Genomic DNA, 55,293 nt, shown 5'->3' with positions numbered 1-55,293 from the left:
GCCCGCTGCGGCAGCAGGTGCACGTCGGCCAGACCGAGCCAGTCGTTCAGCCGCTCCAGCGGCTGCAGATCAAGGAAGCGCACGTTGGGCAGGCCCGCGCAGCGCGCCTGCAGGGCGGCCCGTCCCGAGCCGCTGCCGCCCAGCACGAAGCGGATGCGGGGCTCGTCGCGCAGCAGGTGCGCCACGTCGGCGATGACCTCCAGCCCCTGCTTGTTGCCCATGTTGCCGGAGTACAGGGCAACGACGGCGTCCGGCGCCAGGCCGAGCTCGGCCCGGTAGGGGCTGGGCGCGGCCAGCGGCGCGATGCCGTCGATGTCCACCCAGTTGGGGAAGTGCACCACGCGCTCGGGCGCCACGCCTTTGTCGAGGGTGCGCTCCACCATGCGGCCGCTGAGGGTGGAGACGCGGTCGAAGCGCCGCATCAGCCAGCGCTCGGCGCGCTGGACCGCGCCGCGCAGCGCGCGGCCTTTGATGAGCCCCAGCTCGAAAGCGGCGTCGACCTCGTGGTCCTGGATGTGCAGCCAGGCGCTGGCCCCGCGCAGGGTGGCGAACAGCGCCGCGGCGGGCGCGCACATCAGCGGCGGCTCCACCACCCACACCACATCGGGCTTCCAGCGCCACTGGGCGCACAGCGCCGGCAGGCTGCTCAGCGCGAAGCTGGCCAGGTGCAGCAGGCGCTGGAGGCCGCCCGGCTGCCGCGGCACCCACAGCGGCGCGCGGATGATCCGAACGCCCTGCCAGTGCTCGATGCGGTAGCGGCGGGCGCTGTGGCCCTCCTGCACCCGCCAGGCCGGGTAGTACGGGGGGGCGGTGATGGCGCGCACCTCGTGCCCCGCCTGGGCCAGCCACTGCGCCATCTCGCCGGTGTACTTGCCGATGCCGGTGAGCTCGGGCGCGAAGTTGATGCCGTAGACGAGCAGCTTCATGGCGCGCCCTTTGTCTGAGGGGGCCTGGCGGGCCGCGCCGCTTCGCCGCGGACGGGGGTGGCCTCGCCCGCGAACGCGCGCACGCCCATGAACTTCAGGGTGTAGTCGCTGATGTTCTTGTGGCTTTGCGCCGAGACGATCAGGTAGAAGTTCTGTCGCCGCGCGATCTCGGGCACATAGGGGTGCGAGGCCTCGAGCACCGGCCGGCCATTGAGCCACCAGCGCACGCTCAGGGTGTCGGGCGAGTAGGACACGCCGAAGACGTTCGCTTGGGTGCGGTCCAGCGGTTCCTTGGAGGTCGGGTTGGGGTTCTGGATTTTTTTGTAGTTGGGGTAGATGCCGGACCACGAAATGGCCGTGTGGTGTCCGCCGGGGCCGAAGCCGCCCTCGTCGATGTCCAGCTCGAACCAGCGCTCGAAGCCCTTGGGATCGCCTTCGTAGACGTCTTCCATGCGCGGGTTGTGTTCGATGGGCATGAGCCAGACGGCGGGAAAGTTGTCGCGGTCGTTCGACGAGATCGCCACCTGGGCCTCGATGTAGAACGGCCGGTCGCCCCTGAGCAGGGGGAACTGGCCGGGGTGCGCGGTGGCCTTCGCGGTGGCCAGCAGGCCGCCGCGCTTGAGCACCACGCCGTCGTCGGCGGGTCCGTAGAGGCTGGTGCCCTTGAGCGGCGCGAAGGAAACGCCGCTGTGGTACTTGTACCCGTCGGCCTTGCCAGTGAAGTCCACGTCGCCGAGGCGCGGGCAGTCGCGGAACAGCGCCTGCCGCGCGCCCACCTGCAGCGCGCCCGGTGGCGGCGTGGCGTCCTCGCAGATGAGGGCGCTGCTGGCCGGCGTCTGGGCCTGGACGGGCCCCGCCAGGCCCAGGGTGGCCAGCAGGCCCAGGCGCCAGGGGGAGAGGAACCACCGGTGCATGCCGTGCCCTCCGGTCAATGCCGCGGCGCCAGCCGCTGGTCGCCGACGTCCACGTCCCTGGGGGCGTCGCTCTGCGCCACCAGCTTGTGCCCGGTCAGCCGGCTCAGCTCGGCGCAGATGGCGGCCTTGTCGTGCAGGTGGGCCACGGCCTGTTGCAGTTCCATGACCCGGGCCCCCACCAGGAAGCGGTACCAGTAGCCCTGCAGGAAGTGGTAGACCAGCCCGCTGCGGCCGTCCAGGAAGCCCCGCTGGAAGACGTAGCGCCACACGAAGTACAGCGTGGCGCTGAGGGTGAAGGGGATGCGGTTGTAGATCCGCTCCTTGGCCCAGCGCTTGAACGCCGCCTGGTGCGAGGCGCCGCGGGCGTTGAGCGCGCCGTCCTGGGCGAACAGGCCCAGGCGCTGGTTCAGCACCTCGATGGCTTCGCGCGTGGCGTACCGGTTGTGCTTGTCGATGAAATAGGCCAGGTCCTTGAGGTTGTGGTCGGCGAAGCCGCCGTCGAAGGTGACCGTGCGCCCGCCCCAGACCACCATGTGCTCGTCCATCCAGCGGTTCTCGATGCGGCCGTGCCCCTGGCGCCACAGGCGCAGCAGCCGCAGCGGGTAGCGGCCGCCATGGCGCACCCAGCGGTCCATGAAGATGTGCTTGCGCTTGAGGTTGACGCCGACCACGTCGGCCGGCAGCCGGGGCAGCTTCTCGGCGATCTCGCGGGCGAGGTCGGGCTCGATGATTTCGTCGGCGTCCAGGCGCAGCACCCAGTCGCCGCGAATGTCGAGCGTGTCCAGGGCCCATTGGAACTGCCGCGCCTGGTTGACGAAGGCGTGGGTGCAGACCTCCGCGCCCAGGCGCTGCGCGATCCCGGTGGTGCCGTCCGTGGAGCCGGAGTCCACCACGCAGATCTGGTCCGTGAAGGCCTGGATGGAGCGGATCGCGCGCTCGATGTGGAGGGATTCGTTGTGGGTCAGGATGATCGCCGTGATGCGCATCGAGATCTCCTCAGGCGTGAAGGGTGGCGATTTCCGCGGCGGGCCTTCTCGGCGAGAAGGCCACGCGGGTCTGCGGGGCGGCCGGCTCGCCGAAGGCGATCATCAGGATCAGCCGCTCGCCGGCGGGAATGCCGCCCACGCGGCGGATCGCCGATTCGGTCTTGTGGTCGATCGCCAGGTTGAGCGGGCAGGCGCCCCAGCCCAGGGCCCGGCAGGCCAGCAGCAGGCACATGGCAAACAGCGCGCCATCCACATAGGCCTGGTTGCGCTGGCCGGGGCCGCCCCAGGCGCAGATGTCGGAACTCACCACGAACAGGTTGCCGACGGTGTCGGCGAAGCCGCGCGAGCCCCCCTGCAGCGCGAGCAGCGCCTGGATGCGGGCCGGGTCCTGGTAGGTGTGCACCCGGGTGGCCTGGCGGTTGCACTGCGAGGGCGCCTGCTGTGCGAGCGCGATCGCCTCGAGGATGCGCGCGGGCTCGAGCGGCGCGGGCGACAGCGTGCGCACGCTCGAGCGGCCGGCGATCAGGTGCTGCAGGTCGCCGGCGGGCTGGCCGTCGAAGCGGTAGTCCCGCGTGCCGCCCTGCCACGGCCGGGGCAGCCGGGTTTCCCACTGCTTCAGGTAGCCGCTGATCTCGTCGAGCAGGGGGTCGCTGGCGCCGGCCTGGGCGTGGAAGGCCAGGTAGGCCTCCAGCGCGCCCAGCGACATGTGGGCCGGCACCGGCGAGTGCCCGATGTCGTAGCGCGAGAGCGCACGCATCACGAAGCGGACCTTGTCCTTGCCGAACAGCGGCTTGGGGCTCGGCAGCGACAGGCCCTTCTCGATCGTGTGGGCCTCGATGATGATTTTGTAGAAGGCGCGCCGGGACTTGTCCACGAACGGCGAGTACGAGTTGAAGCGCAGGAACAGCGCCGCGTCGCGCAAGGCCTCGCTGAAGATGCCCGCCAACTTGGCCACTTTGTCAAACATGGGCCTCTCCCAGCACGCGGTCCCTGATCTTTCGGCACGGGTGCCCGACGCAGACCGACCAGGCCGGCAGGTCCCGCGTCACCACCGAGCGCGCGCCGACCACGGCGCCCTCGCGGATCGACACATTGGGGTGCACGAAGCTCTCCGCGGCGATCCACACGTGGTCCTCGATCGCGATGGGGCCGGTCAGCAGGGGCCGCGACAGGCTGCGGATGTCGTGCGAGCCGGCGCACAGGAAGCTGCGCTGGCTGACGGCGACCTTGGAGCCGATGGTGATGCGGCCCATGCTGTAGCAGTCCACGCCGTCGCCCAGCGCGGAGAACTCGCCCATGGCGAGGTTCCAGGGCGCCCAGACGCGGCACGAGGGCGCGATGCGGCAGCCTGCGCCGATGCGCGCGCCGAAGGCGCGCAGCAGGAAGCGCCGCCAGCCGTGCAGGGCCCAGCGCGGGGTGGGCCGAAAGGCCAGCAGCCAGACCAGCTCCCACGCGAGCCGGCGCAGCAGCGCGGCGCCGCCGAAACCGTTGCGGTAGCGCAGCGAGCGGAAATCGCTGAGTGAATCGCTCACTGCAGGACCTCCCGTGCGACGCGTGGCGGCGCCGGGCGCCGCGGGAGTGGCCGGGCCTCGCCCGGCACCACCGCCTCCAGCTGCGCGTGCAGGAACGCCTGGCCGGTGTGCCGCATCGCCGCCAGGCGCTGCTCCACGTCGGCCCAGTCGATGTCGCTGGCCACCAGCGAGCGCACGTTCGGCGCCGAGAACCCGGCGGCGAAGCGCCGCTCCAGGCCGACGGCGCGCAGCAGGTTCAGCGCGCGGGCGTTGGCGCTGGCCTTCTCGCCGGTGAGCCCGGCCACGATGAAAGGCTTGCGGAACAGGAGGGCGAACACCGTGCCGTGGAAGGAGTTGGTGACGACGAACTGGGCGTGCTGGACCAGCGAGACCCACTCGCCGGGATCGGGGTACACCGTGTGCCCGATCTCCGGCCAGCGCCGGTGCGGGTTGTGCGGCGAGAGCACCGGGCAGCCGAGCTCGCGCGACACGCACTCGGCGCTGGGGCGGATGTTGTCGGGCGAGCGCAGCCCGTAGCAGAAGACGTAGGGCCCGTGGTGCGGGGCCGGCGCGCGCTCGGTCAGCGCCGAGTAGTCGCTGTGCAGCAGGGTCGGGTCGGGCACGTTGGCCGGCGGCTGGCCCGTGGCCCGTTCGACCAGGGCGACGCCGGAGGCCTCGCGCACGGAGATGGCATCGAAGTGCTGCAGCAGGTAGGGCAGCTGCGCGGCCTCGCCTGGCGACACCTGGTCCCGGCCGAAGCTGGCGGCGTAGGCGATCTTGCGGGCGCCGAAGGACTCGGCGAAGGCCAGGAAGTAGTTCGGGTCGAAACCGAAGTGCTGGGACGGGCTCCAGATCTGGTCGCTGCCCGCCACGATCAGGTCGAAGGCGCGCGCGGCGGCCAGCGAGGCGAGCGGGTCGCCGGGCGCGGTGGCGCGCCCGATGCCGAGGTATTGCTCCCGAAACCGCTGGAACTTGTCGCGCTGGCCGGGGTGGCCGAAGTGCTGATGGACGAAGGACGACAGCGCCAGGTAGGCCACCTTCACATTCGCCTTGAGCCGGGCGGGCGAGGTCGGCAGGCTGAGCCGGCCGCCGCGCTCGATGTGCGCGGGCCGGTAGTCGATGAAGCTGGCGCGGTGGCCTTGCTCCGTCAGCCAGCGGCGCAGGGCGTAGGCCTGCAGCGCGGCGCCGTAGTTGTCGCTGAAGTGGAAGGTCAGGATGCCGACGTTCATCGCTTCACCATCGGGGTGGCGGTGCCGGGCACCGCGGGCTGCGGGGGCGTCTGCTGCGGGGCCAGCAGTTGCGCGAGCCTGTGCTGGAAGCGCGCGGCCACGGCCGGCCCGCTGAGGCGGGCGGTTTCCGTGTGCGCCAGTTCGGTGCGGTTCCAGCGGAACTCCTCGCAGTACTGGCGCAGGCGCTCCCGCAGCGCGCGGGCGCTGCCGGCCTCGAACACGTAGCCGTTGCGCCCGTTCTCGATCACGTCGCTGGCCCCGCAGCGGTTGCTGCAGATCACCGGCGTGCCGACCATCAGGGCTTCGTTGACCACCGCGCCCCAGCCGTCGAACCGGCTGGGCAGCACCAGCACGTCGGCGCCCGCCATGGCGGCCACGGTCTCGGCATTGGGCAGGCCGGGCGAGAAGCTCACCCGCTCGGCGATGCCCAGCTGCGCGGCCAGCCGCCGCAGCACCGGCTCTTGCGGGCCCTGGCCGAGGATGCGCAAGCGCGCCGTGGGCACGTCGAGCTGGCTGAAGGCCCGCAGCAGCAGGTCGACGCGCTTGCGCGCAATCAGCTGCCCCACGTACAGCACCTGCAGGTGGCCGTGCGACACCGGCGTGCGCGGCACCGGCGTGGGGTCCACCACGTGCACGAAGGGCACGATGCGCGAGCGGGGGTAGCCGCAGGCCGCGAAGAACCGGGCGCCGCCATAGCGGCCCGCGTGGCCGATGCAGAACACGCCGCTCAGATGCCGGCGATGGCGCAGCGCGTCCCAGGTGTAGAGCAGCCAGCGCGGCAGCAGGCGCGCGCCCGGCTCGTAGCGGTTCTCCGTCATCAGGAAGCGGTGCACCGGCGCGCCTCGGCTGGCCTTGAAGGCCGCCAGCGGCAGCGCGAAGCCGCGCAGGCCGAAGAACACCTGCACCGACCCGGGCCGCGTGGCCAGCTCGGCGATCTGCGCCGGCGTGGGCGCGACGTGGACCTGGATGCGGCCGGTGTCGGGCTGCGGGTAGCCACGGTCGCGGTAGTGCGCGGGCAGGGCCTGCGTCACGCACCAGTGCACGGTGTTGCCGGGCGTGTTCGCCAGCTCGCGGATGTACGCGGCCTGGTGGAACATCAGGTAGGAATGCCAGAAGACGAAGTGCATGTCGGGTCGGCCTGTCAAAAGGGGTCAAGCGGTGGCGGGCTGGAACAGGCGCGAGACGCCCGAGCCCATGCGCTGCGATACCCAGCGCGTCAGCACCGAGAACACCAGCAGCGGCACCAGGGCCAGGAGCAGGAGCGCGAGCGGGCCGTAGGGGTAGCTCTGGGCTTCCAGCCAGCGGATCCAGGCGGTCTGCGTGAGGTAGATCTCCAGGGTCAGGCCGCCCAGCAGCGCGACCACGGGGAACAGCGGCGTGGACCGCAGGGGCCTGAGCAGTGCCTCCGAGGCGAAGACGTGGAAGCAGCCATAGACGATCGGGTACAGCAGGGCCTGGAACACGAACTGCAGAGGGCCCAGGCCGAAGCGGAACAGCGTGAGCTTGGCGACGAGGAACAGCAGCAGGCCGCCCAGCAGCCAGGCGATCGCGGCGGGACCGAGCCGGGGCGTCAGGCCCAGGCGCGCGACCAGGCAGCCCATCAGCGTGAGGCCGAAGTAGTTGATCCACTTGAAGTGGTTGGCCCAGGTGAAATCGTTGCCCCGCCCTTCCACGACGAAGGTGGACAGGTCCAGCTGGCCGTAGAAGAAGGCGTAGGGCACCAGCAACAGCGCCAGGGCCGTGGCGATGCCGGCGGGGCGCAGGCGCGCCAGGTAGAACACCGGCACGTAGAACACCATGACGGCGGAGATGAACCAGAACGGCGTCGGCCAGACGAAGACCGCCGCCAGCCCCGCGATGCCGTCGACCCGGACCATGCCGGCCGCGAGCATGGCGCAGGCGACGATGACGACGGCGGGGTAGAGGCGAACCACCCGTTTGCGTAGGTAGGTCGACAGCGAAGGCGGCACACCGCCCGCCGCCTCGGCGTTCAGGCTCTTGGCCAGGCCAAAGCCCGAGAGGAAGAAAAAGAGCGAGTTGCCGATGGCGCCGCCCGTGGCGATGCGCGGGTCCGGCACGAAGGCGTCCAGGTGCGACAGGGTGATCAGCACCGTCGCCAGGCACAGCATCAGCGTGGTGTCCGTGTCTCTGTGTGTCATGTCAGGCTCCCAGGGGAGGTGAAGGCGTCGCGGTCCAGGGGCCATGCGCGGGCCGCCGCGCGCGCGCGCCGGGCCCGCAGGTCCGACGGCAGGGCCCGCAGGTTCAGTTGCAGGATCAGCACGAGGATCCAGAGCGAATAGGGGTTGCCCACGCCGATCAGGTACCGGTTGAAGACCGACTGGGCCAGGATGAAGACCACCATCAGTCCGGCCATGAACAGCGGGTAGCGCGGCGGCTGGCCCTGCAGCCCGTGCCTGAGCGCACGGCAGCCGGTGACCGCGAAGGCCAGCACGATGAGCGAGCCGAAGAACAGCCCGTGCTCCAGTGCCAGGTTGATGTACGAGCTCTCGACCGGGAAGCCGATGATCTCGGGCAGGGCTGAGCGGATGCCCCGCCCCGTGAACAGCAGCGCGCCGTCGGAGAACACCAGTTCGACGCCGGCCCGCCAGAGATCGGTGCGCCCGGTGGCGCCGGACTCCACGCCCCGCGTGGGCGAGTCGACATCGAGGATGAGCGACAGGTAGTCCCTGATGTCGGTCCACTTCAGGAGCACGAGCACCAGGCCGGCGAGCACCGCCAGCGCCAGGCCCATGCGCGCCCGGCGCGAGCCGCGCCAGGCGATCAGGGTGACGCCGGTCGCGCCGGTGATGGCCAGCGCCAGCATCCCGGCGCGGGCGGAGGCGGCCAGCAGCACGCAAAGGCACAGCCCCGCCATGGCCAGCGCGAACAGTTGGCGGGGCCGTCGCCGCACGGTCAGGCTGTGCTGGAAGAACAGCAGCGCCCCGCCGCCGTAGACCAGCCCGCTCAGGTTGGGGTGCATGCCCAGCGGTTGGTAGCGGACCAGCCCCTGGCCGTACTCCACGTTGCCGGCGAGCGAGGCGAACAGGGCCTGGGGCTCCACCATCAGCAGCGTGCCGAGCAGCGCGACATAGGCCCACCGGAACACGGCGACCCAGCCGTCCGCCCGGCCGTGCCGGACCATCAGGGCGATGGCCGCGAGCACCAGCAGCAGCATGGCGCCGTACATCGTCGACAGCGCATTGCCCCTGGCCCAGGCCACCAGCATGGCGAACAGGAAGGCGGCGCTGAACAGCCACTCGACGAGGCTGGGCCGGATGCGCAGCGTGTCGCCCGACAGCAGGGAAAAGAAGCCGGCCATCAGCAGCAGGCTGATGGCGCCCATCTGGGCGGCCTGAAGCGCCGGCCCTTCGTAGTACCAGCCCGTGAGGTAGATGGCGCCGCCCAGCAGCCAGCGCGACAGCTGGGTGCTCAGCCCGCGCATGGGGCACCTCCCGGGGCGAAGGCCGTGTGCAGCGCCTGCATCGCGGGCCGCCAGTGGGCCGAGCCCGTGATGTGCCAGACGAGCGACAGCGTATCGACCAGGCGGCGCGGCTGGTCGGTCGAGAACAGCAGGCGGTGCTGGCCGCGCGCCAGCGCATAGGCCAGCGCCAGCGCCCCGGTCGCGGCCTGCGGGTCCGCGCCGGGGGGCAAGAGGCTGGCCAGCTGCTCCTTGAGCCGCGGGTCCTGTTCCATCCGCTGCGCGATGGCCGGGGCGATGCACCGGAACGCGCCATGCTGGATGTCCATGGGCCCCGCCGGCGGCCCCTCGGTGCCGGGCAGGGGGCAGCGGTACTGCCGCACCGCCCCGAAGCGCACCAGCCGGGCGGCGGATTCGCCGGTGGAACTGCCATAGGCGCCCAGCTGGCCCTGGGCCACGCGGCGCTCGAGCAGCGGCGCCAGGGGCGCCAGCGCGTCGTGCGGCTGCGCCTCGTGCAGCAGCAGGCCCTCCACCCGCTCGGTTTGCAGCAGGCGCAGGCTGGTGTCGAAGGAGCGGGCGATGAAGTCGGGGTGGAACTGCGCGGGCGCGGCGCGCTGGGCCATGCCCTTGAGCACCGCGCTGCGCAGCCCCGGCACGCGGTGGGCCAGGGGCCGGACGATGGCGCGCGCCGTTTGCAGCAGGCCGGGCGAGGCGGGGCGCGCCAGCCCGGCCTTGGTGAACACGGTGACGGGCTCCTGCCGGCCCTTGAGGGCTTCGCCCAGCACCGCTTCCGACATGCCCAGTCCATAGGGTGGCGCGGTGTCGAAGTGGCGCAGCCCCATGTCCAGCGCGGCGTGCACCAGCCGCAGGGCGTTGGCCTTTTCATGGCCGCCCTTGAGGCGGCCGCAGCCAAAGCCCAGGCGCTGGGCGATGAGGGCGGCGTGGCGGTCCATGGTCATGCCGTGGCCGGTTCACGGCCCAGCTGGTCGGCCAGGCGGGCCGTGAGCGCCATGGCGGTGAACGTGGGGTTGGCGTAGCTGGAGGTGCGGAACACCGCGGCGCCGGCCACGTACAGGTTGTGGGTGCCGAACACGCGCAGTTCGCGGTCGACCACGCCGTCGCGCGCGTGGTGGCCCATGCGGGCGCCGCCGCACTGGTGGTAGGTGTCGGTGGCCCGGTCCAGCGCGCGCGGGTCCTCGTCGGCGAGCAGCGGATCGATCTCCACGCGGGCCAGCCCGGCGGCCTGCAGGCTGCGCCCGGCGCGGCGCACGAAAGCGGCCATGGCCTGCACCTCGGGCCGCCCGCCGATGCGCCAGTCCAGCGCGGCCAGGGGCATGCCGAAGCGGTCCTTGCGCTGGCGGTCGAGGGTGATGCGGCTGTCGTCGCGGGGCAGTTGTTCGGCGTGCATGACGAGCCAGACCCCCCGGTCGGCCGGGTGGTAGATGCGGTGGTGCCGCAGGTACTGGACGGCCATCGGCAGCCAGGCGCTGCCCATGCCCCGCACGTGGCGCAGCACCTCGCCCAGGCCCTGGCGCGGCAGGGCGCCTCGGGTCAGCGAGCGGGCCAGCACCTTCAGGTGCTGCAGGTGCTCGGCGATGCTGGACTCGAACGCGAAGTAGCCCGAGACCTGGAGCGCGGCGTCGGCGCCGGTGCTGAGCCGCAGCTTGGGCTGGTACTTGTGGCCACCCAGCACGATGTTCTGGAAGGTGCGCAGGAAGCGCGCCCTGTCGAGCGGGTGCACCTGGCCGCCGCGCATCTCCAGGTGGTCCTGGAAACCGGCGCCGAGCCAGGGGTTGGCCGCCCACGGGGCCCGGGGTTGTTCGGCCGCGCAGGCCAGCAGCAGGCGGGCGATTTCGATGGTGCCGTTGGCCAGCACGACGCGTGGGCTGCGCAGGTTGGCCAAGCGGCCGTCGGGCCGCGCCACGCGCACGGCGGCGACGCGCTGGCCGTCGGCCGACAGCTCCAGGCCGGTGGCGTGGGCGTGCAGCAGGACGGTGAGCCGGGGCGCGTGGCGCAGGCGCTCGCTGAAGTACCGGGCCATGGCGGGCTCCTTGAGCCAGCGCGTGAGGAACAGGGTGAAGCCCGGGATCTCGGGATAGCCGCCGCCGAAGAGCTTGTGCGCCTGGGGCGTGCCCTCGTCGAGCGCATCGGCCAGGCGCAGCTCCCGGGCCACGGCGTCGTACCAGGGCAGCAGGTCCTGGTAGGCGATGGGCCAGGGCGCGTCGGACACGCCCGCGCGGGCCTCGAAATCGGATGGCACGAAGCCGGTGAGCTGGCCGCCCCAGAGGTTGGAGGTGCCGCCCAGCGCGCGCCCGCGCGCCATGGCGATGCCGTTGTGGGCGCGGCCGATGACGCTGGCGTCGTTGAGCTGCTGCGCCGGCGTTTCGAAGCCGCCGCCGCCGCTCTCCAGCACCAGCACGCGCTGGCCCTGGCGTTCCAGCAGCACCGCCAGCAGCAGGGCCACCGTGCCGCCGCCGACGATGACGACATCGTGCGGCGTGTCGGGGGGCGGGGCGTGGACGAGGTCGACGATCATGCGGCGCCTTTCGTGGCGTGCAGGCGGTGCACCGCGCGCGTGGCGGTGAGCCAGACCAGGGCTTCGCCCAGCACCATGGCACCCACCACGCCCGCCATGCCGGCGCCGCGCCAGACCAGCCAGGCCACCACGAGCGAGACCACGGCGGCGGCCAGGCTCTGCGCGGCCAGGCCGGCGTGGCGGTTGATGGACATGAGCACGACGCGCGGGACCTGGGTGGCCGAACACACGGCGGCGTAGAGCAGGAACAGCGCCATGCCGCTGGCGGCGAAGGGGATCTGGCCGTGGGTCCAGACCGCCAGCAGGTGGGGCGAGGCTGCGTACACCAGCGCGGCACCGGCCACCGCGATCAACAGGCCCAGGCGCTTGGCCCGGCGGTAGAGCCGCCAGAAGGCGGCGTCGTCCCGCTGGCCCTTGAGGGCCGTGAGTTCGGGCCAGAGCGGGTTGCTCAAGGCGTTGGTGACCTGCACCACGACCCGGGCGATGGTGCGGTAGGTGTTGAACACGGCGGTGGCGGCGGGGCCCAGGGTGGCGGCCACCAGCAGGGTGAAGCCCTGCAGGCTCAGCGCGTTGGTGAGCGAGAGCGAGAGGAAGAGCATGCCGGGTGCGGCGGTCTGGCGGATGTCGGCCGCGTTGGCGTGGCGCAGGCCCCAGCGCAGGAAGTCGGTGCGCCGCTGGCTCAGCCAGAGGCTGAGCAGGGTGTAGCCCAGGCGCGCCAGCAGCATGGCCGCGGCGACGCCGATGAAACTCTGCGTGAGCGCCAGGCCGACCAGGCCGCCGGTCCAGTCGACCAGGCGGCCGGTGGTCACCAGGTAGGTGCCGGCCGCGTAGCCGCCGGTGGCCTTGTAGATGACCTCGGCCAGGCTGCAGAACAGGCTGAGCACCACGCTCAGCGACAGCAGCATGAGCACCGCCTTCCAGCCGGGCGCCTGCAGCGTGCCGGCGGGCAGCAGCACCAAGGTGCTGCCCACGGCCAGCAGGGCCAGCAGCGAGACCGCCGCCACGAAGGCCACGGCGCTGTGGAACACCTCGGCGGCGCGCGCCTTCTGGCCTTGCGTGATCAGGCCGATCATGCGGTTGCAGGCGGCGTGGGAGATGCCGGCGTCGGCCATCGACAGGTAGAAGGGCAGCGCCGTCAGGGCCAGCCAGTAGCCATAGGTGGCCATGTCCCAGTAGTGCAGGAACAGCGGCAGCGAGACCAGCTGCGTGCCGATGCTCACCGCCTGCGCGTAGCCATAGGCGCCCGCGCCCGAGGCCATGCGCCGTGCCAGGGGCGAGCGGGCAAGGGCCGATGGGCGCAAGGGCTGGGGGACCAACATGGCCATGCGTCCGCTGGGTCAGTGCTCGCCGGACACCGCCACGGCGTAGCCGTGGGTCTTGAGCAGGGCGTGGCGGCGGGCCTCCGCCAGGTCGGCGGTCACCATCTCCGTCACCATCTCGCGCAGGGCGATCCGCGGCACCCAGCCCAGCGAGGCCTTGGCCTTGGCCGGGTCGCCCAGCAGCGTCTCCACCTCGGTGGGGCGGAAGTAGCGCGGGTCCACCTGCACGATCACCTGGCCCGGCCGCAGCGCCGGCGCCTGGTCGCCCTCGACGGCCTGCACGATGGCCCGTTCGTTCGCGCCCTCGCCCTCGAAGCGCAGGGTGATGCCCAGTTCGCGCGCGGCCATGTCGATGAACTGGCGCACGCTGTACTGCACGCCGGTGGCGATGACGAAGTCCTCGGGCCGCTCCTGCTGCAGCATCATCCACTGCATGCGCACGTAGTCCTTGGCGTGGCCCCAGTCGCGCAGCGAATCGAGGTTGCCCATGTACAGGCAGCGCTCCAGTCCCTGCGCGATGTGGGCCAGGCCGCGCGTGATCTTGCGGGTGACGAAGGTCTCGCCGCGGCGCGGGGACTCGTGGTTGAACAGGATGCCGTTGCAGGCATACATGCCGTAGGCCTCGCGGTAGTTCACCACGATCCAGTACGCATAGAGCTTGGCCACCGCGTAGGGGCTGCGCGGGTAGAAGGGCGTGCTTTCCTTCTGCGGAATCTCCTGTACCAGGCCGTACAGCTCGGAGGTGCTGGCCTGGTAGAAGCGCGTCTTCTTCTCCAGCCCGAGGATGCGGATGGCCTCGAGCAGGCGCAGCGTGCCCATGCCGTCCACGTCGGCGGTGTACTCGGGGCTCTCGAAGCTCACCGCCACGTGGCTCTGCGCGCCGAGGTTGTAGACCTCGTCGGGCTGGGTTTCCTGCACGATGCGGATCAGGTTGCTGGTGTCGCTCAGGTCGCCGTAGTGCAGGTGGAAGCGGGCGTCGTCGATGTGCGGGTCCTGGTAGATGTGGTCGACCCGCTGGGTGTTGAACTGACTGCTGCGGCGTTTGATGCCGTGCACGACGTAGCCCTTGTCGAGCAGCAGCTCGGCGAGGTAGGAGCCGTCCTGGCCGGTAACGCCGGTGATGAGGGCGACGCGGGGCTTGGCGTGGGGGAGGGGCGGGTTGGTGGTCATAGCGCGGCGATCGGCAGGTGGCGGGGGGCGGTGGTCTGGAGGAAGTCCTGGTAGGTCAGGGCCAGTCCCTGGGGCAGGTCGACCTGGGCCCGCCAGCCCAGGCTGTGCAGGCGGCCGCTGTCCATGAGCTTGCGGGGCGCGCCGTCGGGTTTGCTGGCGTCGAAGCCGATGCGGCCCTTGAAGCCCACGACGCGGGCGATGCGGTGCGCGAGTTCGGCGATGCTCAGGTCCGACCCCGAGCCCACGTTGATGTGGCTGAGCATGGGCTGCGTGTGCTGCTCGTAGCGGGCCTTGGGCAGGTTCATCACGTGCACGCAGGCGGCGGCCATGTCGTCGACGTAGAGGAACTCACGCAGCGGCGCGCCGCTGCCCCAGATCGCGACCTCGGGCGCGTCGAGCGCCTTCGCTTCATGGAAGCGGCGGATCAGCGCGGGGATGACGTGGCTGTTGTCCGGGTGGTAGTTGTCGCCCGGCCCATAGAGGTTGGTGGGCATGACGCAGCGGTAGTCCACGCCGTGGCTGGCGCCGAACTGGCGGTTGTAGCTTTCGCACAGCTTGATGCCGGCGATCTTGGCCACCGCATAGGGCTCGTTGGTGGGCTCCAGCGGCCCGGTGAGCAGGGCCTGCTCGCCCATGGGCTGGGGCGCCAGCCGGGGGTAGATGCAGCTGGAGCCGAGGAACAGCAGCTTCTGCACGCCGTTGCAGAACGCGGCCTCGATCACGTTGGCCGCGATCATGAGGTTCTGGTAGATGAAGTCGGCGGGGAAGACGTTGTTGGCGTGGATGCCGCCGACCTTGGCCGCCGCGAGGTACACCTGCTTCGGCTGGGTCCGCGCGAAGAAGGCGCGCACGGCGGCCTGGTCCGTCAGGTTGAGCTCGGCGTGCGTGCGGGTGAGGAGGCGGCTGGCCGGGTGGCCGGTGGCGAGCAGCCGGCGCACGATGGCCGAGCCGACCATGCCGCGGTGGCCCGCGACGTAGATGCTGTCGGGTGTGTTCATCAGCAAGCGCCTTCCTGTCTGAGAACCACGCGCACGGTGCGCAGCATGATCACGAGGTCGTACCAGAGCGACCAGTTGCGCACGTACCAGAGGTCCATGTTGATGCGGTGTTGAAAGGTGCTGGCGCTGCGGCCGCTGATCTGCCACAGGCCGGTGATGCCGGGGCGGGCCTTGCCGTAGGCGGCGATGCTCTTGCCGTACTCGCCGAGCTCGCGGGCCAGCAGCGGGCGCGGGCCCACCAGGCTCATCTCGCCGCGCAGCACGTTGATGAGCTGGGGCAGCTCGTCGATGCTGGTGCGGCGGATCAGGCGGCCGATCGGGGTGACCCTGGGGTCGTTGGCGAGCTTGAAGTTGCTGGCCAGGTACTGCACGTAGAGCTTCTCGTTCTCGGTCTTCCAGCGCTCCAGCGCGGCGTCGGCGTCCATCACCATGCTGCGGAACTTGATGAAATCGAACAGCTGGCCGTCCACGCCCACGCGCTTCTGCACGAAGAAGACCGGGCCGGCGTCGTCGCGCTTGATGCGCCAGGCAACCCAGGCCAGCAGCGGCGCCAGCAGCACCAGCAGGGTGGCCGCGCCGACGATGTCGAGCGCGCGCTTGAGCACCTGCGGGCCGCGCCGGTTGAGGTTGTTGCGGGCGCGCAGCAACAGCACGTCGTGGCTGAAGAAGTGCGAGACCTCCATGCCGTAGATGGGCAGGCCGCCGAGCGCGGGCACCATGACGAGGTCGTCGCGGGTGAGCATGAGCTCCTGCGCCAGTTCGCGCAGCCAGTTGTTGTCGCGCAAGCCCAGCACCCCCACGAGCTGGTGGGGGCCGGGCCGCGCGAGAAAGTCGCGCACGCCGGGCGTGAGCGCCGTGGGCGCGACGACGTGCCCGCCGGCGAGCTTGACCAGCCGCGCGCCGGGGTCGGGGCAGACGACGGCCACGGGCCGGTAGCCCAGCAGGGGCTCGCTGGCCAAGGCGGCGGCGGCTTTCTCGACGTCACCAGGGTGGCCGATGAGCACGTAGGGCTGCGTGAGCAGGCCGGCGCGCAGCAGCAGGCCGCGCACCGCCAGGCGGGCCAACGGCAGGCAGATGAACACCAGGCCCCAGGTGGCGCCGGTCCACAGGCGGGAGAGGGGCCACTTGGCGAGGTAGATGACCATGGCGTCGAGCAGGGCCGCGAGCACGATCACCTGGATCAGCTGGCGCGCCTCGTCCCACCAGGGCTTGCGGCGGTGCGCGGTGTAGTGGCCCTGCACCGTCCACATCCAGCTGACCATGGCCAGGGCGATGGCCGCGAACAGGGTGAGGCGCAGGTGGCCGTTGGCGGCCCACCAGACGTTCATGGCCTGCGAGAGGCTCACCTCGTCGCGAAGCCACGCGGGCAGGCGCCCGGCGACGAAGCACAGGCCGAGCACGCACAGGTCGGTGAGCACCAGCCAGGCCCTGACCTGTTGTTCGCGCCGGCCGAGGTCGGCCCAGGGCGCGAGGCTGTGGGCGAGGTCGTGTTCGTTGTGGAGCGGGACGACGACGCCCGGTCCGCCTTCCGCGGATGGGCGCCTCTCCAGCCGTTGGGCGTGCGCGCGGGCCATGTCAGGGCCCACCGCGGATGCAGGGGTTGGACGGGCGCGCCCTGTGTGGGTGCATGGCATGCACCCGGAGGGCGCATGGCAAAGGCTGGCGGCTGAAGCACGGCATGCATGACTCCCTGCGTGTCGGGGTGGTTGGGGGAAGCGCGGACAGGCGGGGTCCATGCTCGCCAATTCATTCTTGGAGCCCGCCCCTGGGCCGCATGTAACGAAGCTTGAGTTGAGCCGCGTGATGCATGCGACCGATACCTGCGCAGAAATCCGTTCACACGCATCGGTGTAGCGCGCGCCAGAATTGATTGAACTTATGGCGGCGTGAAGGGCTCAGTCGCCCAGGAGGTTGCAAGCATGCGGGTGGCCGAACCGATCGAGACGGATGCGAAAACCGAGCGCGAATTGCGCGCGCTGTCCAAGGGGCGGCGCGTGGAGGCCCGCGTGCAGCAGCGTGCCCGGTTGATCCTGCTGGCGGCACAGGGCTGGCGCAACAAGGACATCGCCGAGGAGGTGAAGCTCGACCGGCGCCAGGTGGCCTTGTGGCGCCGGCGCTTCATCGAAGGCGGCGTTCAGGCCTTGCTGCAGGACGCGCCCCGCTCGGGGCGCGCGCCGAGCGTGACCGCCGCGGTCGAGTGGTACGTGTTGCGCGCGACGCGGGACGAGCAGCCGGCCGCGGGCACGAACTGGAGCACGCGCAGCCTGGCGGCTTATCTGGGTCTCAGTGCCACGACGGTGCGCCGGGTGTGGCAGCGCCACGGCATCGCGCCGCACCTGTCCGCGCGCCCCCGCCGATAAGTACAGAACAGATTGGCGCAGCCGCGCGGCGAGGCCACGCGCAAATGCGTGATCCGGGCGTGAGGCTTACATCCCGACACGGCGTTTCGTGGGCGAGCGGCCACGGCGCGCGGGGATCAGATGGCCGAGATGTCGGTCTGCACCGGCCAGTGCAAGGCGCTGGCCTGGCTGTCGCGGGTGCCGAAGCGGTGCTGCAGCAGCACCGTGTATTGCCCCGGTCGGGTGCCGCAGAGGCGGTAGCCGTCGGCTGTGGGGCTGAGCTGGACACCGCTGTGCGGGTCGGCCTGCAGCTCCCAGGTGCCGAGTTGGGGCGCGGCGCGGCGCAGCGAGACACAGAAGCCGTGCTTCAGGTTGGATAGCACCACCAGACGCTGCTGGGCACTGGCCTCGCCGCTGGCGGAGGCGTCGAGCTGGCGCGGGTGGCTGTTCTCCAGCACGCGCATCACCGGCGGAATGACGATGCGGAAGTCCAGCGCGGCGCTGGCATTGCCCCGCGGTGCCCACGCGCTGTCGCCCATGCCGGTGGCCGGCGCCAGCAGCAGCGCGCAGGCGGCCGCGGCGGGCAGGAACGGGCGAAGTGGGGTGGACATGCCCCCCTTATCGGGCTTTTGGGCCCGAACTTGAATGGGGCGAGGCCCCGCTGGTCAGCGCTTATTCATTGCGCTGCACCGGGAAGCTCACCGACACGCTCTCGCGCCGGCGCACCTCCAGCAGGGCCTGGCCCTTGTCGACCACGCCCCAGGGCAGCGGCAGGCTGTCGTTGCGCACGCTGAGCGTCCGCGGCCCGCTGGCCACGAAGGGGAATTCGAAGCGGCCCTGGCTGTCGGTGCGCACGGCGTAGCGGTTGTCGAGGTAGACGGTGGCGTTGGGCACGCCGGCCTCGCTGGCCTCCTGCGTGCCGTTGCGGTTGGTGTCGAAGTACACCGTGCCCTCGATGCGCCCGCCGCCGTCGGCCGCGCGTCCGCCCAGGGGCACGCTGCGGCTGCCGGCCTCGAATTCGTAGCGCAGCAGCACGTAGAACGAGCGGTCCGAGTCCGGCACGGTGAGCGGCAGGAAGGGCGCCAGCGGGTCCAGCGAGGGCGCGAGGCGGCTGCGGCCGGTGGAGCGGTTGTACTGGGCTTCCAGGCTCCAGCGCGGGTCGATGCGCCAGTTGGCGCTCAGGTTCAGGCTGTGGCGCGACTGGCCGTTGTCGCCGCGCTCGGTGGCGAGGTTGCCGCGCAGGCCGGCCCGGTTGCCCAGCGGCGCGGACAGGCTCAGCGCGGCGTTCCAGGCGTTCTCGGCGGGCTGGGCCTGGAAGGCGTCGTAGCGTCGCAGGCCCAGGCTGGTGGAGATCGCCCAGCCCTGTTGCGCGGCCCACTCCTGGTCCCAGCTCAGCCAGCGCGAGTCGGGCTCGCCTTGGCCGTGCGTGAGTTCCAGGCGCAGGCCGGTGGTGCCCCAGCCGTTCTGGAAGCGCCAGTCGCCCCAGGTGCTCCAGGCGTCGCCGTCGAAGCGGCGCAGCGTGGCGCCGGCGCCCAGGCTGTGGTCGCGGTTGAGGCGCCAGCGCGCCGAGCCGGTGGCGAAGTAGCCGCTGCCGCTGCGCCCGCTGAGCGAGTCGAGCCAGTCGATCGAACCCTCGGCCGACCACTGCCGCGTGCGCCAGGCCGTGCGCGCGTAGGCGCCGACCAGGTCGTTGGCCATGGGCAGGTTCGCCCAGCTCAGGTCCGGCTGCAGGCGGTAGGCGCCCAGGCCGTGGGTGCGCGGGCCGTCGTCCCACTCGCCGTCGAACCAGAAGCCGCTGCGCGAGCCGCTGAGCTGGCTGGAGCGGGTGCTCATCAGCTGGCCCTGCAGGCGGTAGCCGGCGTCTTCGCGCCGCAGGGCCAGGAGGGTGGAGTCGGCGTTGACGGTGTCGCTCGCCTGGGTGGGGGTGTCCAGCACCGACACGCGCCGCCCGTCCTCGTGGCGCAGGGCGAGCGTCCAGCCTTGGGTGGCCAGCGGGTTGGCCTCGTCGGCGCCGAGGCGCCACTGGCCGCCGAAGGCCGTGCGCTGGCCGGGCAGGCGGCGAAAGCCGTTGGCCGGCAGGAAGTCGAGCCGGCCGGGTTGGCCGGTGCTGGCCTGCAGCTGCAGGCCGCGGCCCGGGTTCTCCCATTCGGCGCTGGCGCCCTGCAGCAGCGCGCCGGGCACGAAGACGCGCGCCGGCAGGCGCAGGATGCCCGGCATGGGCGGGTTGATGACGCCCAGTTCGTGGCTGGCCAGCCAGCCGCCGTCCAGCGGCATGGCGCGCTGGCGCAGCGTCAGCGTGCCGCTGCTGTCGGCCGGGGCGTAGGTGCCGTCGATGGACAGGCTGCCGTGGTTGGGCGTTTCCAGCAGCCCATACAGGCCGTAGCCGATGCGGGTGCGGCGCTGTTGGTCGAAGGGCTGCGAGCCCACGCGCGCTTCCAGCCGCAGGTAGCGCGGCCAGCCGTCGCGGTCGTAGGGGTAGTCGGCGGCGGTGTCCGCCGGTTCGGGCGGCAGGTTCTCGATCACGCGGTCCACGTAGGGCGCGGCGGCGCCGGCGGGCGGGGCCTCGCCGGTCTGGGCGCCCAGCCAGGGCGCCCAGGCGCCCAGGAGGATCAGCAGGCCGAGGCGCGCACGCGGCATCGGGGCCTTCACGGCGCGAAGCGGGCGTCCAGCGGCAGGCGGTTCTTGCCCCACTCCAGTTGGCCCTTGACCGTCAGCGGAAAGCGCAACTCGGGCGCGGGCTTGCCGTTCTCCGGCACCGGGAGGATCGCCACCGCGCGCGTCTCGCCCGGCAGGATGGGCAGGTCGGCCGGCGCCATCTCCACGCGCGTGCCGAGGGCGTCGGTGCCATTGACGAAGCCTTCCAGCCGGCCGTGGGCATTGCCGCTGTTGCGCACGTCGACCACGGCGGTGGGCTGGCCCTGCACCGTGACCACGCGCGTGCCGGTGATGGCCAGCTGCGGCGCGGCGTCGCCGATGCTGGCGTAGACGATCACGCCGATGCGCCCGCCCACGGGGAAGTTCAGGTCGCCCTGCACGCGCGTGGTGTCCAGGCCTTCGATCATCAGCGCGAAGCGGCACTCGCGCGCTGGCGTGCCTGGCGGCGGCGTGATCTCGAAGCGGTAGCGGTAGCGTGCGCCGGGCTCGATGGTGAGCTCGCGCCGCTCGATCGCCACCCAGGGGCGGCAGCTGTCGGGCGCCAGGGCGTCGCTGAAATCCACGGACTGGTCGGCGCGCAGGCTCCAGTCGTTCGTGTAGAGGCGGTAGCTGCCCTTCTGCAGGCCCGCGTGCTGGATCTCCACCACCTGGCGCGAGGCCTCGCCGGCGTTGAGCCGCAGCTCGAAGCGGGGCGGTGTGATGTAGGCGGCGAAGCCCTGCGCCCCGGCGGGGGCGGCCTGGAGGGTGAGCGCGCCGGCCCCGGCGGCGAGCAGCAGGCGTGTCAAGGAGGCGATGCGCATGGGGCGTTCAGTCCACGTCCAGTTCGAAATGGAAGTCCAGGCGGCGGCTGTTGGAGGTCCAGTCCGGGTTGGCGCGCAGGCGCACCTGCAGCTGGTCCTGCAGCGTCGGTCCGGGGATGGGGCCGGCGTAGACCAGGGCCCGCTCGCCGGACAGCAGCCGCCCGGCCAGCAGCCGGCCCTGGGTGGTCCAGACGGCCTCGACGCGGGAGGCCTGGTCCGAGGGCAGCACCATGTAGACGCGCCCGCTGCGGCCCGCCCACGGGCCCGTGTCGATGCGCACGTTCACGCGCAGCCAGGCCTCCATGCCCTGCCCGAAGGGCTGGCCGGGCTTCAGCGGCAGCCACTGCATCTGCACATTGGGCGGCACGGTGTAGCTCTGGCTGTCGTCCAGGCGGTGCGGGTTGGCCGCCGCCGGCAGGGCCAGGGCGGCGCCCAGCAGGGCGCTGGCCAGGCAGGCCATGGGTCGCGCGCGGCTCATGGCGCGCTCAGGGTGTAGGTCACCCGCCCGTTGTAGGTGCCCGCCGCGCGCACGGCGTTGTTGGCGTAGCTGAAGGTGTGGCAGTTCTCGATGTAGGTGTTGCCGGGCACCGTGGCGAGGGTCTGCGTGGCGCCGCTGAAGGTGCCGGCGGGGATCACGTTGGGCACGCCGCTGCCCGGGGCCGAGACGGTCCAGCTGATTTCGGTGAAGGGGATCGTGTCGCCCGCGGCGCTGGTGAGGTTGGCGGGCGAGGTGACGCCCAGCGTGGCGCTGGCCGAGCCGCCGTTGCGGCGGTAGCCGGCGCCCACCATCACCTGGCTGGACGGCGTCGGGCAGGTGTTGTTGCCGTCACCGTACAGGCTGGTGGACTGGGTGCTGTTGCTGGTCATGGCCAGGTCGGTGCCGTTGCCCAGCTGGGCCGCCGGCACCGTGACCTGCACCAGGTTGATCGCGCCGTTGGTGCCCGTGGCGCCGTTGAAGTTGCCATTGGCATTGCTCACCGAGCCATTGCCCACGTGCAGGAACAGGCGGCGGCTGCCGGAACTGACGCTCAGCGACCAGGCGTGGGCGGCGGCCATTTCCGCCAGGCCCAGCAGCAGCAGGCCGGCTCCGGCGGCGGTTCTCAGGGTGCGCGAGGGCGCGGCGCGCGGCATGGTGTCTCGGGGCCTAGGGCTTCCAGGGCGGCTCGTGGAGCGTCCCATCGGGGGGCGGATGGGGTGGGGAGGCCGGGCGAAGAGGGATGGTGTGCCCCCTTCGTTCGCCGGCGCTGGCCGGGGGCCAGGCGTCACAGCGTGGTGAACCGCTGCGGCCGGGCCCGCGCCTTCAGGGCATGGACGCGGTGTAGGTGACGCGGCCGTTGGTGGTGCCGTAGGTGCCGGGGGCCACCACGGCCGAGTTGGCGTAGCTGAAGGTCCAGTTGGCCGAGCGGTCCGTGACCTTGGTGCCGGAGGACAGGGAGACGTTGCTCGCCGCGCCCGCGCCGGTGTTCGGGATGACCGGGCTGGGCAGCGTGGCGGCCTGGTTGCTGGTGGCGGTGATCTCGGACCACGCGATGGTGTCGGCGCTGGCGTTGGTCAGTGCGCCGGTGGTGGAGGCCGCCAGGGTGATCTGGCCGTTGTTGCCGATCACCCGCACCGGCACCACGTTGCCGGTGATGGTGCCGGCCGCCGCGCCGGTGCCGACGGCCGCCGGGTTGGCGGTGAAGTCGAAAGTGACCGTGTCGATGGTGGTGTTGTTGGCCGGGGTCGCGGCGGCGGCGCCGGTGCCCACGCCCAGGAACAGCACGCGCGGCACGATGACGCGGAAATCCAGGCGGGCGGCGGCGTTGCCGGCGCCGGTGACCAGCTGGGATTCGGCCGAGGCCATCAGGGGGGTGGCCAGGGCCAGGGCCAGGGCCGAGCGGAGCAGCAGGGAGTTCTTCACAAGGGTTCCTTCAGGTCTGAAAGATGGAGTACTTTATGGCGTACCACTTTGGTTCAATGTTGGGCCGAATACTAGGCGCCGAAACTCCCTGTGACAATTCATCAGACAGGAAAAAGTCCCGTTTTTCAAGCACTTGAGGCACATAGGTGACTTAGCGGTCGAAATTCGACCACAGGTGGGTGACGGTTGTGCTCAAGTTTTGACGGGTATTGCCGTGTGCGTACCTTTGTCCGGCAAGCCGTCAGGCAAAGGCAGTGCGCCACCGGCCGGGGCCTCGGCCCGCCAACGGCCGATCCCGTCGCGCTGGCGCGCGTGACCGGGCTACAGCAGCACGGTGTCGGTGCGCAGCGGCCAGCGCCCGGCGAATTCGGCGCCGAACCGGTGTTCGATCTGCACCGCATAGGTGCCCTGGCGCAGCGTGCACAGGCGCCAACCGTCCCCGTGGGCCTGCAGCGACACCGCCTCGCCGCCGACCGCGCGCAGTTCCCAGGCGGCGGAGGAGGCGCCGGGCACCCGGCGGGTGAGCTCGACGCAAGCGCCCTGGCGGACATTGGTGTGCAGCACGATGCGCTGCAGGGCCGTGATGGGCCCCGACCCCGCCGCCAGCGTGGACGGGTGGCTGTTCTCGAGGATGTTCACCACCGGAGGAACCGTCACGCGGATACTGACCCGGGCCGACGCGCTGGGCCGGTTCCGGGCGACGGTGGATTCCGGCCAGGCGGCCGGCGACAGCAGGGACAGGGCCAGCAGGACGGCCTGCGCGTGAACTCGGCGAGGGTGTGCCATGTCCCGGTTCTCGACCCGCCGGCCGAGAACTTGAACCTGGCCGGGCTCACGGCAAGGTGGCCTCGATCTTGAAGGCGCCCTCGTCCCAGTCCAGGGTGCCCGACACCCGCAAGGGGAAGCGCAGCGGCGCGGTGGCGCCGTCCTTGCCGCGCGCGGCCAGGGCCAGGGTGCGTGTCTGGCCCGGCAGCACGGGCGCGCCCTCGGGCACCAGTTCCAGGGCCTTGCCGTCGGCATCGCGCACGGTCAGCGCGCCGTCGAGCCGCCCATGGGCGTCGCCGAGGTTGCGCACCACCAGCACCGGGCGCCGCTGGTTCTTCAGGCTGTCGGTGCCGATGCGCACCAGCTCCAGCTGCGGCCTGGCGCCGCCCACGGCCACGTACACGGTGATCGCGATGCGCCCGCTGATGGGCAAGCTGAGCGCCGAGCCGCCGCTGTTGAGGGCCGTCACCTGGGCCGGGTCCACGCCCTCGATGGCGATCATGAAGCGGCACTCGCCCCGGGGCGCGTCGGCCGGCACCGACACCTGGAAGCGGTACGGCTCGTTGGCGCGCGCGCCCAACTGCCGCGTTCGGCGCTCCAGCGCCACCCAAGGCCGGCAGCTGCCGGGCAGCAGCTCGGGGTGGAACTGCAGTTCGCCAGCCTCGGTCAGCGACCAGTCCATGGTGCGAAAGGCCAGCGTATTGACCTGGGTGCCGACGTTGTAGATGCGCAGGGACTGGCCCAGGCGCTCGCCCGGCTGGGCCTGCAGCTCCAGCCGGGACGGCGAGGCGGCGACCTCGAAAGGCGCCGTCGCCGGCTGGGCCAGCGCAGCGCCGCACAGCAGCGGCGCCGCCAGGCCCAGGGCGAGGCGCCCGGCCCCGAGGGGCCGCCGACGCCAGAGGGGGGGACAAGCGGTGGGCATGGAGAACTCCTGGGCGTCTAGGGCGTGGCGGCCGAGAACGTGATCCGGCCGGTGTAGACACCGGCGACCGGCGAGGCGGCGGGGGTGTAGCGGAAGGTCCAGTTCGCGGCCCGGTAGGTGAGCAGGGCGGGCGCGGCCGAGGTGCCGCTGCCCCCGGGGCTGACGTTGACGCTGCTGCCGATGCCGCTGTCGGGGATGGGCGGCGCGGGCAGGCTGGCGCTGTCGGAGCTCAGGCCGATCCGCGACATCGGGATCTGGTGCGGGCCGTTGGCCAGCGGGCCGCTGGTTTGGGCGCTGAGCTGGATCTGGCCGACGTTGCCACGCACCTCCACCGGCAGGGCGACGGCCTCGGGGGCGCCATAGGTCGGCGCGGCGCCGGGAACGTGCCAGGGGGTGAGCGTGAAGTCCACGCCGCTCAGGGTGGCGCTGGCCGAGGGCCCGCCGCCGTTGTCGGTGCCCGCGTGCGAGCCGCCGGCGCCGACGCGCAGGAAGATCATGCGGTCGATGCCGAGCTCGAAATTCAAGCGGGCGCCGGTGGTGATGCGGCCGCCGGCGCCTTGCGACTGCGTTTGTTCGGCCTGCACCGCCGGCGGTGCCAGCAGGCTGGCCGAGACGGCGAGGCAGGGCCAGAGCCTCATGGCAGGGTCACCAGCTCGAAGCCGGGTTCGATGCCGAAGGCGCCCCCGTTCCACGGGCCCAAGGCGTCGAGCTCGAGTTCCAGTTCGAGGTCGATCGCCAGCGGCGTCAGCGGGGCCGTGATGGTGCCGCTCCAGATCGGCTGGCGTTGGCCGGGCCCGAGCTGGCCGTCCAGGGCGCCGTCCAGGCCGCGCCAGCGAAAAACCAGGCCATTGCTGCGCTGCAGGCCGTTCACCAGGGGCGGCAGCACGATGTCGATGCGCGCGCGTCGCAGCAGGAAGCCGCCGGTGCCCAGCCGGTACTCGACCCGGCCGAAGCGGGCCAAGGCCCGCCGCGCGAAGGGATTGAGCGCGAGCGCCTGGCCGTTTTCGTCGGTGACCTGCCGGGCGGCCACGCGCTGTCGCGGCGAGGCGGCGCTGTCCAGCCGGTGGGGGACTTGCGCCCGCGCCAGACCGGGGGCGCCGCAGACGATCGCGGTCGCGATGCAGAGGGCGTGGCAACAGCGTTTCACGCTACTCGATCACGGCGGTGAAGGTGACCGTGCCGCGGTAGCGGCCGGCCGGGTACAGGGTGGTGTTGCCGTAGCTGAACACCAGGGTGTTGGCGACCTCGACCGACCGGTTGGTGAAGCAGCAGATCATGCCGACCAGCTGCTGCGCGGTGCCGCCATCGAAGCCGCCGCTTTGAATGTCCCAGCCGGCATAGCCTGGCGCGGACTCCCGTTCGTGCGAAACCCAGCGGACGGTGGTGAACGGGATCACGGTGCTGCCGCAGCCGCTGCCGGCCACGCAGGCCATGCCGGCGGCCGAGTCGACGAGCAGCCTGAGGGTCTGGTTGCCGGAGGCCCATTGGCCGCGCAGGCGCACGCGCACGCCGCCGCTGGGCGTGGTGGCCGGGGCCAGCGCGTCGGGCACACCCGGCACGGCCTGGGGCGTGGGGCTGGTGTGGGCCCCGGTGACCCGAAAGCCGACGGTGTTGACGGTGCCGGCGCTGGCGCCCACCTGCAGTTGAATGAAGCGCGGGCTGGCCAGGTCAAAGAAGGTGAGCACGGCCGACGCCGGACCACAGGCCAGCGCGAGGCCGAGCAGGGTCAGCGCGCCGCGGACGCGCGACAGGCGGGCGCCGGGGCGGGGCTTCGGGGCGCGGAGCCCCCGGGGGGCGGATGGCAGGCACTGCATGGCCGGATCACGGGAAGAGGGCCAGCCGGGCCCGCGGGCGCCGGCTGGCCGATGGTCGGATCCGGGCGGCGCGGGATGCGCCGCCCGGGCCCGATCAGAGCGCCGAGGCGGTGTAGGTCACCGTCTGCGAGAAGGCACCGGCGCTGGCGGCCGCGGCGGCGGCGGCGTCCACGCTGTAGGTCCAGGTGCCGGTCTGCAGCGTATTGGCCGGGATCGGCTGGGTCGTGAAGCCGCCGGTGTTGGCGCCGGGGTGCTGCAGCGAATCGGCCGCGTTGGCGCTGACCAGGATGCTGGCGGCGGTGAGGCCGGTGGTGCCGGTGTCGGGCGTGCTCACCGCGCCGGTGAGGGTGGCGCCGCTGGCGTTGGTCCAGGCGAAGGCGTTCAGGCCGGCGACGGTCGAGGCGGTGAAGGTGGGCGCGGAACCGTCCCAGGCGAAGCCTTGGCTGTCGCCGTTGCCGAAGGTGCTCGAGCTGGGCGTGAGCGCGATGTCGACGTTGTCGACGGTGGCGCCGGCGGAGCCGACGCGCAGCATGATCAGCTTCGGGATCGAGACGTTCACGTTCACGCGGGCGGTGGCGCTGACCGCGCCGGTGCCGGCCGAGTTGTAGCCATAGGTGCTTTCGGCGTGCAGCGCCTGGGTGCTGAGCAGGGCGGCGGCTGCGGCGGCGGTGGCGGTGAGCAGTCGGGCGGGAGATTTCATGGATGTCCTATGAAAAGCAGGAAGGGAAACAAGAAACCAGCGGGGCTGGCGACGAACCGGACAAGCCTCCGGTGGGCATGGGCGCTTAGGTGAACTTCATCGCGGCGGCCTCATTCGGGGGTGCTCACTGGGGGCTGACCACCCCCAGCGGGGCGATGGCCTCGCCGCGCAGCGGCACATCGACGACGGTGCGGCTCTGCGGGCCTTCGCCCCAGGGCAGCGGTATGGATTCGGGGCGCAGGCTCAGGCGCTGGCTGCCGGTGCGCACCTGCGCGAATTCGAAGCGGCCGCGCGGATCGGTGACGGCGCGCTCGCGGTTGTTGAGCAGCACTTCCACGCCCGGCACGCCGGCCTCGTTGGCCTGCTGCACGCCGTCCCGGTTGGCGTCGAGAAAGACCACGCCGCCGATGCGGCCCGCGCCCGCGCCGTGCGCCGCGCCGGCGGTGTCGGAGAACCCCCGGCCGCGCTGGCCTTCGTAGCGCAGGTAGACGAGGGCGGTGCGCTCATGGCTGCGGCTGACCGCGACCGTGCCCGGCAGCAGGGCCTGGGGATCGATCTGGAGGGTGGCCTGGTTGAGCAGCAGCGAAGCGCCCAGGCGCCAGCCGGGCGTGAGCTGCTTTTCGGCCTGCACGGCCCCGGCCAGTCCTCGTGAGGTGCTGAGGTTGCCGCTGCGCGAGGTGTAGCGCAGGTTCAGCGACAGGTCCCAGGCGCCCTGGGTGCGGGTCCGCAGGTCCAGCCCGGCCGTGGGGTAGGTGTTCGCCTGGTCCAGGCTCTGGTCGCGCGCCCAGCCCAGGGTGGTGCGCAGGCTGGTGTTGTCGGTTTCCCGGTCGTTGGGCAGCCAGTCCTGTTCCCACTCGATTTCCTCGCCGGTGGCGGCCGGCCCGTTGGACACCAGCGCCTGGTTGCGCCGGACCGTCAGCCGCCAGCGGCTGTCGCCATGGCCCGCCCAGCGCGTCTGGTAGTAGGCGCTGGCGCAGAGGCTGTCGCTGCCGGTGGTGTCGCTGGCCGACCGCGTCTGCTGCAGCTGCAGGTAGCCGCCCCAGTTGCTGCGGCGGTCGAGCCGGTGGTTCCAGTTGAGCGACAGGCCTGTGCCGCTGCGCTCGCCCAGGCCCCAGGCCGCGCCGCTGTCGTACCGCTCGTGGCTGAAGCCCATGCCCCAGTACAGGCGCGTGCCACTGACGTCCATGCGCCAGTGGGCGCCGCTCGCGCCGTCGGCCACCAGCTGATCGCCGAAGCGCAGCTGCGGTTGCGTGGAAAACAGGCCGCCTTCATGGCGGTACGACCCGATCTGCCAGGTGCCTTCGACGAAGGTGCCCGAGGAGCGCGCCACGGACCCGTCCGCGCGCGTGTCGTGGCTGCCGAGCAGTGTCAGGCGCAGGCGGTGGTCGCCGCTGTCGAGCACCTGGTGGCCCTGGCCGATGGCGAGTGCGTAGCCGGCGCTGTCGATCAGGCCGCGGCGGCCGTCGGGGAACAAGGTCAAGGTGTCCGTGGTCCGGTTGACCTGGGCGGCGGCATAGCGCTGGTCCTCGAAGCGCCGTGTCAGCCCCAGCCAGGAGAGTGCGCCGCCCAGCGGCTCGACGCTGGCATAGGGACCGCCTTCGAACTGGCCCCGCCGGCCCCAGCCGGCACGCACATCGGTGATGTCGGTGAACACCCGCAGCGAAGCGCCACGCAGCACGCTGTTGCCCAGGCTCAGCCGCTGGCCGCGGGTCAGGCCGTCGGTGACCTCGCTGTGGAGATCGCCCAGGCCGATGTCGGCGAAGCTGGACGGCGAAAGCGGCAGGCCCAGGTTGCGCAGGGTCAGCCGGGCGCCGCTGGTCGATTGGGCCGCGGCGTTGAACGCGCCCCAGGCGCCCAGGGCCGTGTCCCCGCTGTGGCGTCGCGCATCGGCGGACACCTGCCACTGGCCGTGGCTCAGCGTTTCCTGCTGGTATTGCAGGCGCAGGCCCGACTCGCTCAGGTGCTGCGGTGCGGCGCCGGATGGCTGCCGCTGCGTCCAGTTCAGCTGGGTTTCCACCAGCCAGTACCGCAGGCCTGGGGGTTCCGTGTCGGTGGGGTTCGCCTCGCCACCCAGCAAGGGCCCGTCGTCGGCGCTCAGAAACTGGTCGTCGTAGGCGGGCGGTTGGCGGCGCGCGAGCTCGCGCAGGCGCTCCTGTTCGGCCTGGAGGCGGTCAAGCGATTGGATCTGCGCGCCACCGCCCGGTGCGGCCTCGGGCGCGGGGGCCTGGCCCCAGGCGGCGGTGCTCACCAGTGCCCCCACGGCGAGCGAGCGCCATCGCCCCGGCCGTGGGGCCAGGCGACCAGGGCGCGGTGCGGCGGCACGGGCAAGGCGGGGCATGAAGTGTGGCGGCACATGGGGCGCGGACTGTGTGGGGGGCCCTGGGCGCCCGGGCGACAGCCGGAGGCGGCCAGGTGGCGCACAAAGAAGACGGCGGCGACGATGCTTCAAAAGTAGTCATTTAGACCCCATTTTTTGATTGGGCGGCGTGTTTTCTGGGCTGAGAGTCGCGGGGATCGTGCCTGGGCATTAGGTCTTTAGGCCGAGTTCTTCGGCAGGGTCGCGAAGTGGCTCAGGGGCAGCGCGCCGCCCGCCTTGACCTCTCCCAGGGAGAAGCTGGTGTGCAGGTCCTTGACGTTGGGCAGGTTGAGCAGGACCTCGCGCGCGAAGGCGCTGAAGTGGTGCAGGTCGCGACTCACCACCTGCAGCTCGAAGGTGCCGGAGCCGCTGATGTAGTGGCAGGCCACCACCTCGGGAATGGCGCGGATGGCCTGTTCGAGCTGGCGCGTGGTGTCGCCGTTGTTGCGGTCGGCGTCCAGCCGCACGAAGGCCAGTACCCCCAGGCCCAGCTTGTCGCGGTCGAGCACGGCGCGGTAGCCCTGGATGAAGCCCCGCTCTTCCAGTGAGCGCACGCGCCGCCAGCAAGGCGCCGGCGACAGGCCCACGCGCTGCGCGAGCTCGGCATTGGTGAGGCGGCCGTCGGCTTGCAGTTCTTGCAGAATCGCGAGGTCGAACTTATCCAGTGTTTCCATGATGGGCAGAAAGAAGAAATATTCTTTCTGGATGATGCGAATTCCGGGCATGAAAAGCAAACACCTATCGGAAGCTGGGGCATACACTGCGCGGCAGACTGGGGGCCGGCCCCTACCCGGGGCCGGCCCCCGCACGCCTGCGTCCACGAGACGCCCCGCCCACGAAGGAGACAGAACATGAACGCGCCGCTGCCCGAGCACATCCGCCAGGCCCTGGAAACCGTCACCCTGGACGACAAATACACGCTGGACCACGGTCGCGCCTTCATGAGCGGGGTGCAGGCCCTGGTGAAGCTGCCCATGCTGCAGCGCCAGCGCGACGCCCTGATCGGCAAGAACACGGCGGGGTTCATCAGCGGCTACCGTGGCTCGCCGCTGGGGGGCTACGACCAGTCCCTGCAGAAAGCGGCGCCGCACCTCAAGAAGCAGAACATCGTCTTCCAGCCCGGCGTGAACGAGGAGCTGGCGGCCACGGCGCTGTGGGGCACGCAGCAGCTGGGCTTCGCGCCCCCGGGCACGAACCGCTTCGATGGCGTTTTCGGCATCTGGTACGGCAAGGGCCCGGGCGTGGACCGCTGCTCCGACGTGTTCAAGCACGCCAACATGGCCGGCACCAGCCCCTGGGGCGGCGTGATCGCGGTGGCCGGCGACGACCACGTGGCCAAGAGCTCCACCGCGGCGCACCAGAGCGACCACATCTTCAAGGCCTGCGGCCTGCCGGTGTTCTTTCCGGCCAGCGTGCAGGACATCCTGGACCTGGGCCTGCACGCCTTCGCCATGAGCCGCTTCTCTGGCGTGTGGACGGGCATGAAGACCATTCAGGAGATCGTCGAATCGAGCTCCACCGCGCTGATCGATCCCGAGCGTGTGCAGATCGTGGTCCCCGAGTTCGAGATGCCGCCCGGCGGCCTGCACATCCGCTGGCCCGACCACGCGCTGGAGCAGGAGGCCCGCCTGTTCGACCACAAGTGGTACGCGGCCCTGGCCTACGTGCGCGCCAACAAGCTCAACCACAACGTGGTGGCCGGCCCCAACGACCGCTTCGGCGTCATCGCCAGCGGCAAGGCCTACAACGACACGCGCCAGGCGCTGGTGGACCTCGGCCTGGACGACGCCACCTGCCGCCGCATCGGTTTGCGCGTGCACAAGGTGGCGGTGGTGTGGCCGCTGGAGGCACAGACCACGCGCGAGTTCGCCACTGGCCTGCGCGAGATCCTGGTGGTGGAGGAAAAGCGCCAGGTCATCGAGTACCAGCTGAAGGAAGAGCTCTACAACTGGCGGCCCGACGTGCGCCCCAACGTGCTCGGCAAGTTCGACGAGTCCGAGGGCGACTTCAGCGGCGGCGAGTGGTCGCGGCCCAACCCCAGCGCCAACACCCTGTTGCGCGCCAAGGCCGACCTCAACCCCGCGCTGATCGCGCGCGCCATCGCCCGGCGCCTGAAGAAGCTGGGCAATGTGCCCGAGGACGTGATGGCGCGCATCGACGCGCAGCTGGCCATCCTCGACGCCCAGGAGCGTTCGCTGCAGACCCTGTTGACCCAGGGCGTGCCCGGCGCCGAGCGCCAGCCCTGGTTCTGCTCCGGCTGCCCGCACAACACCAGCACCAAGGTGCCCGAGGGCTCGCGCGCCATGGCCGGCATCGGCTGCCACTTCATGAGCATCTGGATGGACCGCGCCACCGTGGGCTTCACCCAGATGGGCGGCGAGGGCGTGCCCTGGGTGGGCCAGCAGCCCTTCAGCACCGACAAGCACATGTTCGCCAACCTCGGCGACGGCACCTACTTCCACTCGGGCATCCTGGCGATCCGCCAGAGCATTGCCTCGGGCGTGAACATTACCTACAAGATCCTCTACAACGACGCCGTGGCCATGACCGGTGGCCAGCAGGTGGGCGAGCGCCCCGAGGGCCACAGCGTGGTGCAGATCGCGCAGAGCATGCGCGCCGAGGGGGTGAAGAAGATCACCATCGTCACCGACGAACCCGAAAAATACGATGGCGTGACGGGCATTCCCGACGGCATCGCCATTCAGCACCGCGACACGCTGGACGCCGTGCAGCGCGAGTTCCGCGAGATCGAGGGCACCACGGTCATCATCTACGACCAGACCTGCGCCACCGAGAAGCGCCGCCGCCGCAAGCGCGGCACGATGGCCGAGCCGAACCAGCGCGTGGTCATCAATGAGCTGGTGTGCGAGGGCTGCGGCGACTGCGGCGAGAAGTCCAACTGCCTGTCGGTGGAGCCGCTGGAGACGCCCTTCGGCCGCAAGCGCCAGATCAATCAGAGCACCTGCAACAAGGACTTCTCCTGCGTGAACGGCTTCTGCCCGAGCTTCGTCACGGTCGAGGGCGGCCAGCTGCGCAAGAAGAAGGGCACGGCCAATGCCGGGTGGGAGGGCGGCGCGCTGCCGCACCCGACGCTGCCCGCGCTGGGGCACGACGCCTGGGGCATCATCGTTGCCGGCGTGGGCGGCACGGGCGTCATCACCATCGGCCAGCTGCTGGGCGTGGCCGCGCACCTGGAAGGCAAGGGCATCGTCACGCAGGACGCAGCGGGCCTGGCACAAAAAGGCGGCGCCACCTGGAGCCACGTGCTGATCGGCGACTCGCAGGAGCGCATCCGCACCACGCGCGTCTCGGCCGCCTCGGCCGACCTGGTCATCGGCTGCGACCCCATCGTGGCCGCCAACAAGGAGACCTGGCAGCGCCTGCGCGAAGGTCGCACGCACGTGGCCCTCAACAGCAGCGCCACGCCCACGGCGGCTTTCGTGAAGAACCCCGACTGGATGAGCCCCGCGCAGGCCTGCGTGGACACCCTGGTCAACCACCTGGGCGGCGAAGCGGTTGGTGTGGTCGATGCCGAAACCATCGCCACCCGCCTGCTCGGCGACAGCCTGTACACCAACCCGCTGATGCTGGGCTACGCCTGGCAGAAGGGCTGGATCCCGCTGGGCCAGGCCGCGCTGATGCGCGCGATCGAACTCAACGCCGTGGCGGTGGAGCAGAACAAGGCCGCCTTCGAGTGGGGCCGCCGCGCCGCGCACGACCTGCCGGCCGTGCGGGCCGCCTGCGGTCTGGCCGGTTCGGCCGCCCAGGTCATCCAGTTTCAGCCGCGTGAGACGCTGGAGCAGCTCATCGCCCGCCGGGCCGACTTCCTCACCGGCTACCAGAACGCGTCCTATGCCCGCGAGTACCGCGACTTCGTCGAGCGCGTGCGCCAGGCCGAGTCGCAGGCCCTGGGCAAGACCGCGCTGAGCGAGGCGGTGGCGCGCTCGCTGTTCAAGCTCATGGCCTACAAGGACGAGTACGAAGTGGCGCGCCTGCACACCGACGCCGCCTTCCACGACAAGATCGCGGCCCAGTTCGAAGGCGACTTCTCGCTCAAGGTTCACCTGGCGCCGCCGCTGTTCGCCAAGAAGAACGAGCGCGGCGAGCTGGTCAAGCGGCCCTACGGTCCCTTCATGTTCACGGCCTTCCGCTGGCTGGCGAAGTTCAAGGGCCTGCGCGGCGGCGCGTTCGATCCCTTCGGCCGCACCGCCGAGCGCCGCATGGAGCGCGCCCTGATCGCCCAGTACCGCGCCGACGTCGAGGCCCTGCTGTCCGGGCTCACGCCCGACAGCCAGGCGCTGGCGCTGGAGATCGCGCGCCTGCCCGAGCAGATCAAGGGCTTTGGCCACGTGAAGGAGCGCCACGCCCAGGCCGCCGCCGCGCGGCGCGAGGCGCTGCTGGCGCGCTGGCGTGAGGGCGCCGCCGCGGCGCCGGCGCGCCAGGCCGCCTGAGGCGGCGGCGGCTTCAGCGGTTGGGAAACCCGCCTCTGTCAAGGGGGCGGCATACAATCGCCGGTTGTTCTGAACCCGCTGGAGACCGCCTGTGTTGATTTCCCCCGCCTACGCCCAAGCCGCCTCTGGCGGCACCGAGTCCACCCTGCTGGGCCTGCTGCCCCTGGTGTTGATGTTCGTGGTGCTGTACTTCGTCATGATCCGCCCGCAGCTCAAGCGCCAGAAGGAGCACAAGGCCATGATCGAGGCCGTGGCCAAGGGCGACGAGATCGTCACCGCCGGTGGCTTCCTCGGCAAGGTGTCCAAGATCGGCGACACCTACATCGGTGTGGAACTTGCCGCCGGCCTGGAAGTCCAGATGCAGCGCACCGCCGTCGTGCAGGTGCTGCCCAAGGGCACGATCAAGTAAACCCCGCACGGGCCGGCTGACACCGGCCCGTGTCCCCGTCAAGGGGGCCACGCGAGCGGACCGGCGCAGGCCGGTCCGCCGCGTTTCTGACCAAGACCTCGCGAGCGCCGAAGGCCCTGTATGAACCGATACCCGCTGTGGAAGTACGCGATCATCGTGATCGCCCTGTTGGTCGGCGCGATCTACGCGCTGCCCAACCTGTTCGGCGAGGCGCCGGCGGTGCAGGTGTCGGCGGCCAAGGCCACGGTGCGCGTGGACACGGGCACCGTCGCGCGGGTCGAGCAGGCGCTGTCGGCGGCCTCGATCACCCCCAGCGCGCTCTCGCTCGAAGGCGGCTCGGTGCGCGCGCGCTTCGATGACACCGATACCCAGCTGAAGGCGCGCGATGCCATCGACCGCGCGCTCAACACCGACGCCGCCGATCCCAGCCATGTGGTGGCGCTGAACCTGGTGCCGCGCACGCCGGCCTGGCTGTCGGCCCTGCACGCCCGCCCCATGTACCTGGGCCTGGACCTGCGCGGCGGCGTCCACTTCATGCTGCAGGTGGACATGAAGGCCGCGCTGGAGCGCCGCGCCGACGTGCTGGCCACCGACCTGCGCAACGCCCTGCGCGAAAAGAACATCCGCCACGGCGGCATCCAGCGCAGCGGCCAGACCATCGAGCTGCGCGTGCGCGACGAGGCCACGCGCAACGCGGTGGTCGACCTGGTGCGGGCGCAGTTCACCGAGCTGGTGCTGAACGAGACGGCCGAGGGCAGCGACACGCGCATCACCGCGACCATCCGCCCCGAGGCCGCGCGCGCCGTGCAGGACCAGGCGCTCAAGCAGAACATGACCACCCTGCACAACCGGATCAACGAGCTCGGCGTGGCCGAGCCGGTGATCCAGCAGCAGGGCGCCGACCGCATCGTGGTGCAGCTGCCGGGCGTGCAGGACACCGCCAAGGCCAAGGACATCCTGGGTCGCACCGCCACGCTGGAGGTGCGCCTGGTCGACGAGAGCGCCGATGGACTGGCCGCCGAGCGCGGCACGGGGCCGGTGCCTTTCGGCTCCGAGCGCTACCTGGAGCGCAACGGCCGTCCCGTCATCGTCAAGCGCGAGGTGCTGCTCACCGGCGAGAACCTCACCGACGCGCAGGCCGGCTTCGACGGCCAGTCGCACGAGCCCGCGGTGCACCTCACGCTCGACAGCAAGGGCTCGCGCATCTTCCGCGACGTCACGCGCGACAACGTGGGCAAGCGCATGGCCATCATCCTGTTCGAGAAGGGCAAGGGCGAGGTCGTGACGGCACCCGTGATCCGCACCGAGATCGGTGGCGGGCGCGTGCAGATTTCCGGCGCCATGACCACCATGGAGGCCAGCGACACCGCGCTGCTGCTGCGCGCGGGCTCGCTGGCCGCGCCGATGGAGATCATCGAGGAGCGCACCATCGGCCCCAGCCTGGGCGCCGAGAACATCTCCAAGGGCTTCCACAGCGTGACCTGGGGCTTCTTGGTGGTGGCGGCCTTCATGTGCGTCTACTACATGATGTTCGGCGTGTTCTCCGCCATCGCGCTGGGCGTCAACGTGCTGCTGCTGGTGGCCGTGCTGTCCATGCTGCAGGCCACGCTCACCCTGCCCGGCATGGCGGCCATGGCGCTCGCGCTGGGCATGGCCATCGATGCCAACGTGCTCATCAACGAGCGGGTGCGCGAGGAGCTGCGCCGTGGGGCCACGCCGCAGGCGGCCATCAACGCGGGCTATGACCGCGCCTGGGCGACCATCTTCGACTCCAACGTGACCTCTCTGATCGCGGGCCTGGCGCTGCTGCTGTTCGGCTCGGGCCCGGTGCGCGGCTTCGCCGTGGTGCATTGCCTGGGCATTCTCACCAGCATGTTTTCCGCCGTGTTCTTCTCGCGCGGCCTGGTGAACTTCTGGTACGGCCGCCAGAAGAAGCTCAAGACCATCTCCGTCGGCACGGTGTGGCGCCCCGAGGGCGACGCCACCCCCGCCAAGGCCGACTGACCCCCGCACCCGGAGCCCACGATGGAGTTCTTCCGCATCCGCCGCGACATCCCGTTCATGCGGCACGCGATCGTGCTGAACGCGATCTCGTTCATCACTTTCCTGCTGGCCGTGTTCTTCCTCGTGACGCGCGGCCTGCACCTGTCGGTGGAATTCACCGGCGGCACCGTGGTCGAGGTGGCCTACGAGCAGCCGGCCGACCTCACCGCCGTGCGGCGCGTGGTCGAGGACCTGGGCTACCTCGAGGTGCCCGTGCAGAACTTCGGCAGTTCGCGCGACGTGCTGCTGCGCCTGCCCGCCGTGCAGGGACAAAGCTCCGGTCAGCAGGCCGAGGCCCTGTTCGCCGCGCTCAAGGCCCAGAACCCGGCCGTCACGCTCAGCCGCACCGAGTTTGTCGGGCCCCAGGTGGGCGAGGAGCTGCTGCACAACGGCCTGATCGCCCTGGCCCTGGTCATCGGGGGCATCATCATCTACCTGGCCGTCCGCTTCGAGTGGAAATACGCGGTCTCGGCCATCATCGCCAACCTGCACGACGTGGTCATCATCCTGGGCTTCTTCGCCTTCTTCCAGTGGGAGTTCTCGCTGGCCGTGCTCGCGGCCACGCTGGCGGTACTGGGCTATTCGGTCAACGAATCGGTGGTCATCTTCGACCGCATCCGCGAGACCTTCCGGCGCCAGCGCAAGATGACGCCCCAACAGGTGGTGGACCACGCCATCACGTCCACCATCAGCCGCACCATCATCACGCACGGCTCGACCCAGATCATGGTGCTGTCCATGCTGCTCTTCGGCGGCCCCACGCTGTTCTACTTCGCCCTGGCGCTGACCATCGGCATCCTGTTCGGCATCTATTCCTCGGTGTTCGTCGCGGCGGCCATGGCCTTGTGGCTGGGCATCAAGCGTGAAGACCTGGTGAAGCCATCCAAGAGCGAAGGCGATCCGGACGACCCGAACGCCGGCGCCGTGGTGTAGTCCGTGGCGTAGTTGCCATACCAAGGCCGCCCAACGGCGGCGTCCGGGGGTTTCGCGGGCATGGAACGCAGGGTCTTCGTGTCATACTGAAAAGCATGGTGTCGCCTTCCCAACCGACGGGGTTTGCCCTTGCCCAGCAGGCGCGTGAGCGCCATGTGCTGCACGTGGGGCGGTCGCTGCCGGACCTGGCCAAGGCCATCGAACAGCGCCTGACCGTGCTGCTCGACCAGCCGGGCACCTCGAGCGACGTGCAGATCCGCCGCGACACCTGGGCCGCCTTCAAGAAGCGCCAGACCATCTGGGTCGAGGACTGCCGCAACGCGCTGCGCAAGCACCTGGCCGCCCGCGCCGGCCTCACCGAACCCGCCAGCCTCTCGGGCCAGCTCGAACTGGTGACCGAAGGCGCCATCGACGACCAGATCCTGGCCTCGCGCATGGCCATGCGCGTGCTCGACAAGACCTCGTCCGAGCTCAACGACCTGCGCCTGCGGGTGCAGCACCTGGAGCGGCGCACCGAGCTGTCCAAGAGCGACATCCTGCTGCCCGACGTGCTGGCGCGGCTGCTGGTCGAGCAATGGAAATCCGCCGGGCTCGAGCGCGAGGGCCTGGGCCTGGTCCAGGACCACATCGCGCCCATGCTGGGCGCCATCCTGCTCGATGGCTACAAGGCCGCCAATGGGCACCTCGTGGCCAACGGCGTGATGGAGAAAATCGACCTGCAGGCGCTGGTGCGCCGCAGCCCGTCCGGCACGACGGCGCCCGCGCCGCCCACCACCCGACCGGGTGCGCCCGGCGGGCCCACCACGGGCGGGGGGTTGCACACCCCGTTCCGGCGGGTGCAGGAGCCGGGCCGCCCTGGCGGCCCCGGCGCGGGGCCCGCCAGCCAGGCCGGCGGTGCCAGCGGCCTGTCCGGCCATGGCCAGGTCCACACGGGGGGCCGGGCCGCCCCGCACAGTGGCTACCCTGGCTCCTCCGGCATGGGCGTGAACGACGAAACGCGCATGCTCACCGGCACCTCGCCCCTGGCGCGCGCGCGCATGCGGGCCCAGGGCGTGGTGGGCCGTCTGCGGCGCATGCTGATCGACCGCGTGGGCCCCGAATTCGAGGCGACCGAGATCCTGCCGCCCTCGCCCGCCCTGCAGCAGGTCATGGCGCGCCAGGTGTCCTTTCCCAGCACCGGTTCCGGGTTGGGCGGGGTGGCGCCCACCGGCGGCGGTGCGGTGTACGTGGATGCGGGCACGGTCGAGCGCACGGCGGTGGCGCTGCGCGAACGCACCCAGGAGCTCAAGCAGGCCGCGTCCACGCCCACCGAGAAGGCCACCATCGAGGTGGTGGCGCTCATGTTCCAGGCCATCCTGGCCGAAGAGCGCATCCCGCCGAGCGTGCGCGTGTGGTTCGCCCGCCTGCAGATCCCCGTGCTGCGCGTGGCCCTGGCCGAACCCGAGTTCTTCAGCGCCCTGCAGCATCCCGCGCGCCGGCTGATCGATCGCATGGGCTCCTGCGTGATGGGGTTCGAATCCAACGTCGGCTCGGTCGCGCTGGAGGCCGAGATCAAGCGCGTGGTGCAAGTGATCGAACAGTACCCGGAGACCGGGCGCCGCGTGTTCCAGCTCGTCTACGACGAGTTCCAGAAGTTCCTTTCCACCTATCTGAGCGAGCAGAGCAGCGCCAGCCGCTTCGTCAGCGTCGCCCAGCAGGTCGAGCAGAAGGAAACGCTGTCGGTGCAATACACCATCGAACTGCGCAAGCTGCTCGATGACGTGCCGGTGCGCGCCGAGGTGCGCGACTTCCTCTTCAAGGTCTGGGTCGACGTGCTGGCCGTGGCCAGCGTCAAGCACGGCGTCAAGCACCCGGACACGCAGGCGCTCAAGCAGGCCGCGTCCGACCTGCTGTGGGCCGCCAGCGCCAAGCCCAGCCGCGACGACCGCGCGCGCGTCATCCAGCAGCTGCCGGGCATCCTGCAGCGGCTGCGCCAGGGCATGGCCCTGCTCGGTTTCCCGCAAGGCTTGCAAGACCAGCACATCAAGTCGGTGAGCGACACCCTGGCCGACGCCTTCATGTCGCGCACCGAGTCGATCGCGCAAAGCCAGCTCGACGCCCTGTCCAAGCGCCTGGCCAACCTCGAGGACTACCTGCCCGAGGGCGGCGTGGGCGATTTCGATCTCAACGCCGACAGCATCGAGCTCATCACCGGCGTGGACGCGAGCAACATCGAGGTCATCAACCAGGGCGGCAGCCAGCCCAACGAGGCCATGCGCGCCTGGGCGGTGGAGTTGCAGATCGGCGCCTGGTTCGGCCTGGACCACAACGGCAAGCTGGTCAGCGTACAGCTCGCCTGGCGCAGCCAGCATGGCCAGCTCTACCTGTTCGTGAGCAACGCGGGGCGCTGCTTCCTCATGCCCGCTTCGCGCGTGGCCGCCTACCTGCAGGCGGGCCTGCTGGTGCCGAGCGAGGACGAAACGCTCACCGTGCGCGCCACGCGCGAGGCGCTGGCCAAGCTCGACGCCAACCCCGAGCGCCTGCTGGCCTGAGGCCCGGGCCCATGGGGCGCGGGTTCAGCCTTGCGCGACGCGCTGCAGCAGGCCGCCTGGCAGGCGCGCCACCAGACCCTGCAACTCCAGTTCGAGCAGCCGCGCCTGCAGCGCGCTGGTCGGCAGGCCGGTGCGCGCGAGCAGGTCGTCCAGGCCCACGGGGTCGTGGCCCAGGGCGCTGAGCAGCTCGTCGTCCGCCCCGCCGCTGGGCAGGGGCGAGGCCTCCTCGGCCGCGCGGGGGGGCGGATCCGCCAGCCGCAGCTCTTCCAGCACGTCCTGCGCCGACTCCACCAGCTTGGCGCCCTGGCGGATCAGCGCGTGGCAGCCGCGCGACTGTGGCGCATGGATGGAGCCGGGGATGGCGAACACCTCCCGCCCCTGTTCGCTCGCCAGCCGCGCGGTGATCAGCGAGCCCGACTGCAGCGCGGCCTCGACCACCAGCGTGCCCATCGACAGCCCTGCGATCACGCGGTTGCGCTGCGGGAAATGGTGTGCCAGCGGCGGCGTTCCCAGCGGGTACTCGCTGATCAGCGCGCCTTGGGCGACGATGCGGTGGGCCAGGTCGCGGTGGCGGCTGGGGTACACGCGGTCGAGACCGGTGCCCACCACCGCCAGCGTGAAGCCGCCCGCGCGCAGCGCGCCCTCGTGCGCGGCGCCGTCGATGCCCAGGGCCAGCCCCGACACGATGGTCAGGCCGGCGGCCGCCAGCGACTGCGCGAAGGCCTGCGCGTTCTGCGCGCCCTGCGGCGTGGGGTTGCGGCTGCCAACGATGGCCAGCCGTTGCGCGTGCGACAGCGCATCCAGGCGCCCGTGCACGAACAGCACCAGCGGTGGGTCGGCCGTGTCCAGCAGCGAGGCGGGGTAGCGCGGGTCGGCCAGCGTGAGCGCGTGGCGCTCGCCGCCCTGCGCCAGCCAGCGCTCGTGGGCCAGCACGGTCTCATCGAAGCCCTGGGGGGGCTGCGCCATGGCCTGGGCCAGGGCGGGATCCACGACGCGACCCCAGGTGTCGGGCGCCTGGGCCCAGATGGCGTCGGGCAGGCCGAAGGCCGCCAGCAACTGGCGGGCGGTGGTGCGGCCCAGGCCGGGTGTCAGGAGCAGCCGCAGCCAGGCGGCCAGCTCATCACGCGGCATGGGGCTCAGGGGTTGAGGAAGCGGTCGCCCACCTGCACGCCGTCGTCGATCTCGAGCACGATGGCATAGGACACGCGGTCGAAGGTGCGGAACACCATCATGAGACCGTTGCGCTCGCCGGGCAGGCGGATGTCGGGGCGCGAGGAATCGGTGGTGTCCTTGACGAGGTTGCTCTCGCGCAGGAGAGCCAGCACGTGGCCGGGTTCCAGGCCGTTCTGCTTGCCGCGGTTGATGGTGACCACCATGTTCTGGGCCGCGTAGTTCACGGCATTGCCGTACACGGAGACCACGTGACCGGATTGCGGGCCCTGTGGCGCGCGCGGCACGAAATTGAGGAACTCGCGCGGCGGCTCGGGCAGCAGGCGGTCGCCCACGCGCATTTCCTCCTTCGCGGCGACGATGTCGATGCCGGCCGGCACGATTTCCTCGACCTTGTTGCCCTTGGCGTCCACGCCTTCGCGGCGGCGTTCGTTGGAGACCACATTGGCCTTGCCCACGTACTGCGCCTCGTAGCCCAGGATTTCGTTGGTGATGGGGTCGCGCAGCGGCGTGGCGTTGCGGAAGACGCGGTAGCCGATGGAGCGGCCATCGACCACGGCCAGGGGGTCGGCGTTGGGCTGCTCGCCGGAGATGGCGCGCGCGTAGGCGCGGTCGCCACGGCTGAGCAGCACGCGGTTCTCCTGCGTGGCCACGATGCGCGGCGCGCGCTTGATCGCGTTCTCGTCGACGATCAGGGGCTCGGTCAGGAAGGATTCGATGGTCTGCAGCGAGATCGGCGGGATCGCCGTGTCGGCCAGCGACTCATAGCGGGTGCGCGGCGAGACCTTGATGGTGCCGGGCTCGCCGCTGCCGCCCGGGCGCGTGCTGAGCGTGGCGCGGCCATCGGTCTTGATGAGGTACAGCGTCTGCCCCGGGTAGATGCGGTGCGGGTTCTTGATGTCGTCGAGGTTCATGCCCCACAGCTCGGGCCAGCGCCACTGGCTGCGCAGGAAGACGCCGGAGATGGCCCAGAGCGTGTCGCCGCTTTTCACGGTGTAGCTGTCGGGGGCGTTGGGCGCCAGTTCGGACAGTGGCACGCCGGCCTGAGCGACCTGGTTGGCGGTGGCGCGCTGGCCGGGGGTGATGGGGTAGCGCTGCTCGGCCGGCATGGGGCCGCTTTGCGCGAGGGCCGCCTGTGCGGCGCAGGCCAGGCCGACGGCGCTGGCGATGGTGGAGATCAGGCGGGTGTTCGATCGCATGTTCGGAGGCCCCTGGGCGGCTGCCGTCGGCCGGTGCGATGACGCCGCGGGAGCCGGCGTCTCAACCACCGCCTGGGGCGCGCGAGTCTTGACAAAACGCGTTTGATTCTGCGCGCAAGCCTTTGATTGCGCAATGTTTATGGCGGCGTGCAATTTCGCGTCGTCGCAAAAGTGGCGAAAATAGCGACATCGGTTTCCGCTCGTCAGCGTGCCACCGCCTGCTGTCGTTCCCTACCCCAACGGAGACCTCTTGAGACCCCGATCCGATCAGCCATGAGCGCCCCCGACACCCTGCCCATCCTGCGTTACCCCGACCCGCGCCTGCACACCGTCGCCCAGCCCGTCGCGGCGGTGGACGGGCGCATCCGCGCGCTCATTCCCCGCATGCTCGCCACCATGTACGAGGCCAACGGCATCGGCCTGGCCGCGACGCAGGTCGACATCCACGAGCGGCTCATCGTTATCGATGTGAGCGAATCGCGCGACCAGCCGCTGGTGCTCATCAACCCGGTGATCGAATGGGCCAGCCCCGAGACGCGCAAGGGCGAAGAGGGCTGCCTGTCGGTGCCCGGCATCTACGACGGCGTGGAGCGCTCCACGGCCGTGCGCGTGCGCGCGCTCGACGGCGAAGGCGCGCAGCGTACGATCGAGGCCGAAGGCCTGCTCGCGGTCTGCATCCAGCACGAAATGGACCATCTCGTGGGCAAGGTTTTTGTCGAGTACCTGTCGCCGCTCAAGCGCAACAGGATCAAATCCAAGCTCGTGAAAGCCCAGCGCGAAGCCCTGCGCGAGTGAGCCCGCCATGAAGCCTGTTGCCGTATTGCGTTGCATCGCCCTGCTGGCCCTGGTGTGGCTGGCGGGTTGCGCGGGCATGCCCGAGCGTTTGCCGTCCGGCGCGTCGCGCGAGCAGGTGATCGAGCGCCTGGGCCCGCCGAGCGCCGAGTACGCCCTGGCGGACGGCTCGCGCCTGCTGTACTCGCGCCAGCCGCTGGGCCGCCAGGTCTACAACGTCGACTTCGGTCCCGACGGCCGCCTGCGCCGCGTGGTGCAGGTGCTGGACACGAACTGGATGCTGCAGCACATCGCGATCGACCGCTGGACGCGCGACGACGTGCTGCGCCACCTCGGCCGGCCGGCGCTGGTCGAACGCGTCGCGCGCTTCGACGGCGACATCTGGACCTACCGCTACCTCGAGAACAACAACGAACGCCTTGCGCACGTGCACATCGACCGCGCGGGCGTGGTGCGCAAGCTCCTCTTCCTGGACGAGTTCATCCCGCCGTCCGACCGTTCCTGATCCCGCGCCGGCTCCCGCCGGCCGGTCCCTGTCCTGATGAAACTCATCTTCGCCGGCACGCCGGTTTTCGCGCGTGTCGCGCTCGAACGCCTGCTGGGCGCGGGCTTTGACGTTCCCCTGGTGCTGACGCAGCCCGACCGCCCCGCCGGACGGGGAATGAAGCTGCAGGCCTCGCCGGTGAAGGCGCTCGCGCTGGAGCACGGCATCGCCGTTGCCCAGCCGCGTGGCCTGCGGCTCGACGGCAGGTACGCCGACGACGCCGCGGCCGCGCGCGCCGCGATCGAGGCCGTCGGGGCCGACGCCATGGTGGTGGCGGCCTACGGGCTGATCCTGCCGCGCTGGGTGCTGGACGCGCCGCGCCTGGGCTGCCTGAACATCCACGCCTCGCTGTTGCCACGCTGGCGCGGCGCGGCGCCCATCCACCGCGCCATCGAGGCCGGCGACGCCGAGACCGGCGTGACCATCATGCAGATGGACGAGGGCCTGGACACGGGCGGCATGCTGCTGCGCGAGCGCCTGCCCATTCGCGGCGACGACACCACCGAGCGCCTGCACGACCGCCTGGCCGCGCTCGGCGGACGGCTCATCGTCGAGGCGCTGGAGCTCGCCGCCTGCGGTGGTCTGCGCGCCGAGCCCCAGCCCGCGGAGGGCGTGACCTATGCGCACAAGATCGAGAAGGCCGAGGCCGTCATCGACTGGGCCCAGCCGGCGGCGCTGATCGAGCGCCGCGTGCGCGCCTTCGACCCCTTCCCCGGCGCGCACACCACCCACGCCGGCGAGGCCATCAAGGTCTGGGCCGCCGAGCCCGTGGCCGGCGCGGGCCGAGCGGGCGAGGTGCTGGCCGTCGGGCCCGAGGGCATCACCGTGGCCTGTGGCGAGGGCGCGCTGCGCCTGACGGTGCTGCAGCGCGCGGGCGGCAAGCGCTTGCCCGTGGCCGACTTCCTGCGCGGCTTCGCGCTCGCGCGCGGCGAGTCGCTGGGGGGCGGCGGCGCATGATCCTCTTCCTCAAGCGCGAGCACCGCGCGCGCCCCGAGTATTTCGAGGGCATCCGCGACCAGTTCTCGGTGGCCATGGGCATCGGCGCCTGGGGCCTCATGACCGGCGTCGCCATGGTGCAGTCCGGCCTGTCGCCGCTGGAGGCGGTGCTGATGACGCTGATCGTCTACGCCGGCAGCGCGCAGCTCGCGGCCATTCCCATGATGGCCGCGGGCGCGCCGCTGTGGGTGATCCTGGTGGCGGCGTTTTGCGTCAACCTGCGCTTCGTGGTGTTCTCGGCCCACCTGCGGCCCTACCTCATGCACCTGCCGCGCTGGGAGCGCCTGGCCAGCGGCTACGTCACGGGGGACCTGAGCTACGTCTTCTTCGCGCGCCGCTACCCGCACCCCAGCGACAACCCCGAGCAGCGCGCCGCGCAGCAGGCCTATCTGATGGGCAACTGCGCCGTGAACTACGCCGCCTGGATGGGCACCAGCCTGCTCGGCGTGGCGCTGGCCAACGCCATCCCGCTGGCCTGGGGCCTGGGCTTTGCGGGCATCCTGGCGCTGCTGGGCGTGATGTGCTCGCTCGCCACTTCGCGCCTGCGCGTGGTCTCGGCGGGCGTGGCGGGCGCGGCCGCGGTGGTGGCCTGGGCGCTGCCGCTCAAGCTCAACATCCTGGTGGCCATTGCCTGCGCGGTGGCGCTGTGCCTGCTGCTCGAGCCCCTGCGCCCCGCGCGCGAAGGGACCGGCCGTGTTTGACCTCGATCCCTGGACGCTGCTGACCATCCTGGCCCTGGGCGCGGTCACCGTCATCGCGCGCGGCTTCTTCTTCCTGTCCGACAAGCCCTGGACGCTGCCGCGCTGGGCGCAGCGCGGCCTGCAGTACGCGCCCATCGCCGCGCTGTCGGCCGTGGTCGTGCCCGAGGTGGTGATGAGCCACGGCGCGCTGGTGAGCACCTGGCAGGACGCGCGCCTCTACGCCGCCGTGGCGGGCGCGGCCTGGTTCTTCTGGCGCGGTGGCGTGCTGGGCACCATCGTGGCCGGCATGGTGGTGTACCTGCCGCTGCGCATCGGCCTGGGCTGGTAGCGCCGCGCGCGGCGCCTCGGGGGGTGCTATTCGCCAAGGCGCGCGCGCGCCTTGGCCGTGCCCAGGTGGGACCGCACGAACTGCCAGCCCGCGAGCGACACACTGGCGCAGATCAGCAATGTCCACATCGTGTGGCTGGGAAAGTGCGCGCCGCGCAGCGTCTGCACCACGCCCGAGAGCAGGCCCACGCCCAGCGCGGCGGCCAGCCAGCGCAGGCCGACCACGCGCCGCCGCTGCACCCCTTCGGGCGGCAGCAGCCAGGGCAGGCACAAGGCGAGGAACGCGAAGCCGCTGGACGCGTGGCCGCCAGGGAAGCAGCGGCCGGTGCCGCCGTCGGCCTGACCCCAGGCCCAATGCGACACCCATCGGGCGTTGCGGCCGAAGGCCTCCAGCTCCCAGGGGCAACTGGTCAGGCTGTTGTACTTGACCAGGTTGACCGCGAGCAGCGACAGCACGGCCAGCGCCAGCACGGCAACCCGCTCGCGCCGCGGCAGATGGGCGCGCGGCCACAGGGCCCAGCCGCACAGCAGCACGAAGGCCGCGACCATGGTCTTGTGCAGGCCGTCGTGCAGCACACGTTCCAGCAGCCAGTCGTGGCGCAGCGCAAAGCCCTGGGGGCTGCCCACGGCGCGCATCACGGCCATGTCCAGGCCGGACAGGTCCCACAGCAGGGTGAAGGCAAGAAAGCCGCCCAGCCACAGGAAGGGGCGGGGCAGGGCGAAGACGGGGGTGGTTGCTGACGGGGGCGTGGTGGGCATGGCGCGGCACTGTTGGGCGCCACCGTTAACCCCAGCTTAAATTGCTTAATTTGCGGCTAAGGTGGCTGCCCATAATCGATGGCCTCGATCCCCAGAACCTCAGGACGGTCCGATATGCGCGCACTCGTGGTGGAAGACGACCCCGGCATCGCCAGCGGCTTGGAGCTGGCCTTGCGCCGCGCGGGCTATGCGGTGGACCTGTGCGCCACGCGCGACGCCGCCTGGCACGCGCTGTCGGTCGAGCCCTTCGACGTGCTGCTGCTCGACCTGGGGCTGCCCGACGGCGAGGGCATGGACCTGCTGGTGCGCCTGCGCCAGCAGCCGGCGCCGGTGGCCGGTCGCCAGACGCTGCCGTACAAGGACATGCCGGTGCTCATCATGACCGCGCGCGACGGCGTGAGCGACCGCGTCGTCGGCCTGGACGGCGGCGCCGACGACTACCTCGTCAAACCCTTTGACGCCAACGAACTGCTCGCGCGCCTGCGCGCCATGCTGCGGCGCGCCGGTGGGCGCAGCAACCCGCTCATCGAGCACGGCGAACTGGTGATCGACCCGGCCGCGCACACGGTGCTGCGCGCGGGCCAGCCGGTGGCGCTGGGCGGCAAGGAGTTTGCGCTGCTGCTCACGCTCATGCAGGCGCGCCCGCAGGTGCTGTCCAAGACGCGGCTGGTGTCGGCGCTCTACGGCTTCGGCGAGGAGCTGGAGAGCAACGCCATCGAGGTGCACATCCACCACCTGCGCCGCAAGCTCGGCGAATCGCTGATCCGCACGGTGCGCGGCGTGGGCTACTTCATTCCGCGCGACGACGCGGCGGCGGACGGGCCGCGATGAAGGCGCCGCGCCTGCTGCGGCACTACCTGCTGCGCTGGACCCTGGGCATGCTGCTGATCCTCTGGTTGGCGGTGGTGGCGCAGGCCTGGACCACCGCCTTTCGCGAGGCGCGCAAGTTCTCCGACGGTCAGATGGTGGCCGTGGCCCGGCTGTGGCTGGTCGCGTCGCCCATCGGCGAATCGCGCCCCCTGCCGCAGGCCGGCGCCGACCTCGAGCACGAGTTCCTCCAGGACGTGGCCGTGCTGGCCTGGGAGGGTGGCCGCCTGGTCAGCGACACGCACGGGCTGGCGGACAAGCTGGACCTGGCCGCGTTGCCCGCCGTCGGCTTTTTCTCGGTCGAGCTGAACGCGCCGCACCTGCCGACCGCCTGGCGGGCGTTCTCGGTGCAGACCGGCGAAGGCGCCGAGCAGCGCCGCGTGCTGGTGCTGATCGACCGGCGCCAGCGCTTCGAGCTGGGCACCGACATCGCCATGCACGTGGCCGAGCCCGCCTTGCTGGTGCTGCCCGTGGTGCTGCTGCTGTTGGGCTGGGGCGTGCGCCGCGGCCTGCGCCCGCTCGACAGCCTGTCGCGCGAGGTGGCCGCGCTCGACGGCTTCGCTGGCGAGCGCCTGAGCACGGAACGCCGCTTCCGCGAATTCGCGAGCACCGTCACCGCCATCAACGCGCTGGTGGACAGCCTGCAGGCGCGCGCCCAGCGCGAGCGCGAGTTCGCCTCCGACGTGGCGCATGAGTTGCGCACGCCGCTGGCCGCGCTGACGCTGCAGGCGCGCGCGGCGCAGCACGACCCCTCGCCGCAGCGGCTGGAGCAGCTGGAGCAGGAGTCGCTGCGCGCCGGGCGCATCCTGCAGCAGCTGCTGGACCTGGCGCGCGCCCAGCGCAACCAGGGCGCCGAGGATGGCGTGCCGGTGGCCCTGGGCGAGCTGGCGACCCGGCTCGTCGCTTCGCATGCGCCGGCGGCGCTGGAAAGCTGGCAGGAGATCTCGCTGCAGCAGCCCGACGAACCCGTGGTGGTGACCGTGCAGCCCATGCTGCTGGAGCTGGCCCTGCGCAACCTGATCGAAAACGCGCTGCGCCACACCCCCCCGGGCACCCAGGTGCTGGTCGAGGTATGGCGCGACGCCGCCTCGGTCGGGGTCTCGGTCAGCGACGACGGCCGCCGCCCGACCGCCGCCCGGGTGCGGCCGGCCGAATCGGGCGGCCTGGGGCTGGGCTTGCGCCTGGTCCAGCGCATTGCCGAGCAGCTGGGCGCCCGCCTCGACACCGACGGGGCCCAGGCCCCCATGACCACGCGTTTCGCGCTGCGCTGGCCGCGCGCCTAAGGTTCAGCTAATCCGGGGCGCACACGCTCTCGGGGGCCGCGACAAGCGGCTTCCCGAGAGCCGTTCATGCCCACCCCGTTTTCCTTCCCTTTCGCGCGCGCCCTGCGCTTTTCAACCGCCGCGGCGCGCGCGCGGGTGCCGCGTGCCGCGGCCATGGTGTGGGGCCTGGCGCTGTGGCTGGCCCTGGTGGGCAACCTGCCGCTGTGGCAGCGCATCCAAGGCCTGGGCGGCTCGCTGGGGTACCGCGTGGCGCTCATCGCGGGGCTGGGGGCGCTGCTGACCTGCGCCATCGCCGCGCTGCTGTGGTTGTTCGCCTGGCCACGGGTGTTCCGGCCGGTGGCGAGCCTGCTGCTGGTGGTGGCCGGCGCCAACTCCTATTTCATGTGGCGTTACGGCGTGGTGATGGACCCGACCATGCTGGCCAGCACGCTGCACACCGACGTGCGAGAGGTGCGCGACCTGATGTCGTGGTCGCTGCTGGGGGCGCTGCTGCTGGTGGCGGGCCTGCCGCTGTGGGCGCTGTGGCGCCAGCCACGCTTTCTGCACGGCGGCTGGCGCCGCGTCGGGCACAACGCCGCGGGCCTGCTGGCCGCCGTCGCGCTGCTGGTGTTCACCGCGCTGATGAGCTACCAGGGCCTGGCCTCGCTCATGCGCAACCACAAAGACCTGCGCTACATGGCCAACCCGCTGAACAGCGTCTATGCCGCCACCTGGGTGGCGGCGGAGCGCCTGCCGCGCCAGGCCAAGCCCCTGCTGCCGGTGGGCGAGGACGCCCGTCTGGGCGCCAGCTACGACCACCAGGCCCGGCCGCCCCTGCTGCTGCTGGTGATCGGCGAGACGGCGCGCGCACAGAACTTCGGCCTCAATGGCTATGCGCGCGACACCACGCCCGCGCTGGCGCGCTGGCGCGCGGGCGGCGACCTGGTCAACTTCAGCCAGGTGCGCTCCTGCGGCACCAATACCCTGGTCTCGGTGCCCTGCCTGTTCTCGCCGCTGTCGCGCGCCCAGGGCGGTGACCAGCCGGCCGACCGGGAGAACCTGCTCGACGTGCTGCAGCGCGCCGGCCTGGCCGTGCTCTGGATCGACAACCAGGCGGGCTGCAAGGGCGTGTGCAACCGCGTGCCCCACGTCTACACCAACGAGCAGCCGGTGCCCGCCCTGTGCCCGGGCGGCGAATGCCTGGACGCGGCCATGCTCGACGGCCTGGACGCACGCCTGGAGGCGCTGGACCCGGCGCGCCGCGCGCGTGGCGTGGTGCTCGTGATGCACCAGATGGGCAGCCACGGACCCGCCTACGCCGCCCGCTCGCCCGACGGCGCCAAGCCCTTCCTGCCCGAGTGCCGCAGCAACGCGCTGCCCGAGTGCTCGCAGCAGGAGCTGGTCAATGCCTATGACAACTCCATCGCCTACACCGACCGCTTCCTCGACCAGGCCCTGCAATGGCTGAGCGCGCGCGCCGCGCAGGGCCGCAACGACACCGGCCTGGTCTACGTGTCGGACCACGGCGAGTCACTCGGCGAAAACGGCCTGTACCTGCACGGCGTTCCCTACGCGCTGGCGCCCGATCAGCAGACCCACGTGCCCATGGTGGCCTGGTTCTCGTCCGGCCTGCGCCAGCGCGCGGGCCTGTCCCTGGACTGCCTGCGCGCGCGCTCGGCCGAGCCGCTGTCGCACGACAACGTTTTCCACACCGTGCTGGGCCTGATGGACGTGCGCACCCGCGTGCGCGAGCCCGCGCTGGACGCGCTGGCGCCCTGCTCCAGCGCTGGCTGAGCGCCGGCGGGCGCGCGCGCTTTCCTACAATCCCGGGGTTTGTCCACAGAACCCGGGATTGCCGCCATGACCGCCTTCATCCGCTTCGCTGACCTTTGCGCGCAGGGCCGCGCCAAGGGCCAGCGCGTCTTCATCCGCGCCGACCTCAACGTCCCCCAGGACGAACAGGGCCGCATCACGGAAGACACGCGCATCCGCGCCAGCGTGCCCGCCATCCGCCTGGCGCTGGACGCCGGCGCGGCGGTGATGGTCACCTCGCACCTGGGGCGCCCGACCGAGGGCCAGTTCAAGCCCGCAGACTCGCTGCAGCCCGTGGCCACGCGCCTGGCCGAACTGCTGGGCCAGCCGGTGCGCCTGATCACCGACTGGGTCGACGGCGACTTCGCCGTCTCGCCCGGCGAGGTGGTGCTGTTGGAGAACTGCCGGCTGAACGTGGGCGAGAAGAAAAACAGCCCCGAACTGGCCAAGAAGCTGGGCGCCCTGTGCGACATCTTCGTGCACGACGCCTTCGGCACCGCGCACCGCGCCGAGGGCACCACCTATGGCATCGCCGAGACCGCGCCCGTGGCCTGCGCGGGCCCGCTGCTGGCGGCCGAGATGGACGCCATTGCCAAGGCCCTGGCGCAGCCGAAGCGCCCGCTGGTGGCCATCGTGGCGGGCAGCAAGGTCAGCACCAAGCTCACCATCCTGCAGAGTCTGGCGAGCAAGGTCGACCAGCTCATCGTGGGCGGCGGCATCGCCAACACCTTCATGCTGGCCGCGGGCCTGAAGATCGGCAAGAGCCTGGCCGAGCCCGACCTGGTGGGCGACGCCAAAGCCGTCATCGAGGCCATGAAGGCGCGCGGCGCCGAGGTGCCCATCCCCACGGACGTGGTGGTGGCCAAGCGCTTCGCCGCCGATGCGGAGGCGACGGTGAAAAAGGCCACCGACGTGGCCGACGACGACCTGATCCTGGACATCGGTCCCGAGACCGCCGCGAAGCTGGCGGCCCAGCTCAAGCAGGCCGGCACCATCGTGTGGAACGGCCCGGTGGGCGTGTTCGAGTTCGCGGCGTTCGAAGGCGGCACCAAGGCCATCGCCCGCGCCATCGCCGACAGCGCGGGGTTCTCCATCGCGGGCGGCGGCGACACGCTCGCGGCCATCGCCAAGTACGGCATCGAGAAGGACGTGGGCTACATCTCCACCGGCGGCGGCGCCTTCCTGGAGGTGCTGGAAGGCAAGACGCTGCCGGCGTTCGAGGTGCTCGAACGGCGCGCGAAGGCCTGAATATCCTTCAGGGCCCGCGCGTGGGAATGCGCGCGACCACCCACACGCCGATCGCGGCCGCCACCAGCACCACGCCCAGCAGCACGGGCCGCTCGCGCAGGCCCCAGGCCGACAGCGACACCATCAGCAGCATGGTGATCTGCGCGAAGCGCTTGGTGCGCCGGCTCAGGCTGCGGTGCTCTTCCCAGTCGCGCACCATGGGGCCGAAGAAGCGGTGCCCGCGCAGCCAGCCGTGCAGGCGCGGCGAGGCCCTGGCGTAGCAGGCCGCCGCGAGCAAAACGAACGGGGTGGTGGGCAAGCCCGGCAGAGCCACGCCCAGGATGCCCAGGCCCAGCGACACCGTGCCGGCCAGCCAGAGCAGCCAGCGCAGGGCGCGCGGGGTTTCGTCGGGAGAGGGCATGCGCCGGCATGATAGCCAGCGCCCCGCGCGCCGTGGGGCTCAGGCCGCCGCGCCGATCGTGAGCGACACGCCGCCCACGCCTTCGACCCGGCCCTCGAGCCGGTCGCCCGGCACCACCGCGCCCACGCCCTCGGGCGTGCCGGTGTAGATCAGGTCGCCGGCCTGCAGGTGGTAGAAGCGCGAGAGGTCTTCGATGATCTCGCGCACGTTCCAGATCAGCTTGTCCACATCGGACTTCTGTTTCGTCGCGCCATTCACCGTGAGCTCGACGGCGCCGCGCTCGATCACGGTGAACGGCAGGGGCACGATGTCGCTGCACACCGAGCCTTGCTCGATGTCCTTGCCCAGGTCCCAGGGGCGGCCCTTGTCGCGCGCCACCAGCTGCAGGTCGCGCCGCGTCATGTCCAGGCCGGCGGCGTAGCCGTAGATCAGCTCGTGCGCGTCGGCCGCGGCCACGCGAAAGCCCGCGCGGCCGATGGCCACCACCAGCTCCATCTCGAAGTGGTAGTTGCTGGTTTCGCTCGGGTAGGGCACGGTGCTGCCCGAGGGCGTGAGCGTGGTGAGCGACTTGGTGAAATAGAAGGGCCGCTCGACCGACTTGTCCACGGGCTTGCCCATTTCCACCGCGTGCGCGTGGTAGTTGCGGCCGACGAAGAACAGTCGGTTGACGGGGAACAGCTCGCTCTTGCCCTGGATGGGCAGGGCGGCGACGGCGGGCGGATTGAAGAGGTACTGGGGCATGGTGGATCCGGGGTCAGGGCATCTGCGGTTGGTTGTCGGGGCGCACCTCGTAGACGCCGAGCTTGCGGTGCAGCGGCGACTCGTCGGCGACGAAGAGGAAGGCGGGCTCGCTGGCCGAGGCATTGGCCAGCGTGGTGGGCGTGTAGCCCGGGATGCAGCAGGTGTCGGCCTCCTTCAGGTCGAAGTCGTGCCCCTGCACGCTGACGCGCGCGCGCCCTTCGATGGCGTGATACACGCAGGCCGGCGAGCGCGCGGGCAGCGTGAGCGTCTGTCCCGGGCGCAGCATCAGCGCGTGGAAGCCGAGCACGTTTTCGGCGTCCTCGCCGGTCTCGGGGTTGGTGTAGGTGACCTGCACGTGGTGCAGGTCGGCCCGGTCCTCGGCGATGGACAGCAGCGCGGCCTTGGCGTCGGCCCAGGGGTAGCGCAGCATGGGGTAGCGCTGGCCGGCGCGGCCGAACACGGGCGTGGGCACCACGCCGGCGCGCGAATAGGCGCGGTCGCCGCGGCCGGGCTTGACCGCCTGCCGGCCGCCATTGAGGTGGTAGCTCACCTCCAGGTAGTACATGAGCGGCAGGTCCAGCACGTCGAGCCAGACCACGGGCTGGTCGCCGTCGTGGCCGTGCTCGTGCCAGCGGCCGGTGGGCGTGAGGATCAGGTCGCCGCGGCTCATGGGGCACTTCTCGCCGTCCACCGTGGTCCAGGCGCCCTCGCCTTCCACCACCATGCGCACCGCGTTGGGCGTGTGGCGGTGGCTGGGCGCCCATTCGCCGGGCAACAGCAGCTGCATGCCCAGGTAGAGCGCGGCGCTGGCCTGCATCTTCTCCAGCGTGTGGCCGGGGTTGGCCAGCACCAGCACGCGGCGCTCGGCCTTCTCGATCGGCGTGAGCTCGCCGGCCTTCAGCAGCAGCGGCTTGATGTCGGCGTAGGCCCAGTGCGTAGGCCTCGTCTGGCGCGTGGGAATCTGCGGCGGCAGCACGCCGCGCAGGCTGGGCCACAGCGGCACCAGGTTGCGCTCGCGCAGGGCGGCCACGTAGTCGGCGGGCAGGTCTTCGAGGCGTCCGAGGTCGTTCATCGAGGTCTCCGTGGGATTCAGTGCGGGGCGAGGCAGTTGTCGACGCGCCAGCCGTACAGCCATTCCACGGCATCGTAGAAGCGTTCGGGCGAGCGGCCGCGCCACAGGTCGTTGCGCACCAGGCGCTCCACGCCCTTGGCGTGGTAGATGCGGCCCATCTCGCGCGAGCTGAGCACGATGCGGGCCGTGCGCGCGATGCGCGAGCGCTGGTACAGGTCCAGGGCCTTTTCGAAGTCGCCCTGGTGCACGCGCAGGGCCTCGCCCAGGGTCACCGCGTCCTCGATGGCCATGCAGGCGCCCTGCGCCATGTACTGCGTGGTGGGGTGGGCCGCGTCGCCCAGCAGCGTCACGCGGCCAAAGCTCCAGCGCTCGATCGGGTCGCGGTCGGCCGTGGCCCAGCGCTTCCAGCTCTTGGGCAGCTCGATGAGCTTTCGCGCCTTCGGGCAGATGCCCTGGAAGTAGCTCAGCACCTCTTCCTTGCTGCCGTCCTTCACGCCCCACTCTTCCGTCTCGCGGCTGTGGAAGGTGACGACCACGTTGTACTGCTCGCCGCCGCGCAGCGGGTAGTGCACCAGGTGGCAGTTGGGGCCGGCCCACAGGCTGGCGGCGTTCCAGCGCAGGTCTTCGGGGAAGTCGGCCTTGTCGACCACGGCGCGGTAGACCACATGGCCGGTGACGCGCGCGGGATCGCCCACGTACTGCTCGCGCACCACGGACTTCACGCCGTCGGCGCCGATCAGCGCCAGGCCGCGGTGCGCCTGGCCGTGCTGGTCATGGGCCGTCACGCCGTCGGCGTCCTGCTCGATGCGCTCGATGCGCGTGGCGGTATGGAAGCTCACGCGGTCGCTGGCCTGCACGCCCTCCAGCAACGAGCCGTGCGCGTCGGCGCGGTGGATCACGGCGTAGGGGTTGCCGAAGCGCTGGCGGAAGGCCTCGCCCGTGGGCACGCGGCCGATGGTGTACTCATCGATGGCGTCGGTCATCACCATCTCGTCGATGTAGACCGCGCGCGAGCGCGCCGCCTCGCCCACGCCCAGGGCGTCGAAGGCCCAGAAGGCGTTGGGGCCGAGCTGCATGCCGGCGCCGATCTCGCCGATCTGCGGCGCCTGCTCGAACACCTGGACGCGAAAACCCTGGCGCACCAGCGCCAGCGCCGCGGCCAGGCCGCCGATGCCACCACCGGCCACGAGGACGGGGAGGTCCTTGTCTTGTGTCGCCATGCCTGTCTCCTTCACAAGATTTGCATACTGATGATCAGTACACTCATCATAAGTGTCCTGATAGCATGCTGTCCACTCCCTCCCGTCGTCCTGTCCCGCCGCCCTTCATGAAACGTTCCGAGCCGTCCAACGTCAGCATCGACGACCAGCCGGGCCACTACATCCGGCGGCTGCACCAGATCTCGGTGGGCATCTTCCTGCAGGAACTGTCCGAGTTGGGCGTCACGCCGGTGCAGTACGCGGCGCTGCAAACCGTGGCCAATCAGCCGGGCATCGACCAACGTACCCTGGCGCGCACCATCGCGTTGGACGCGTCCACCACCGGGGGGGTGGTCGACCGGCTGGAGCAGCGCGGCGCGCTGGAGCGGCGCACCGCGCCTACCGACCGGCGCGCGCGCCAGCTCTGGCTCACGGCCGCGGGCGAGAAGCTGCTGGCCGAGGCGGTGCCGGCCATGCTGCAGGCGCAGCAGCAGATCCTGGCGCCGCTGACCGAGCGTCAGCGCGCCGAGTTCATGCGCCTCATGCGCATCGTGGTGGATGAGAACAACGCGCTGAGCC

The 55,293-nt window shown here is 71.3% G+C and carries 52 protein-coding genes (2 of these 52 cut by a window edge); 16 read left to right on the top strand and 36 right to left on the bottom strand.

The window, feature by feature from the left end; translation table 11 throughout:
• The 15 genes in view from DY262_RS15925 to wbaP are tightly spaced (at most 24 nt apart) and all read right to left on the bottom strand, a layout consistent with a single transcriptional unit that may run on beyond the window.
• Window positions 1-926, bottom strand: the 5' portion of a protein-coding gene (locus DY262_RS15925) for a glycosyltransferase WbuB (protein WP_116960084.1). 337 nt of this gene lie to the left of the window's left edge; 926 of the gene's 1,263 nt are visible here — the first part of the coding sequence; its start codon is at window positions 924-926; the stop codon falls past the left edge of the window.
• On the bottom strand, window positions 923-1,840 hold the full coding sequence (locus tag DY262_RS15920; RefSeq protein ID WP_116960083.1) for a LamG domain-containing protein: 918 nt from the start codon (window positions 1,838-1,840) through the stop codon (window positions 923-925). Before DY262_RS15920 ends, DY262_RS15925 begins: the two co-directional genes overlap by 4 nt.
• 14 nt (window positions 1,841-1,854) lie before the next feature.
• The gene (locus DY262_RS15915) at window positions 1,855-2,826 is read right to left on the bottom strand and encodes a glycosyltransferase family 2 protein (RefSeq protein ID WP_116960082.1); all 972 of its coding nucleotides are present in this window, start codon (window positions 2,824-2,826) and stop codon (window positions 1,855-1,857) included.
• 10 nt (window positions 2,827-2,836) lie between these two features.
• On the bottom strand, window positions 2,837-3,793 hold the full coding sequence (locus tag DY262_RS15910) for a nitroreductase family protein (protein ID WP_116960081.1): 957 nt from the start codon (window positions 3,791-3,793) through the stop codon (window positions 2,837-2,839).
• Complete coding sequence (locus tag DY262_RS15905) at window positions 3,786-4,358, bottom strand: LbetaH domain-containing protein (RefSeq protein ID WP_116960080.1); 573 nt, start codon at window positions 4,356-4,358, stop codon at window positions 3,786-3,788. Before DY262_RS15905 ends, DY262_RS15910 begins: the two co-directional genes overlap by 8 nt.
• Window positions 4,355-5,566: a polysaccharide pyruvyl transferase family protein gene (locus tag DY262_RS15900; protein WP_116960079.1), complete on the bottom strand. Its 1,212-nt coding sequence runs from the start codon at window positions 5,564-5,566 to the stop codon at window positions 4,355-4,357. Before DY262_RS15900 ends, DY262_RS15905 begins: the two co-directional genes overlap by 4 nt.
• On the bottom strand, window positions 5,563-6,693 hold the full coding sequence (locus DY262_RS15895; RefSeq protein ID WP_116960078.1) for a glycosyltransferase: 1,131 nt from the start codon (window positions 6,691-6,693) through the stop codon (window positions 5,563-5,565). Before DY262_RS15895 ends, DY262_RS15900 begins: the two co-directional genes overlap by 4 nt.
• Window positions 6,694-6,717: 24 nt before the next feature.
• Entirely contained in the window at window positions 6,718-7,725 is a 1,008-nt protein-coding gene (locus tag DY262_RS21830) for an acyltransferase family protein (RefSeq protein ID WP_181936533.1), read from the bottom strand.
• Window positions 7,722-9,008 carry a hypothetical protein gene (locus DY262_RS21825; protein ID WP_181936532.1) on the bottom strand — a complete coding sequence of 429 codons (1,287 nt, stop codon included), beginning with the start codon at window positions 9,006-9,008 and terminating at the stop codon, window positions 7,722-7,724. The genes DY262_RS21830 and DY262_RS21825 overlap by 4 nt, the downstream gene beginning before the upstream one ends.
• A complete protein-coding gene (locus DY262_RS15885) occupies window positions 8,996-9,943 on the bottom strand; it encodes an aldo/keto reductase (protein WP_116960077.1) in 948 nt (315 codons plus the stop codon). The genes DY262_RS21825 and DY262_RS15885 overlap by 13 nt, the downstream gene beginning before the upstream one ends.
• The gene (locus DY262_RS15880; RefSeq protein WP_116960076.1) at window positions 9,940-11,520 is read right to left on the bottom strand and encodes a GMC oxidoreductase; all 1,581 of its coding nucleotides are present in this window, start codon (window positions 11,518-11,520) and stop codon (window positions 9,940-9,942) included. Before DY262_RS15880 ends, DY262_RS15885 begins: the two co-directional genes overlap by 4 nt.
• Window positions 11,517-12,839, bottom strand: a complete 1,323-nt coding sequence (locus tag DY262_RS15875; RefSeq protein ID WP_147326248.1) for a lipopolysaccharide biosynthesis protein — start codon at window positions 12,837-12,839, stop codon at window positions 11,517-11,519. The genes DY262_RS15880 and DY262_RS15875 overlap by 4 nt, the downstream gene beginning before the upstream one ends.
• An 18-nt stretch (window positions 12,840-12,857) precedes the next feature.
• Entirely contained in the window at window positions 12,858-14,009 is a 1,152-nt protein-coding gene (gene gmd / locus DY262_RS15870) for a GDP-mannose 4,6-dehydratase (RefSeq protein WP_116960074.1), read from the bottom strand.
• On the bottom strand, window positions 14,006-15,007 hold the full coding sequence (locus tag DY262_RS15865; protein WP_116960073.1) for a GDP-L-fucose synthase family protein: 1,002 nt from the start codon (window positions 15,005-15,007) through the stop codon (window positions 14,006-14,008). The genes gmd and DY262_RS15865 overlap by 4 nt, the downstream gene beginning before the upstream one ends.
• Window positions 15,007-16,581, bottom strand: coding sequence for an undecaprenyl-phosphate galactose phosphotransferase WbaP (gene wbaP / locus DY262_RS15860; RefSeq protein ID WP_181936531.1), 1,575 nt, complete (start codon window positions 16,579-16,581; stop codon window positions 15,007-15,009). Before wbaP ends, DY262_RS15865 begins: the two co-directional genes overlap by 1 nt.
• A gap of 345 nt (window positions 16,582-16,926) precedes the next feature.
• On the opposite strand from wbaP, the gene DY262_RS15855 reads away from it, so the two are divergent.
• Window positions 16,927-17,367: a helix-turn-helix domain-containing protein gene (locus tag DY262_RS15855; RefSeq protein ID WP_116960071.1), complete on the top strand. Its 441-nt coding sequence runs from the start codon at window positions 16,927-16,929 to the stop codon at window positions 17,365-17,367.
• Between the two features lie 116 nt (window positions 17,368-17,483).
• On the opposite strand, the gene DY262_RS15850 is transcribed toward DY262_RS15855, so the two are convergent.
• From DY262_RS15850 to DY262_RS15785, 14 genes are all read right to left on the bottom strand, one after another.
• Window positions 17,484-17,957, bottom strand: a complete 474-nt coding sequence (locus DY262_RS15850; protein ID WP_116960070.1) for a hypothetical protein — start codon at window positions 17,955-17,957, stop codon at window positions 17,484-17,486.
• A 61-nt stretch (window positions 17,958-18,018) separates the two neighbouring features.
• The gene (locus tag DY262_RS21820; RefSeq protein ID WP_181936530.1) at window positions 18,019-19,983 is read right to left on the bottom strand and encodes a carboxypeptidase-like regulatory domain-containing protein; all 1,965 of its coding nucleotides are present in this window, start codon (window positions 19,981-19,983) and stop codon (window positions 18,019-18,021) included.
• An 8-nt stretch (window positions 19,984-19,991) separates the two neighbouring features.
• A complete protein-coding gene (locus tag DY262_RS15840) occupies window positions 19,992-20,801 on the bottom strand; it encodes a COG1470 family protein (protein WP_116960069.1) in 810 nt (269 codons plus the stop codon).
• A gap of 7 nt (window positions 20,802-20,808) precedes the next feature.
• Window positions 20,809-21,279: a hypothetical protein gene (locus DY262_RS15835; RefSeq protein ID WP_147326247.1), complete on the bottom strand. Its 471-nt coding sequence runs from the start codon at window positions 21,277-21,279 to the stop codon at window positions 20,809-20,811.
• Window positions 21,276-21,932, bottom strand: a complete 657-nt coding sequence (locus DY262_RS15830) for a hypothetical protein (protein WP_116960067.1) — start codon at window positions 21,930-21,932, stop codon at window positions 21,276-21,278. Before DY262_RS15830 ends, DY262_RS15835 begins: the two co-directional genes overlap by 4 nt.
• A 169-nt stretch (window positions 21,933-22,101) precedes the next feature.
• Window positions 22,102-22,701: a hypothetical protein gene (locus DY262_RS15825; protein WP_116960066.1), complete on the bottom strand. Its 600-nt coding sequence runs from the start codon at window positions 22,699-22,701 to the stop codon at window positions 22,102-22,104.
• 321 nt (window positions 22,702-23,022) lie between these two features.
• Entirely contained in the window at window positions 23,023-23,487 is a 465-nt protein-coding gene (locus tag DY262_RS15820; protein ID WP_147326246.1) for a hypothetical protein, read from the bottom strand.
• Window positions 23,488-23,533: 46 nt separating this feature from the next.
• Window positions 23,534-24,388, bottom strand: coding sequence for a COG1470 family protein (locus tag DY262_RS15815; RefSeq protein ID WP_245981047.1), 855 nt, complete (start codon window positions 24,386-24,388; stop codon window positions 23,534-23,536).
• Window positions 24,389-24,405: 17 nt separating this feature from the next.
• The gene (locus DY262_RS15810) at window positions 24,406-25,026 is read right to left on the bottom strand and encodes a hypothetical protein (protein ID WP_116960064.1); all 621 of its coding nucleotides are present in this window, start codon (window positions 25,024-25,026) and stop codon (window positions 24,406-24,408) included.
• The gene (locus tag DY262_RS15805) at window positions 25,023-25,418 is read right to left on the bottom strand and encodes a hypothetical protein (RefSeq protein ID WP_116960063.1); all 396 of its coding nucleotides are present in this window, start codon (window positions 25,416-25,418) and stop codon (window positions 25,023-25,025) included. Before DY262_RS15805 ends, DY262_RS15810 begins: the two co-directional genes overlap by 4 nt.
• 118 nt (window positions 25,419-25,536) lie before the next feature.
• Window positions 25,537-26,073: a hypothetical protein gene (locus tag DY262_RS15800; RefSeq protein WP_147326245.1), complete on the bottom strand. Its 537-nt coding sequence runs from the start codon at window positions 26,071-26,073 to the stop codon at window positions 25,537-25,539.
• Window positions 26,074-26,296: 223 nt separating this feature from the next.
• Window positions 26,297-26,902: a hypothetical protein gene (locus tag DY262_RS15795; RefSeq protein ID WP_116960061.1), complete on the bottom strand. Its 606-nt coding sequence runs from the start codon at window positions 26,900-26,902 to the stop codon at window positions 26,297-26,299.
• A 124-nt stretch (window positions 26,903-27,026) separates the two neighbouring features.
• Window positions 27,027-29,150 carry an SdrD B-like domain-containing protein gene (locus DY262_RS15790; RefSeq protein ID WP_116960060.1) on the bottom strand — a complete coding sequence of 708 codons (2,124 nt, stop codon included), beginning with the start codon at window positions 29,148-29,150 and terminating at the stop codon, window positions 27,027-27,029.
• A gap of 287 nt (window positions 29,151-29,437) precedes the next feature.
• A complete protein-coding gene (locus DY262_RS15785; protein WP_116960142.1) occupies window positions 29,438-29,932 on the bottom strand; it encodes an Lrp/AsnC family transcriptional regulator in 495 nt (164 codons plus the stop codon).
• A 177-nt stretch (window positions 29,933-30,109) separates the two neighbouring features.
• Here DY262_RS15785 and DY262_RS15780 point away from each other — a divergent pair, with 177 nt between their 5' ends.
• The 5 genes from DY262_RS15780 to DY262_RS15760 all read left to right on the top strand — a co-directional run bounded on the left by DY262_RS15780 (window position 30,110) and on the right by DY262_RS15760 (window position 39,625).
• Window positions 30,110-33,709 (top strand): indolepyruvate ferredoxin oxidoreductase family protein, encoded by a 3,600-nt coding sequence (locus tag DY262_RS15780; RefSeq protein ID WP_116960059.1) that lies wholly within the window; start codon window positions 30,110-30,112, stop codon window positions 33,707-33,709.
• A gap of 91 nt (window positions 33,710-33,800) precedes the next feature.
• Window positions 33,801-34,118 (top strand): preprotein translocase subunit YajC, encoded by a 318-nt coding sequence (gene yajC / locus DY262_RS15775; RefSeq protein WP_070399784.1) that lies wholly within the window; start codon window positions 33,801-33,803, stop codon window positions 34,116-34,118.
• 120 nt (window positions 34,119-34,238) lie between these two features.
• Complete coding sequence (gene secD / locus DY262_RS15770) at window positions 34,239-36,122, top strand: protein translocase subunit SecD (RefSeq protein ID WP_116960058.1); 1,884 nt, start codon at window positions 34,239-34,241, stop codon at window positions 36,120-36,122.
• A 21-nt stretch (window positions 36,123-36,143) separates the two neighbouring features.
• A complete protein-coding gene (secF, locus tag DY262_RS15765; RefSeq protein ID WP_116960057.1) occupies window positions 36,144-37,094 on the top strand; it encodes a protein translocase subunit SecF in 951 nt (316 codons plus the stop codon).
• Window positions 37,095-37,189: 95 nt separating this feature from the next.
• Window positions 37,190-39,625 (top strand): DUF1631 family protein, encoded by a 2,436-nt coding sequence (locus tag DY262_RS15760; protein WP_116960056.1) that lies wholly within the window; start codon window positions 37,190-37,192, stop codon window positions 39,623-39,625.
• Window positions 39,626-39,649: 24 nt separating this feature from the next.
• Here DY262_RS15760 and dprA read toward each other — a convergent pair whose 3' ends face one another.
• Together dprA and DY262_RS15750 are read right to left on the bottom strand one after the other, a co-directional pair.
• Window positions 39,650-40,756, bottom strand: a complete 1,107-nt coding sequence (gene dprA / locus DY262_RS15755) for a DNA-processing protein DprA (RefSeq protein ID WP_116960055.1) — start codon at window positions 40,754-40,756, stop codon at window positions 39,650-39,652.
• Between the two features lie 5 nt (window positions 40,757-40,761).
• Window positions 40,762-41,994 carry a LysM peptidoglycan-binding domain-containing protein gene (locus DY262_RS15750; protein ID WP_116960054.1) on the bottom strand — a complete coding sequence of 411 codons (1,233 nt, stop codon included), beginning with the start codon at window positions 41,992-41,994 and terminating at the stop codon, window positions 40,762-40,764.
• A 273-nt stretch (window positions 41,995-42,267) separates the two neighbouring features.
• On the opposite strand from DY262_RS15750, the gene def reads away from it, so the two are divergent.
• From def to DY262_RS15725, 5 genes are read left to right on the top strand one after another with little or no spacing between them, the layout of a single operon-like run.
• Window positions 42,268-42,789, top strand: coding sequence for a peptide deformylase (gene def, locus DY262_RS15745; protein WP_116960053.1), 522 nt, complete (start codon window positions 42,268-42,270; stop codon window positions 42,787-42,789).
• A 7-nt stretch (window positions 42,790-42,796) separates the two neighbouring features.
• A complete protein-coding gene (locus DY262_RS15740; RefSeq protein WP_116960052.1) occupies window positions 42,797-43,291 on the top strand; it encodes a hypothetical protein in 495 nt (164 codons plus the stop codon).
• 36 nt (window positions 43,292-43,327) lie between these two features.
• The gene (gene fmt, locus DY262_RS15735) at window positions 43,328-44,287 is read left to right on the top strand and encodes a methionyl-tRNA formyltransferase (protein ID WP_116960051.1); all 960 of its coding nucleotides are present in this window, start codon (window positions 43,328-43,330) and stop codon (window positions 44,285-44,287) included.
• Window positions 44,284-45,027 carry an AzlC family ABC transporter permease gene (locus DY262_RS15730; RefSeq protein ID WP_116960050.1) on the top strand — a complete coding sequence of 248 codons (744 nt, stop codon included), beginning with the start codon at window positions 44,284-44,286 and terminating at the stop codon, window positions 45,025-45,027. Before fmt ends, DY262_RS15730 begins: the two co-directional genes overlap by 4 nt.
• Window positions 45,020-45,355 carry an AzlD domain-containing protein gene (locus DY262_RS15725; protein WP_116960049.1) on the top strand — a complete coding sequence of 112 codons (336 nt, stop codon included), beginning with the start codon at window positions 45,020-45,022 and terminating at the stop codon, window positions 45,353-45,355. The genes DY262_RS15730 and DY262_RS15725 overlap by 8 nt, the downstream gene beginning before the upstream one ends.
• A gap of 26 nt (window positions 45,356-45,381) precedes the next feature.
• Here DY262_RS15725 and DY262_RS15720 read toward each other — a convergent pair whose 3' ends face one another.
• Window positions 45,382-46,113, bottom strand: coding sequence for a phosphatase PAP2 family protein (locus DY262_RS15720; RefSeq protein WP_116960048.1), 732 nt, complete (start codon window positions 46,111-46,113; stop codon window positions 45,382-45,384).
• A 114-nt stretch (window positions 46,114-46,227) separates the two neighbouring features.
• Between DY262_RS15720 and DY262_RS15715 the strand changes: the two genes are divergently transcribed.
• From DY262_RS15715 to DY262_RS15700, 4 genes are all read left to right on the top strand, one after another.
• On the top strand, window positions 46,228-46,944 hold the full coding sequence (locus tag DY262_RS15715) for a response regulator (protein ID WP_181936529.1): 717 nt from the start codon (window positions 46,228-46,230) through the stop codon (window positions 46,942-46,944).
• Window positions 46,941-48,263 carry a sensor histidine kinase gene (locus tag DY262_RS15710; protein ID WP_116960046.1) on the top strand — a complete coding sequence of 441 codons (1,323 nt, stop codon included), beginning with the start codon at window positions 46,941-46,943 and terminating at the stop codon, window positions 48,261-48,263. Before DY262_RS15715 ends, DY262_RS15710 begins: the two co-directional genes overlap by 4 nt.
• A 66-nt stretch (window positions 48,264-48,329) precedes the next feature.
• Window positions 48,330-50,036 (top strand): phosphoethanolamine transferase, encoded by a 1,707-nt coding sequence (locus DY262_RS15705; protein ID WP_245981045.1) that lies wholly within the window; start codon window positions 48,330-48,332, stop codon window positions 50,034-50,036.
• 66 nt (window positions 50,037-50,102) lie between these two features.
• Window positions 50,103-51,302: a phosphoglycerate kinase gene (locus DY262_RS15700; RefSeq protein ID WP_116960045.1), complete on the top strand. Its 1,200-nt coding sequence runs from the start codon at window positions 50,103-50,105 to the stop codon at window positions 51,300-51,302.
• A gap of 7 nt (window positions 51,303-51,309) precedes the next feature.
• On the opposite strand, the gene DY262_RS15695 is transcribed toward DY262_RS15700, so the two are convergent.
• Genes DY262_RS15695 through DY262_RS15680 form a run of 4 tightly spaced genes read right to left on the bottom strand, consistent with a single transcriptional unit; the run spans window position 51,310 to window position 54,735 of the window.
• The gene (locus DY262_RS15695) at window positions 51,310-51,702 is read right to left on the bottom strand and encodes a YbaN family protein (RefSeq protein WP_116960044.1); all 393 of its coding nucleotides are present in this window, start codon (window positions 51,700-51,702) and stop codon (window positions 51,310-51,312) included.
• A 39-nt stretch (window positions 51,703-51,741) separates the two neighbouring features.
• Window positions 51,742-52,443, bottom strand: coding sequence for a fumarylacetoacetate hydrolase family protein (locus DY262_RS15690; RefSeq protein WP_116960043.1), 702 nt, complete (start codon window positions 52,441-52,443; stop codon window positions 51,742-51,744).
• 13 nt (window positions 52,444-52,456) lie between these two features.
• Entirely contained in the window at window positions 52,457-53,515 is a 1,059-nt protein-coding gene (locus DY262_RS15685; RefSeq protein ID WP_116960042.1) for a cupin domain-containing protein, read from the bottom strand.
• Window positions 53,516-53,532: 17 nt separating this feature from the next.
• Window positions 53,533-54,735 carry a 3-hydroxybenzoate 6-monooxygenase gene (locus tag DY262_RS15680; protein WP_116960041.1) on the bottom strand — a complete coding sequence of 401 codons (1,203 nt, stop codon included), beginning with the start codon at window positions 54,733-54,735 and terminating at the stop codon, window positions 53,533-53,535.
• A gap of 107 nt (window positions 54,736-54,842) precedes the next feature.
• Here DY262_RS15680 and DY262_RS15675 point away from each other — a divergent pair, with 107 nt between their 5' ends.
• Window positions 54,843-55,293 carry the 5' portion of a MarR family winged helix-turn-helix transcriptional regulator gene (locus DY262_RS15675; protein ID WP_070399803.1) on the top strand. The gene runs 26 nt beyond the window's last position, so the window shows 451 of its 477 coding nt (coding positions 1-451); it begins with the start codon at window positions 54,843-54,845; its stop codon lies beyond the right edge, outside the window.

It is taken from the genome of Hydrogenophaga borbori (genome assembly GCF_003417535.1).
Lineage (GTDB): Bacteria > Pseudomonadota > Gammaproteobacteria > Burkholderiales > Burkholderiaceae_C > Hydrogenophaga > Hydrogenophaga borbori.
This window is presented reverse-complemented; position numbering and strand designations above follow the sequence as displayed.

Excerpts from the sequence above, each read along its gene's own strand:
- DY262_RS15920 (WP_116960083.1), bottom strand. The coding sequence starts at position 1,840 with ATGCACCGGTGGTTCCTCTCCCCCTGGCGCCTGGGCCTGCTGGCCACC.
- DY262_RS15915 (WP_116960082.1), bottom strand. The coding sequence starts at position 2,826 with ATGCGCATCACGGCGATCATCCTGACCCACAACGAATCCCTCCACATC.
- DY262_RS15910 (WP_116960081.1), bottom strand. The coding sequence starts at position 3,793 with ATGTTTGACAAAGTGGCCAAGTTGGCGGGCATCTTCAGCGAGGCCTTG.
- DY262_RS15900 (WP_116960079.1), bottom strand. The coding sequence starts at position 5,566 with ATGAACGTCGGCATCCTGACCTTCCACTTCAGCGACAACTACGGCGCC.
- DY262_RS15895 (WP_116960078.1), bottom strand. The coding sequence starts at position 6,693 with ATGCACTTCGTCTTCTGGCATTCCTACCTGATGTTCCACCAGGCCGCG.
- DY262_RS21830 (WP_181936533.1), bottom strand. The coding sequence starts at position 7,725 with ATGACACACAGAGACACGGACACCACGCTGATGCTGTGCCTGGCGACG.
- DY262_RS21825 (WP_181936532.1), bottom strand. The coding sequence starts at position 9,008 with ATGCGCGGGCTGAGCACCCAGCTGTCGCGCTGGCTGCTGGGCGGCGCC.
- DY262_RS15885 (WP_116960077.1), bottom strand. The coding sequence starts at position 9,943 with ATGACCATGGACCGCCACGCCGCCCTCATCGCCCAGCGCCTGGGCTTT.
- DY262_RS15880 (WP_116960076.1), bottom strand. The coding sequence starts at position 11,520 with ATGATCGTCGACCTCGTCCACGCCCCGCCCCCCGACACGCCGCACGAT.
- DY262_RS15875 (WP_147326248.1), bottom strand. The coding sequence starts at position 12,839 with ATGTTGGTCCCCCAGCCCTTGCGCCCATCGGCCCTTGCCCGCTCGCCC.
- gmd (WP_116960074.1), bottom strand. The coding sequence starts at position 14,009 with ATGACCACCAACCCGCCCCTCCCCCACGCCAAGCCCCGCGTCGCCCTC.
- DY262_RS15865 (WP_116960073.1), bottom strand. The coding sequence starts at position 15,007 with ATGAACACACCCGACAGCATCTACGTCGCGGGCCACCGCGGCATGGTC.
- wbaP (WP_181936531.1), bottom strand. The coding sequence starts at position 16,581 with ATGGCCCGCGCGCACGCCCAACGGCTGGAGAGGCGCCCATCCGCGGAA.
- DY262_RS15855 (WP_116960071.1), top strand. The coding sequence starts at position 16,927 with ATGCGGGTGGCCGAACCGATCGAGACGGATGCGAAAACCGAGCGCGAA.
- DY262_RS15850 (WP_116960070.1), bottom strand. The coding sequence starts at position 17,957 with ATGTCCACCCCACTTCGCCCGTTCCTGCCCGCCGCGGCCGCCTGCGCG.
- DY262_RS21820 (WP_181936530.1), bottom strand. The coding sequence starts at position 19,983 with ATGCCGCGTGCGCGCCTCGGCCTGCTGATCCTCCTGGGCGCCTGGGCG.
- DY262_RS15840 (WP_116960069.1), bottom strand. The coding sequence starts at position 20,801 with ATGCGCATCGCCTCCTTGACACGCCTGCTGCTCGCCGCCGGGGCCGGC.
- DY262_RS15835 (WP_147326247.1), bottom strand. The coding sequence starts at position 21,279 with ATGAGCCGCGCGCGACCCATGGCCTGCCTGGCCAGCGCCCTGCTGGGC.
- DY262_RS15830 (WP_116960067.1), bottom strand. The coding sequence starts at position 21,932 with ATGCCGCGCGCCGCGCCCTCGCGCACCCTGAGAACCGCCGCCGGAGCC.
- DY262_RS15820 (WP_147326246.1), bottom strand. The coding sequence starts at position 23,487 with ATGGCACACCCTCGCCGAGTTCACGCGCAGGCCGTCCTGCTGGCCCTG.
- DY262_RS15815 (WP_245981047.1), bottom strand. The coding sequence starts at position 24,388 with ATGCCCACCGCTTGTCCCCCCCTCTGGCGTCGGCGGCCCCTCGGGGCC.
- DY262_RS15810 (WP_116960064.1), bottom strand. The coding sequence starts at position 25,026 with ATGAGGCTCTGGCCCTGCCTCGCCGTCTCGGCCAGCCTGCTGGCACCG.
- DY262_RS15795 (WP_116960061.1), bottom strand. The coding sequence starts at position 26,902 with ATGAAATCTCCCGCCCGACTGCTCACCGCCACCGCCGCCGCAGCCGCC.
- DY262_RS15785 (WP_116960142.1), bottom strand. The coding sequence starts at position 29,932 with ATGGAAACACTGGATAAGTTCGACCTCGCGATTCTGCAAGAACTGCAA.
- DY262_RS15780 (WP_116960059.1), top strand. The coding sequence starts at position 30,110 with ATGAACGCGCCGCTGCCCGAGCACATCCGCCAGGCCCTGGAAACCGTC.
- secD (WP_116960058.1), top strand. The coding sequence starts at position 34,239 with ATGAACCGATACCCGCTGTGGAAGTACGCGATCATCGTGATCGCCCTG.
- secF (WP_116960057.1), top strand. The coding sequence starts at position 36,144 with ATGGAGTTCTTCCGCATCCGCCGCGACATCCCGTTCATGCGGCACGCG.
- DY262_RS15760 (WP_116960056.1), top strand. The coding sequence starts at position 37,190 with ATGGTGTCGCCTTCCCAACCGACGGGGTTTGCCCTTGCCCAGCAGGCG.
- dprA (WP_116960055.1), bottom strand. The coding sequence starts at position 40,756 with ATGCCGCGTGATGAGCTGGCCGCCTGGCTGCGGCTGCTCCTGACACCC.
- DY262_RS15750 (WP_116960054.1), bottom strand. The coding sequence starts at position 41,994 with ATGCGATCGAACACCCGCCTGATCTCCACCATCGCCAGCGCCGTCGGC.
- def (WP_116960053.1), top strand. The coding sequence starts at position 42,268 with ATGAGCGCCCCCGACACCCTGCCCATCCTGCGTTACCCCGACCCGCGC.
- DY262_RS15740 (WP_116960052.1), top strand. The coding sequence starts at position 42,797 with ATGAAGCCTGTTGCCGTATTGCGTTGCATCGCCCTGCTGGCCCTGGTG.
- fmt (WP_116960051.1), top strand. The coding sequence starts at position 43,328 with ATGAAACTCATCTTCGCCGGCACGCCGGTTTTCGCGCGTGTCGCGCTC.
- DY262_RS15730 (WP_116960050.1), top strand. The coding sequence starts at position 44,284 with ATGATCCTCTTCCTCAAGCGCGAGCACCGCGCGCGCCCCGAGTATTTC.
- DY262_RS15720 (WP_116960048.1), bottom strand. The coding sequence starts at position 46,113 with ATGCCCACCACGCCCCCGTCAGCAACCACCCCCGTCTTCGCCCTGCCC.
- DY262_RS15715 (WP_181936529.1), top strand. The coding sequence starts at position 46,228 with ATGCGCGCACTCGTGGTGGAAGACGACCCCGGCATCGCCAGCGGCTTG.
- DY262_RS15710 (WP_116960046.1), top strand. The coding sequence starts at position 46,941 with ATGAAGGCGCCGCGCCTGCTGCGGCACTACCTGCTGCGCTGGACCCTG.
- DY262_RS15705 (WP_245981045.1), top strand. The coding sequence starts at position 48,330 with ATGCCCACCCCGTTTTCCTTCCCTTTCGCGCGCGCCCTGCGCTTTTCA.
- DY262_RS15700 (WP_116960045.1), top strand. The coding sequence starts at position 50,103 with ATGACCGCCTTCATCCGCTTCGCTGACCTTTGCGCGCAGGGCCGCGCC.
- DY262_RS15695 (WP_116960044.1), bottom strand. The coding sequence starts at position 51,702 with ATGCCCTCTCCCGACGAAACCCCGCGCGCCCTGCGCTGGCTGCTCTGG.
- DY262_RS15690 (WP_116960043.1), bottom strand. The coding sequence starts at position 52,443 with ATGCCCCAGTACCTCTTCAATCCGCCCGCCGTCGCCGCCCTGCCCATC.
- DY262_RS15685 (WP_116960042.1), bottom strand. The coding sequence starts at position 53,515 with ATGAACGACCTCGGACGCCTCGAAGACCTGCCCGCCGACTACGTGGCC.
- DY262_RS15680 (WP_116960041.1), bottom strand. The coding sequence starts at position 54,735 with ATGGCGACACAAGACAAGGACCTCCCCGTCCTCGTGGCCGGTGGTGGC.